Annotated in this window: 38 protein-coding genes (1 of these 38 only partly in view); 24 read left to right on the forward strand and 14 right to left on the reverse strand. The window is 61.6% G+C overall.

Going from position 1 to position 57,671, the window contains the following annotated elements; genetic code table 11:
* Positions 1–23: 23 nt before the first annotated feature.
* Positions 24–380 carry an FKBP-type peptidyl-prolyl cis-trans isomerase gene (locus tag OX460_RS21220; protein WP_034782471.1) on the reverse strand — a complete coding sequence of 119 codons (357 nt, stop codon included), beginning with the start codon at positions 378–380 and terminating at the stop codon, positions 24–26.
* A 197-nt stretch (positions 381–577) separates the two neighbouring features.
* On the opposite strand from OX460_RS21220, the gene OX460_RS21225 reads away from it, so the two are divergent.
* The 7 genes from OX460_RS21225 to OX460_RS21255 all read left to right on the forward strand — a co-directional run bounded on the left by OX460_RS21225 (position 578) and on the right by OX460_RS21255 (position 9,032).
* Positions 578–1,549, forward strand: coding sequence for a beta-propeller fold lactonase family protein (locus tag OX460_RS21225; protein ID WP_034760259.1), 972 nt, complete (start codon positions 578–580; stop codon positions 1,547–1,549).
* Between the two features lie 10 nt (positions 1,550–1,559).
* Positions 1,560–2,426, forward strand: a complete 867-nt coding sequence (locus tag OX460_RS21230; RefSeq protein WP_289899842.1) for a polysaccharide deacetylase family protein — start codon at positions 1,560–1,562, stop codon at positions 2,424–2,426.
* Positions 2,423–3,463 carry a sterol desaturase family protein gene (locus OX460_RS21235; RefSeq protein ID WP_289899843.1) on the forward strand — a complete coding sequence of 347 codons (1,041 nt, stop codon included), beginning with the start codon at positions 2,423–2,425 and terminating at the stop codon, positions 3,461–3,463. The genes OX460_RS21230 and OX460_RS21235 overlap by 4 nt, the downstream gene beginning before the upstream one ends.
* Complete coding sequence (locus OX460_RS21240) at positions 3,463–4,290, forward strand: EI24 domain-containing protein (RefSeq protein WP_289899844.1); 828 nt, start codon at positions 3,463–3,465, stop codon at positions 4,288–4,290. Before OX460_RS21235 ends, OX460_RS21240 begins: the two co-directional genes overlap by 1 nt.
* A gap of 31 nt (positions 4,291–4,321) precedes the next feature.
* Positions 4,322–5,107, forward strand: coding sequence for a molybdopterin-binding protein (locus OX460_RS21245; protein ID WP_289899845.1), 786 nt, complete (start codon positions 4,322–4,324; stop codon positions 5,105–5,107).
* Between the two features lie 364 nt (positions 5,108–5,471).
* Positions 5,472–8,588 (forward strand): transglycosylase domain-containing protein, encoded by a 3,117-nt coding sequence (locus OX460_RS21250; protein ID WP_289899846.1) that lies wholly within the window; start codon positions 5,472–5,474, stop codon positions 8,586–8,588.
* A 63-nt stretch (positions 8,589–8,651) separates the two neighbouring features.
* Complete coding sequence (locus OX460_RS21255; protein WP_289899847.1) at positions 8,652–9,032, forward strand: hypothetical protein; 381 nt, start codon at positions 8,652–8,654, stop codon at positions 9,030–9,032.
* Here OX460_RS21255 and OX460_RS21260 read toward each other — a convergent pair.
* Positions 9,029–9,634 (reverse strand): glutathione S-transferase, encoded by a 606-nt coding sequence (locus tag OX460_RS21260; protein ID WP_289899848.1) that lies wholly within the window; start codon positions 9,632–9,634, stop codon positions 9,029–9,031. The genes OX460_RS21255 and OX460_RS21260 overlap by 4 nt on opposite strands.
* Before the next feature lie 131 nt (positions 9,635–9,765).
* Between OX460_RS21260 and OX460_RS21265 the strand changes: the two genes are divergently transcribed.
* Positions 9,766–11,118 (forward strand): TAXI family TRAP transporter solute-binding subunit, encoded by a 1,353-nt coding sequence (locus tag OX460_RS21265; RefSeq protein WP_289899849.1) that lies wholly within the window; start codon positions 9,766–9,768, stop codon positions 11,116–11,118.
* Between the two features lie 13 nt (positions 11,119–11,131).
* Here OX460_RS21265 and OX460_RS21270 read toward each other — a convergent pair whose 3' ends face one another.
* The 3 genes from OX460_RS21270 to OX460_RS21280 form a co-directional block, all read right to left on the reverse strand.
* Positions 11,132–11,416 carry a helix-turn-helix domain-containing protein gene (locus OX460_RS21270; protein ID WP_251349794.1) on the reverse strand — a complete coding sequence of 95 codons (285 nt, stop codon included), beginning with the start codon at positions 11,414–11,416 and terminating at the stop codon, positions 11,132–11,134.
* Positions 11,413–11,763: a type II toxin-antitoxin system RelE/ParE family toxin gene (locus tag OX460_RS21275; RefSeq protein WP_289899850.1), complete on the reverse strand. Its 351-nt coding sequence runs from the start codon at positions 11,761–11,763 to the stop codon at positions 11,413–11,415. Before OX460_RS21275 ends, OX460_RS21270 begins: the two co-directional genes overlap by 4 nt.
* 157 nt (positions 11,764–11,920) lie before the next feature.
* Positions 11,921–12,382: a rhodanese-like domain-containing protein gene (locus OX460_RS21280; protein ID WP_077400239.1), complete on the reverse strand. Its 462-nt coding sequence runs from the start codon at positions 12,380–12,382 to the stop codon at positions 11,921–11,923.
* 386 nt (positions 12,383–12,768) lie between these two features.
* Here OX460_RS21280 and glnA point away from each other — a divergent pair, with 386 nt between their 5' ends.
* The 7 genes from glnA (at position 12,769) to OX460_RS21315 (ending at position 23,224) form a co-directional block, all read left to right on the forward strand.
* Positions 12,769–14,184, forward strand: coding sequence for a type I glutamate--ammonia ligase (gene glnA / locus OX460_RS21285; protein WP_070219258.1), 1,416 nt, complete (start codon positions 12,769–12,771; stop codon positions 14,182–14,184).
* A 156-nt stretch (positions 14,185–14,340) separates the two neighbouring features.
* Entirely contained in the window at positions 14,341–14,850 is a 510-nt protein-coding gene (locus OX460_RS21290; RefSeq protein WP_354669836.1) for a DUF4124 domain-containing protein, read from the forward strand.
* 5 nt (positions 14,851–14,855) lie between these two features.
* Entirely contained in the window at positions 14,856–15,944 is a 1,089-nt protein-coding gene (glnL, locus tag OX460_RS21295) for a nitrogen regulation protein NR(II) (RefSeq protein WP_099665311.1), read from the forward strand.
* Between the two features lie 48 nt (positions 15,945–15,992).
* Positions 15,993–17,483: a nitrogen regulation protein NR(I) gene (gene ntrC / locus OX460_RS21300; RefSeq protein ID WP_289899851.1), complete on the forward strand. Its 1,491-nt coding sequence runs from the start codon at positions 15,993–15,995 to the stop codon at positions 17,481–17,483.
* Positions 17,484–17,622: 139 nt separating this feature from the next.
* On the forward strand, positions 17,623–18,588 hold the full coding sequence (gene corA, locus OX460_RS21305) for a magnesium/cobalt transporter CorA (RefSeq protein ID WP_034760218.1): 966 nt from the start codon (positions 17,623–17,625) through the stop codon (positions 18,586–18,588).
* Positions 18,589–18,722: 134 nt separating this feature from the next.
* Complete coding sequence (locus tag OX460_RS21310; RefSeq protein ID WP_099665309.1) at positions 18,723–20,096, forward strand: GAF domain-containing sensor histidine kinase; 1,374 nt, start codon at positions 18,723–18,725, stop codon at positions 20,094–20,096.
* Between the two features lie 374 nt (positions 20,097–20,470).
* On the forward strand, positions 20,471–23,224 hold the full coding sequence (locus OX460_RS21315) for a TonB-dependent receptor (RefSeq protein WP_251349798.1): 2,754 nt from the start codon (positions 20,471–20,473) through the stop codon (positions 23,222–23,224).
* Between the two features lie 79 nt (positions 23,225–23,303).
* Here OX460_RS21315 and OX460_RS21320 read toward each other — a convergent pair whose 3' ends face one another.
* The gene (locus OX460_RS21320) at positions 23,304–24,935 is read right to left on the reverse strand and encodes an NAD(P)/FAD-dependent oxidoreductase (protein WP_289899852.1); all 1,632 of its coding nucleotides are present in this window, start codon (positions 24,933–24,935) and stop codon (positions 23,304–23,306) included.
* Positions 24,936–25,114: 179 nt separating this feature from the next.
* Here OX460_RS21320 and OX460_RS21325 point away from each other — a divergent pair, with 179 nt between their 5' ends.
* Both OX460_RS21325 and OX460_RS21330 read left to right on the forward strand, forming a co-directional pair.
* Positions 25,115–25,381: a hypothetical protein gene (locus tag OX460_RS21325; protein ID WP_289899853.1), complete on the forward strand. Its 267-nt coding sequence runs from the start codon at positions 25,115–25,117 to the stop codon at positions 25,379–25,381.
* A 1,044-nt stretch (positions 25,382–26,425) separates the two neighbouring features.
* On the forward strand, positions 26,426–29,488 hold the full coding sequence (locus OX460_RS21330; protein ID WP_289899854.1) for a TonB-dependent receptor plug domain-containing protein: 3,063 nt from the start codon (positions 26,426–26,428) through the stop codon (positions 29,486–29,488).
* 157 nt (positions 29,489–29,645) lie between these two features.
* Here OX460_RS21330 and OX460_RS21335 read toward each other — a convergent pair whose 3' ends face one another.
* Positions 29,646–30,371 (reverse strand): 16S rRNA (uracil(1498)-N(3))-methyltransferase, encoded by a 726-nt coding sequence (locus OX460_RS21335; RefSeq protein ID WP_289899855.1) that lies wholly within the window; start codon positions 30,369–30,371, stop codon positions 29,646–29,648.
* A gap of 188 nt (positions 30,372–30,559) precedes the next feature.
* Here OX460_RS21335 and tkt point away from each other — a divergent pair, with 188 nt between their 5' ends.
* The gene (tkt, locus tag OX460_RS21340; RefSeq protein ID WP_289899856.1) at positions 30,560–32,557 is read left to right on the forward strand and encodes a transketolase; all 1,998 of its coding nucleotides are present in this window, start codon (positions 30,560–30,562) and stop codon (positions 32,555–32,557) included.
* A 79-nt stretch (positions 32,558–32,636) separates the two neighbouring features.
* Positions 32,637–33,647: a type I glyceraldehyde-3-phosphate dehydrogenase gene (gap, locus tag OX460_RS21345; RefSeq protein WP_010395244.1), complete on the forward strand. Its 1,011-nt coding sequence runs from the start codon at positions 32,637–32,639 to the stop codon at positions 33,645–33,647.
* Positions 33,648–33,713: 66 nt separating this feature from the next.
* Here the strand turns inward: gap and OX460_RS21350 are convergent, their stop codons facing one another.
* From OX460_RS21350 to glnE, 3 genes are all read right to left on the reverse strand, one after another.
* A complete protein-coding gene (locus OX460_RS21350; protein WP_077400267.1) occupies positions 33,714–33,908 on the reverse strand; it encodes a hypothetical protein in 195 nt (64 codons plus the stop codon).
* A 138-nt stretch (positions 33,909–34,046) separates the two neighbouring features.
* Positions 34,047–34,823, reverse strand: coding sequence for a YoaK family protein (locus tag OX460_RS21355; protein ID WP_289899857.1), 777 nt, complete (start codon positions 34,821–34,823; stop codon positions 34,047–34,049).
* Positions 34,824–34,836: 13 nt separating this feature from the next.
* Positions 34,837–37,770, reverse strand: coding sequence for a bifunctional [glutamate--ammonia ligase]-adenylyl-L-tyrosine phosphorylase/[glutamate--ammonia-ligase] adenylyltransferase (gene glnE / locus OX460_RS21360; RefSeq protein ID WP_354669837.1), 2,934 nt, complete (start codon positions 37,768–37,770; stop codon positions 34,837–34,839).
* Positions 37,771–37,849: 79 nt separating this feature from the next.
* Here glnE and OX460_RS21365 point away from each other — a divergent pair, with 79 nt between their 5' ends.
* From OX460_RS21365 to tldD, 3 genes are all read left to right on the forward strand, one after another.
* A complete protein-coding gene (locus OX460_RS21365; protein ID WP_354669838.1) occupies positions 37,850–42,010 on the forward strand; it encodes a YhdP family protein in 4,161 nt (1,386 codons plus the stop codon).
* A gap of 30 nt (positions 42,011–42,040) precedes the next feature.
* A complete protein-coding gene (locus tag OX460_RS21370; RefSeq protein WP_285817117.1) occupies positions 42,041–42,841 on the forward strand; it encodes a carbon-nitrogen hydrolase family protein in 801 nt (266 codons plus the stop codon).
* A gap of 157 nt (positions 42,842–42,998) precedes the next feature.
* Entirely contained in the window at positions 42,999–44,459 is a 1,461-nt protein-coding gene (gene tldD / locus OX460_RS21375; protein ID WP_289899860.1) for a metalloprotease TldD, read from the forward strand.
* A 147-nt stretch (positions 44,460–44,606) separates the two neighbouring features.
* On the opposite strand, the gene OX460_RS21380 is transcribed toward tldD, so the two are convergent.
* Positions 44,607–47,453 (reverse strand): TonB-dependent receptor, encoded by a 2,847-nt coding sequence (locus tag OX460_RS21380; protein ID WP_289899861.1) that lies wholly within the window; start codon positions 47,451–47,453, stop codon positions 44,607–44,609.
* Between the two features lie 508 nt (positions 47,454–47,961).
* Between OX460_RS21380 and aroG the strand changes: the two genes are divergently transcribed.
* Positions 47,962–49,026: a 3-deoxy-7-phosphoheptulonate synthase AroG gene (gene aroG, locus OX460_RS21385; RefSeq protein WP_285817118.1), complete on the forward strand. Its 1,065-nt coding sequence runs from the start codon at positions 47,962–47,964 to the stop codon at positions 49,024–49,026.
* 77 nt (positions 49,027–49,103) lie between these two features.
* Here aroG and OX460_RS21390 read toward each other — a convergent pair whose 3' ends face one another.
* The 3 genes from OX460_RS21390 to OX460_RS21400 form a co-directional block, all read right to left on the reverse strand.
* Positions 49,104–51,896, reverse strand: a complete 2,793-nt coding sequence (locus tag OX460_RS21390) for a TonB-dependent receptor (RefSeq protein ID WP_289899862.1) — start codon at positions 51,894–51,896, stop codon at positions 49,104–49,106.
* Between the two features lie 411 nt (positions 51,897–52,307).
* A complete protein-coding gene (locus tag OX460_RS21395; RefSeq protein ID WP_099665298.1) occupies positions 52,308–54,977 on the reverse strand; it encodes a TonB-dependent receptor in 2,670 nt (889 codons plus the stop codon).
* A 172-nt stretch (positions 54,978–55,149) separates the two neighbouring features.
* The gene (locus OX460_RS21400) at positions 55,150–55,617 is read right to left on the reverse strand and encodes a hypothetical protein (RefSeq protein ID WP_289899863.1); all 468 of its coding nucleotides are present in this window, start codon (positions 55,615–55,617) and stop codon (positions 55,150–55,152) included.
* Between the two features lie 380 nt (positions 55,618–55,997).
* On the opposite strand from OX460_RS21400, the gene OX460_RS21405 reads away from it, so the two are divergent.
* Positions 55,998–57,671, forward strand: partial view of an ABC transporter substrate-binding protein gene (locus OX460_RS21405; protein ID WP_081345921.1) — the 5' portion only. It continues 165 nt past the right edge of the window; the window shows 1,674 of its 1,839 coding nt (coding positions 1–1,674); it begins with the start codon at positions 55,998–56,000; its stop codon lies off the right edge, out of view.

A 57,671-nucleotide genomic window follows, 5' to 3' on the forward strand; every position in this document is an offset into this window, starting at 1 on the left:
CTTGAGCGCTGCGGAGTCGGTGCTTATACGCCCAGCAGTTCGACGTCGAAAATCAGGGTGGCGTTCGGAGGAATCACGCCGCCGGCGCCGCGTGCGCCATAGCCCAGTGCTGCCGGGATGATCAGCTGGCGCTTGCCGCCCACTTTCATGCCTTGCACGCCTTCGTCCCAGCCTTGAATGACGCGGCCGGCGCCCAGCGGGAATTCGAATGGATCGTTGCGGTCCTTGCTCGAGTCAAATTTCGCGCCGGCGCTGCCGTCGTCGTTTTGCAGCCAGCCCGTGTAATGCACGACAACATTGTTGCCGGCTTGCGCTTCAGCGCCTTCGCCAACGGTGGTGTCGATGTATTGCAGGCCGGAAGCGGTAGTGGTGGTGGTCATGATTATCCTTGTGTAGGCGATGAAAGCTTCAGATTGTAGAGCAATGAGTTGCAAAGCGCCATTCCAGGCCTGGCACGGGGAAAAAACGGAAATTACGGCGATGTGTGGCTGCCGGCAGCATTTAAGGGGGGATTTCACACAATAAATACAGTGTTCCACGTAAAATGCATGTTTTGTATTTAACAGTGATTTTTGCCATGTTCCGCAGTCTACGCCGCCTTGTTTTTTCCTCGCTGTGCCTGGTTTCCGCAATATCGACGGCGCAAGCCGAAGTGGTGGTGGTGCTCAATTCCCGTGATGCTACGGTGCAACTGCTGGACCAGAAAACCTATGCTCCCCTGTCCACCTTTGCCGTCGGCAAGGAACCGCACCATCTGATGGAAACGCCGGACGGCAAGTCGCTGATCGTCGCCAGTTCCGTTGGCAACGAGCTGATTTTCCTCGACCCCGTGTCGGGCCAGATCCAGCGCCGCATCAGCAACATCCTCGACCCGTACCAGATCGGCTTTTCGCCGGACCAGAAATGGTTCATCTCGAACTCCTTGCGCCTGGACCGTATCGACCTGTACCGCTATGACGGCAAGAACCTGACCCTGGCCAAGCGCATCCCGCTGCCAAAGTTGCCCAGCCATATGGCGTTCACGGCCGACAGCACCATGGCTTTCATTACGCAGCAGGGCAGCAACCAGGTCAGCGCCATCGACCTGGCCACGCAAACGGTGAAATGGACCATGCCCGTCGGCCCGGCGCCAGCCGGCATCACGATGACGCCCGATGGCAAGCATTTGCTGGTGGGCATTATGGGCAGCGATTACGTGGAAGTGATCGACTGGCGCACGCAAAAGACCGTCAAGCGCATCAAGGCGGGCGCCGGCACGCACAATTTCCGCGCGCTGGGCGACAACCGCATGACGTTCGTCTCGAACCGCGTGTCGAACACCATCAACATCATCGACCAGCAAACCCTGGAAAACGTGGGCACCATCAATGTGCCGGGCGGCCCCGATTGCATGGAAATCACGCCGGACGGCAAGACCATGTGGGTAACGTTGCGCTGGATCAAGAAAGTGGCCGTGATCGACTTGACCACGCGCAAGGTGATCAAGACCATACCGGTGGGCCGCTCGCCCCATGGCGTGTACTTCGCCACCCACTCGCCGCGCATGTGATGAGCAGGTGATGATGAAACGCTTCATTTTCGCGGGCCACGCGCCCGCCATGCTGCTGTGCGCCAGCGCCATGCTGTCGCCCGCGCATGCCGCCGCACCTGCTGCCGTACCTGCCGCCGTATCTGCTGCCCCAGCCGCATCTGCAGCTGCATCTTTAGCGCCAGCCGCCTGCAGGGGTACCATCTACATGACCTTCGACACGGGCAGCCAGTCGCAAGCGCAGCTGATCGCCGACGTGCTCAACAAACGTCATGTGAAGGCAACCTTCTTCCTGGCCAATGAAAAGACGACGCGCGGCGACTATTCGCTCGATGCCTCGTGGGCGCCGTACTGGAAAGCCCGCGTGGCCGAAGGCCATGCGTTCGGCACGCATACGTTTGACCACGTGTACTGGAAGAAGGATCTGGCCAACGGCTTGATCCAGGTCAAGCCCCAGTTCGGCAAGGATGGCGGCAAGCTGGCCTCCATCACGGATCAGCAGTTCTGCGAGGAATTGCGCCGCGTCGATACGCGCTTCCAGGAGCTGACCGGTCGCAAGCTCGACCCGTTCTGGCGCGCACCGGGCGGCTACACGTCGCCGCGCACCCTGGCGGCCGGCAGCGCCTGCGGCTACCAGCACGCGGGTTGGGCGCCGGCCGGCTATTCGGGCGATGAGCTGCCCAGCGATAAGTATCCGAACGCCACGCTGCTGAAAAAAGCCCTGGCGAACTTGCGCAGCGGCGACATTTTCATTGCGCACATGGGCATCTGGTCGCGCAAGGAGCCGTGGGCGCCGGCCAACCTGGATGCCTTGATTTCCGGCCTGCAAGACAAGGGTTTCTGCTTTGCCACCCTGCGCGAGCATCCTGCCTATGCGCAGAAGAAGGGCCAGCCATGATCGCCGCCGACATCGTCAGCTTCGTCACGCCCGTCATCGATGCCGTGGTCGACGCCTTTGGCGCGGCGCAAGGCTGGCTGTTCCAGACCATCGTGAACCCGCTCGTGTATCACCTGGGCTTTGGCGAATTCACGGAAGAAGCGTTCGAGGGCACGGAGTGGCTGCTGATCGGCCTGTGCGAACTGGTGCTGCTGTTTCTCGTGCTGCGTCCGCTCGAAGCCTTGATTCCCGCGCAAAAGATGACGGACCCGCGCGCCCGCTGGAACGATTTTCTCTATACGGTGCTGCACCGCGTCGGCCTGTTTTCCGTCGTGGTCTTCTTCACGCTCGATCCGCTGATGGATGCATTGGCGGGCGCCTTGCGCTTCGACAATATCCATCCATTGAATCTGGAATCGCTGTTGCCCGGCATCAGCCCCTTGCTCAGTTTTATCATTTATTTTGTGATACTGGACTTCGTCGATTATTGCTACCACCGGGCCTCGCACCATTTCGGCTGGTGGTGGGGCTTGCACAGCCTGCATCACAGCCAGCAAAACATGAATTTGTGGAGCGATGACCGCAACCACTTGCTCGATGACTTCCTGCGCGACGTGGTGATGGCGCTGGTGGCGCTCGGCATTGGCGTGCCGCCGGGCCAGTACGTGCTGCTGGTGTCGATTTCGCGCATCCTGCAAAGCTTGCAGCACGCAAATGTGAGGATACACTTCGGCCGCATCGGCGAGCGGCTCTTGATCTCGCCCCGTTTCCACCGCACGCATCACGCGATCGGCGTGGGGCACGAGTCGAAAGGCAAGGGCAGCATGGGTGGTTGCAACTTCGGCGTGGTCTTGCCGATTTGGGATATGCTGCTGGGCACCGCGAATTTCTCGGCGGGCTATGCGCGCACGGGCGTGCGCGACCAGCTGGCCCGCATCGACAGCAACGGTGTCGGCCGGCCGGGGCGCAACTATGGCCGCGGTTTCTGGCAGCAGCAATGGCTGGGCCTGCGTCGCATGGTGGAATTTGCAAGAATTAAACGAAAAGGACGCCGTTGATGCGTAATGTGCTGAATTCGTATGGCCGTGCTTTCCTGTCGCAATTGCATGGCAGGATACTGCTGCTGAGCGTAGCGCCGTTCATCCTGTCGCTGGTGCTGTGGGGCGGCTTGCTGTACGTGGGCTTGCAGCCGCTGATCGACAGCCTGCATGCGCTGTTCACGCAGTACGATTTCTTCCGCACCAGCGGCCAGGTGCTGACCACCTTCGGCCTGGGCGTGCTGAAAGCCGTGATCGTGCCGCTGATCGCCATGTTCATGCTGCTGCCGCTGATGATCCTGACGGCGCTGATCTTCATGGGCCTGTTCGCCATGCCGGCCATCGGCCGCCATATCGGCGGGCGGCACTTTCCGCAACTGGAAAAGAAGCATGGCGGCAGCCTGCTGGGCAGCGTCGGCACTTCGCTGGCCACATTCCTGCTGTTCATCGTCGTCTGGGTGCTCATGTTGCCCCTGTACGCGTTTCCGCCGGCCGCCCTGGCGGGGCAAGCCGTGCTGTGGGGCTGGCTGACCTACCGCGTGATGGCGTACGACGCCATGGCCGACTACGCCAGCGTGGACGAGCGCCACGCCATCATGCGCACGCAGCGCTGGCCCCTGCTGGCCATCGGCATGGTGTCCGGCGCGGCCGGCGCCGTGCCGGGCTTGCTGTGGATGGGTGGCGCGATGTCGGTGGTGTTCTTCCCCTTCCTGGCGGCGTTCGCCATCTGGCTGTACGTGCTGATCTTCATCTTTACGGGGCTGTGGTTCCAGTATTACTGCCTGGAAGCACTGTCGCGTTTGCGGGGCGTACGCGGCATGACCGACGTGGCGCCAGCGGACGCTTGAGTATTTTTATCGAATTCTACGAGGAAGCTTCATGGCTATCGGATTGATCATCATCGGCGACGAAATCCTGTCGGGCAAGCGCACGGACCAGCATTTCCCGAAAGTGGTGCAAATGCTCAAGGCGCGGGGATTGCAGCTGAGCTGGGCGGAATATGTGGGCGACGAGCCTGCCCGCCTGGTCGCCTTGCTCAAGCGCAGCTTTGCCAGCGGCGACATCGTCTTCAGCTTCGGCGGCATCGGCGCCACGCCGGACGACCATACGCGCCAGGCGGCCGCCGATGCGCTGGGTTTGCCGCTGGTGCTGCATCCGCAGGGCAAGATCAATATCCAGCAGCGCATCACGGAAATGGGCATAGAGGCGGGCGTGCCGGCCGATTTGCACTCGCCGGAAAACCTGCACCGCTTGAAAATGGCGGAATTTGTCGAAGGCGCCGAGCTGATTCCGAATCCGTACAACAAGATTGCCGGCTTTGCCGTGCGCGAGCATTACTTCGTGCCGGGCTTTCCCATCATGTCCTGGCCCATGATCGAATGGGTGCTGGACACGCATTATGCGCACCTGTTCAACCAGGTGCCGCATGCGGAACACGCCTTGCTCGTGTACGAAACGGCCGAATCCCTGCTGACGCCGCTGATGGTGCGGCTGGAAGCAGAGTTTCCGTTGATCAAGGTTTTCAGCTTGCCCAGCGTGGGCGATGCGCAGACGCGCCGGCATATCGAACTGGGCGTCAAGGGCGAGCCGGCGCAAGCGGCGGCCGCCTTCGCGCAGATGTGCGCCGCACTCGATACTTTGCAGGCGGAATACACCACCATCTGACATGCAGCCAGCTCGGCGCCGGCGGCTTTTTTGCCGGCGTCCAGCCCGCCGTGCATCTATGTACGCAAGCGTACATTCCAAGACGTTGTTTTTTTGCGAAAATCTTCAATGAAGCAAGATTTTTGTGTGCGCTCGTCAGTCGTTTTCATGCCGATGTGGTGGAATGGTGAACAGGGGCCTTGCGTGTCAAACGCGGGGTCGCCTGCCTGTGCAGTAGCGTGTTTTTTCGATTTACCGGTATGGACATCATGTTAAGCAAGCTTTGTTGTGACCGGCCCTGGCTGGCCCTCGTCTTACCCTGCGCGGAGCGGTATCGCTGCCGCATTTCCCGCGCCGTCCAAACCCAACCTTACCCCAGCATCCCATGAAAGACACAGGCGTCAATCTGGCCGCGCAAGAGCGGCCCCCCTCTGATCCAGCTGCCGAGGCGCCGCCGCCGGCGAGCCCGCCGAAGAAGCGCCGTTCGCGCATCTGGCCCATCTTTGCCATCATCCTGCTGGCGCTGATTGCCAGCGTGGCCTGGTTCGTCATGCGCGAAGTGCGCACGTCGGCCCTGCAGGCGGAATTTTTCACGCGCCTGGACCGCCAGCTGTCGTTCAAGGTCGAGCCCGGCCCCGCACCGGCGGGCGCCATCCGCTATCCGCAGCACGGCCCCTATGACGAGCGCCTCGGCTATGCCAGCTTGCCGGATTTTATTAGCAAGCTCAATGCGCGCGACTATGAAGTGACGGCGCAGGCGCGCATGTCGCCGAAAATGGTGCAACTGGTCGACCGGGGCATCTTTGCCACGTATCACGAGAAAAACCGCGCGGGATTGAGCATCCTCGATTGCCGCGCCGCACCCCTGTTCGCGGCCAGCTATCCCGAGCGCATGTTCGACGGCTTCGCCGAAGCGCCGCCCGCGCTCGTGCAAAGCCTGCTGTTCATCGAAAACCGCGAATTGCTCGATCCGGGCACGCCCGAGCGCAATCCGGCCGTGGAATGGGACCGCCTGAGCAAGGCGATTCTGGACAAGGCGCTGAACCTGTTCGGCGGCCACCGCGGCGGCGGCGGCAGCACGCTGGCCACGCAAATTGAAAAATACCGCCATTCGGAAGACGGCCGCACCAGTTCCATGCAGGACAAGCTGCTGCAGATGCTGTCGGCCAGCCTGCGCTCGTACCAGGATGGCGAAAACACCATGGAAGCGCGGCGCAAGATCGTCGTCAATTACCTCAATACCGTGCCGCTGTCGGCAAAGAGCGGCTTTGGCGAGGTCAACGGGATCGGCGACGGCATGTGGGTCTGGTATGGCCGTCCGTTTGCCGAAGTGAAAACTTTGCTTAAAGGCAATATAGACCAGCCGGGCAGTGCGCTCGCCTACAAGCAGGCGCTGAGCTTGCTGATCGCGCAGCGCCGTCCCTCGCATTACCTGGTGGCAGGCGGCGCCGACCTGGAAGAATTGACCAACAGCCATTTGCGCCTGCTGGCGCAAGCGGGCGTGATCTCGCCGCAGCTGCGCAATGCGGCCATCGCCGAGAAGCTGCGCCCATCGACGGCCTCTGGCGTGCAATCGGAAGCGTCCACCTCGTTCGTCACGCGCAAGGCGTCGAATGCCGTGCGCAACCACCTGGCCAGCATGCTGGGCGACCCGCGTTTGTACAACCTCGACCGTCTCGACCTGAAAGTGGTCAGCACGCTCGACGCGCAGGCGCAAAACGCCGTCACCAAGGTATTGCGCGAGCTGCGCGACCCGGAAGTGGCGAAAGCGGCCGGCTTGACGGGCAAGGGCATGCTGGGCAATGGCGACCCCGCCAATGTGGTCTACAGTTTTACTTTGCTGCAAAAGGGCGAACAAGCCAACTTGCTGCGCGTGCAGACGGATAACTACGACCAGCCGCTGGACATCAACGAAGGCGCCAAGCTGGACCTCGGTTCCACGGCCAAGCTGCGCACCCTGGTGACGTATATGGACATCATCGACCAGTTGCACCAGCGCTACAGCGGCATGGGCTCCGCCGAACTGGGCAAGCTTGCCGTCGATCCGAAGGACATGCTGTCGCAGTGGGCAATTGCTTATCTGAAACCTTTGCCGCTCGGCGAGGCGCGCAATCTGCCCGCCATGCTGGCGGCCGCCATGGAACGCAAATATTCGGGCAACCCGGGCGAAGGCTTCTTCACGGGCGGCGGCTTGCATCATTTCGGCAACTTCTCCAAGCTCGACGACAGCCGCATCATGACGGTGCAGCAGGCGCTGCGCCAGTCGACCAACCTGGTGTTCGTGCGCCTGATGCGCGACGTGGCCCGCTACTACATGTTTTCGCGTCCCGATTCCTCGGCCTCGCTGCTGGCGGACGCGGACGATCCGCGCCGGGCCCAGTACCTGAGCCGTTTTGCCGACAAGGAAGGGCGCGAATTCCTGCACCGCTTCTACCAGAAGTACCGCGGCAAGAGCGTCGACGAGCAGGAAAAGATCCTGTTGGCCAGTATCCGCCCGACCCCCGTGCGCCTGGCGAATATCTTCCGCACCATTAATCCGAAGGGCACCGTCGCGGAATTCGGCGATTTCCTCAACGCCAATTTACCGTCGCAAAACGAAGTACCGCCCGAGCGCGTGGCCAAGATGTACCAGCAGTATGCGATGGAAAACTGGTCGCTGGCCGACCGGGGATACCTTGCCAATGTGCATCCGCTGGAACTGTGGATGGTGGCGTATCTGCGCCAGCACGAAGGTTCCACCCTGTCGCAGATGGTGGCGGCCAGCGAAAAGGAACGCCAGGAAGTGTATAAATGGCTGTTCAATACGCACCGCAAGCATGCGCAGGACCGCCGCATCGCCAACTTGCTGGAAGTGGAAGGGTTCCTGGAAATCCACCGCCAGTGGAAGAAGATGGGTTACCCGTTCGATTCGCTCGTGCCGTCGTATGCGACCACCCTGGGCGCGTCGGCCGACCGTCCCGCCGCGCTGGCCGAGCTGATGGGCATCATCATCAACGATGGCGTGCGCAAACCCAGCGTGCGCATCGATTCCATGCATTTCGCCGCCAATACGCCGTACGACACCATGGTCAAGCGGGGCACGAAGGTGGAAGCGGAGCAAGTGCTGTCGCCGGACGTGGCCAAGGCAGTCGCCAAGGCCATCCGCGAAGTGGTGTCGGACGGCACGGCGAAACGGGCGAAGACGGCATTTGTCGGCGCCGACGGCGTGCCGATCCCGATGGGCGGCAAGACGGGCACGGGCGACCAGCGCTTCGACGTGTATGGCGCCGGTGGCCGCCTGATCGAGTCGCGCTATGTGAACCGTTCGGCCACGTTCGTCTTCAATATCGGCGAGCGCTTCTATGGCAGCATGACGGCGTATGTGCGCGGGCCGGAATCGAAGAACTACGATTTCACCAGCGCCTTGCCCGTGCAACTGCTGGTGTCGCTGGCGCCGAGCCTGATGCCGCTGATCGAGCCGCCTGCGCCAGCCGAGGGCGTGGCCAAGCAGTGCACGAATTAAATCGTTGCTGCATTAAAAAGCCGGCCTGAATGGGCCGGTTTTTTTATGGAGGAGAAAGAATCCATGGAAAGAACACAGCAGATCTTTGCGCAATATCACCGCTTTGACGATGGCGCGCTCGTATCATTCGAGCAAGCATATGGACCCCGGGGCGTGCAGCGCGTGCGCATCGTGTTGTACGCGAGGAATCATGAACTGGAGGGCAACATCTGGCGCAAAGTCGCCATCACGGTGGGAGAGGTGCGGGAATTGATGATGAAGACGCCGGGCAACTTCATCAACCGCATCTGCTGTGGCGTGAAGCTGCTGCGCTTTGGCGACGTGTGGTGCGTGGATGTCGACGGCACGTATGCGCACGACGACCCGGCGACCCTGGAGGAGGTGCGCCGCGATGGCGATTGCTACGTCATCGGCGGCACGGTCGAGGCAATCGAACTGGATTAACCGGCAAACACGGCCGTTTTACCTTCCAGGCGCGCGTGATACGCGGCGATGGCCGGATACTCGGGGCGCTGCATGGGCGCCATCAGCCAGCGCTTGACGGACAGGCCCAGCACGATATCCGCCAAGGTAAATTGCTCGCCGCAGACGAAGGCGCCTGTGCGCTGCAACTGCTGTTCCAGCACGCCCATCATCTTGTTCCATCCGGCAATACCTGCCGCCAGCTGGGCCGCATCCTGGTGTGCCGGGCTGTGGCGCACCAGCGACATGAAGGCGTAGCGCCAGCTATTGTTGAGGTCGCCCATTTGCCAGTCCATCCATTTTTCCACTTCCGCGCGGGCACGCGGATTACTCGGCAGCAAGTCGTCGCGGCCCGCCTGCGCGCACAGGTAGCGGCATATCGTATTCGATTCCCACAGCACCAGGTCGCCATCGAGCAGCACGGGCACCATGGCGTTCGGGTTCAGGGCCAGGAAGGCCGGGTCGTCCGTGGCGCGAAAGCCGCTGCCCCAGTCTTCGCGTTCGTACGGCAGGTCGAGTTCCTCGCACGTCCACAAGACTTTGCGGACATTGATCGAGGCGGCTTTTCCAAGAATTTTCAGCATGCAGGGCTCCGAAGGGCGAATGAGTGATCTGCCACTGTAGCGGAAATGACCACGCCGCGCATGTGAAAGTGCCTTGCATAGTTGCGCTTTTCTTGGCATCGTAGCCACCCATGAAACCTATGCGCCACCACATGTCCAAAATCCTCGCGTTCAGCCGCTTTTCCGTGCGCGATTTCCTCGCCACCGCCGGTCCCACCTTGCTGCTGGTCGGCGCGTTTTGCGCGCTCGCTTACTGGCTGGTCGACCCGGCGCCGCCGCGCAAGGTAACCCTGTCGACAGGGCAGGACAATAGCGCCTACGAAGAGTTCGGCAAGAAGTACGCGGCCACCCTGGCCAGGCACGGCATCAAGGTGACCTTGCAGCCGTCGCTGGGTTCGCAGGAAAACCTGCAGCGCTTGAACGCGGGCAAGACCGATATCGCCTTCGTGCAAAGTGGCTCGACGGAACACGAAGATGCCGAGCGCCACGGCCTCATTTCCCTGGGCAGCTTGTTTACGGAACCCGTCTGGCTGTTCATGCGCGAAGACAAGGCCGTGACGGAGCTGACGCAATTGAAGGGCATGAAGATCAACCTGGGGCCGGAAGGCACGGGCGTGCCCGGCCTGTTCCGGCAGTTGCTGTCCGTGAATGGCGTGGAAGCCAAGGAGTTGACGGTGAGCGACTTGCAGAACACGCCCGCCACGGTGGAACTGCTGGAAGGGCGCATCGACGGTCTCGTGTTCAGCTCGGCGCCGGAAGCGCCGCTGATCCAGATGCTGCTGCAAACGCCGGGCATCAAGCTGTTTGATTTTTCGCAAGCGGAAGCGTACACGCGGCGCCTGCCGTTCCTGACCCACGTCGTCTTGCCGCGTGGCATCGTCGACCTGGGGCAAAACATTCCCGCGCAGGATTATCACCTGATCGCGCCGACGGCCACCCTGGTCGCGCGCGAAGACTTGCATCCGGCCCTGATCGACCTGTTCGTGCAGGCGGCGGCCGGCATCCATGGCGGCACGGGCTGGTTCCAGCAGCAGGGGCAGTTCCCGTCCGCGCGCTACACGGAAATTCCCGTGGCGCCGGAAGCGTTGAAATTCTACAAGGATGGCGCGCCCGTGTTGCAGCGTTACATGAGTTTCTGGCTGGCCAATTTCTTCGACCGCATGTGGGTGCTGGTGGTGGCGCTGGGCGCCCTGATCCTGCCTCTGTCGCGCGTGGTGCCGCCCCTGTACGTGTGGCGTATCCGTTCGCGCGTGTACCGCTGGTATGGCCAGCTGCGCACGGTGGAGCAGGCGCTGGAAGACGTGCCGGAAGGGCAGCGCGCGCACGTGTATGCGGAACAACTGAAACGGCTCGACCAGATCGAGGAAATGGTCAACCAGATCTCGATACCCCTGTCGTTTGCCGATGGCCTGTATGGCTTGCGCAGCCACATCAATTTCGTGCGCAAGCGCATATTGACACTGATGGGCGAGCACCCGGCCGCGGAGGCGGGCGAGCCGGCCTGAGCGCTTAACCCGCTTAAACGAGGGTGATCGACAGCTTGCGCCCGAGCAGCGCGGCGGCCCGCTCCAGGGTGGAGAGCGTCACGTCGCTGCTGGGGTCGAGCAGGCGGTCGAGTTGCGAACGGCTCGTCTGCAGCAGCGCCGCCATGCGCGTCTTCGACAGCGATTGTTCCTGCATCGCCTGCGTCAGTTGCCAGGCGATCACTTCCTTGATGGCGCGGGTTTGCGTTTGCTCAAAGATGCCTTCTTCCTTGAGGAAGTCGTCGAGACTGCTGCCGAGGTGGGGAGCGGTGGCGTTCATGTCAATTCCTTGTGGCGTTTGCGGGCCAGCGCCAGGTCGTCGTCCGGCGTGGCGCGGGTTTTCTTGATAAAGCCGTGCAGCGCCACCAGGCAATCGCCGTGATGGCAGATCAGCACGCGCGCGATGCGGTTGCCGGGCAAGCTGCTGCGCACCTCCGACAAGCCCTGCCCCAGGTGGCGGCACAAGGGCATGCCCACGGGCCAGCGCCATTGCGCATGCATCAAGTCTTGCCCGATCACATGACGTTCTTCGACGGGCAAGGATTTGAGCCAGTCGCGCACGGGTTCGCCGCCATTGCCGTTCGCATAGAACAGCAGGGTAATCTGCCGCAAGCCGGAAGCATCCATGACGCACCTCTACGTTGTACTATATAAGGTACATGTTCGCAAGGAGAATCGGCGCCGCTCTTGAGAAAAGCGGGCGCGCATGGATGGTTGTAGCCGATGGCGGACCGCATGGTGGCCCGCCAGATCAAACACTGTTCAGATAATTCGGCGGCCAGCGTCAGGCGCCCAGCCATGGCAAGCCCGCCTTGCACCAGCCGCCGATCTGCTTGCGGTGGCCGTCGGCGTCCTTGTCGCCCTCGAAGCCTTCGAGGATGTCGAAGCAGTTGCTATAGCCGTGTTCGGTCGCCAGCTTGGCTGCGTGGCGCGAACGCACGCCGGAGCGGCACAGGAACAGCAGCACCTCGTCCTTGCCGGCCTGGGCCGCCAGTTGCGCGAGGAAGTCGGGATTCGGCACGCCGCCCGGGTAGGTGGCCCACTGCACCGCACCATGCTGGGTATCGGCGATGTCGACCCGGCCCACCCAGTCGCGCTCGGCAGTCGTGCGCACATCGATGAGCTTGACGGCGGCATCGCCTTGCAGCAAGTCATACGCTTCCTGCGGCGTGACGGCGCCGGCATACGGTGTACCTTCATTGGCCCGGCTGCGGGCGGTGGTCAGGATGTCGGCGGCGGTGGTCATGGCGTCCTCGATGAAAGTGGGCAGGTGTGTGTACGATTATAGTGCGCCGTCCGCGCCCCGCAAACGGGAATCCATGGTGCACGGCGCATGCACCACAAGGAGGCATTTTTCGGTAATCCGCACAAAATGCACGATAATGGTGCGTTGTTCGTTTTTTGCACTTGCTTAGTGCATTCTTGATTCGACGCAAACGCGTGTCAAAATCGCGGGCAGGAAAACTTTCACTGGGATGGCAGTCATTTTGTTGCCGGCACCAGGGGGCTCCGGGAGCTGGCATGGAATCTGCTATGATCCTTATGAGTTTTGGTGGCACGCAATGTTTGCTTCGCTTCATCAGCCCAGACGCACTAAGGTCGGCTCACCCCACATTCATTTAGGAGATACGCATGGCAATGACAGCCGCAGAAGTCTTGAAGATGGTAGAAGAAAACGAAGTCAAATTCGTTGATTTCCGCTTTGCCGATACCCGTGGTAAAGAGCAGCACGTGACGGTTCCCGTGTCGCACTTCGACATGGACAAATTCGAGTCGGGCCACGCCTTTGACGGTTCTTCGATCGCTGGCTGGAAAGGCATTGAAGCGTCCGACATGATCTTGCTGCCGGATCCAAACACGGCCAATATCGACCCGTTCATGGAAGAAACGACCCTGTTCATGCAGTGCGACGTGATCGAACCGTCGGACGGCAAGGGCTACGACCGCGACCCGCGCTCGATCGCGAAACGCGCCGAAGCCTACCTGAAATCGTCGGGCATGGGCGACACCGCCTACTTCGGCCCTGAGCCGGAATTCTTCATCTTCGACAGCGTGCGCTGGAAGATCGACATGTCGGGCTGCTTCGTCAAGATCGGTTCGGACGAAGGTTCGTGGTCGACCGGCAAGGACATCGAAGGCGGCAACAGCGGCCACCGTCCTACCGTCAAGGGCGGCTATTTCCCAGTGCCACCAGTGGACAGCTTCCAGGACATGCGTTCGGAAATGTGCCTGATCCTGGAATCGCTGGGCATCCCGGTTGAGGTACATCATCACGAAGTGGCCGGCGCCGGTCAAAATGAAATCGGCACCAAGTTCTCGACCCTGGTCGAGCGCGCCGACTGGACGCAAAACCTGAAATACGTGGTGTGGAACGTGGCGCACAGCTATGGCAAGACCGCCACCTTCATGCCGAAACCTATCGTTGGCGACAACGGTTCGGGCATGCACGTGCATCAATCCGTATGGAAAGATGGCAAAAACCTGTTCGCTGGCGACGGCTATGCCGGCCTGTCCGATTTCGCCCTGTACTACATCGGCGGCATCATCAAGCACGCCAAGGCACTGAACGCGATCACGAATCCGGGCACCAACTCGTACAAGCGTCTGGTACCAGGCTACGAAGCTCCAGTGAAACTGGCGTACTCGGCGAAAAACCGTTCCGCCTCGATCCGTATCCCGCACGTGGCCAATCCAAAAGGCCGCCGCGTCGAAGCGCGTTTCCCGGATCCACTGGCGAACCCGTACCTGTGCTTCGCCGCACTGCTGATGGCCGGCCTGGACGGCGTTGCCAACAAGATCCATCCGGGCGAAGCCGCCTCGAAAGATCTGTACCATCTGCCGCCGGAAGAAGATGCACTGATCCCGACCGTGTGCGCTTCGCTGGAAGAAGCACTGGAAGCCCTGGACAAGGACCGCGAGTTCCTGACCCGCGGCGGCGTGTTCAGCGATTCCATGATCGACGCTTACCTGGAACTGAAAATGCAGGACGTACAGCGCATGCGCATGACCACGCATCCTGCCGAGTTCGACATGTACTACTCGCTGTAATGGCGCCACGCCGGCAATGTGCCGGTAGTGAATAAAAAACGCGGGTGAGGCGATGGTCTTGCCCGCGTTTTTTTATGCAAGGCGCCAAGGCGGTGACAGTGCGGTGTTGTATAGTCGGCCCAGGAACGATGCGGCACGAGCCGACAGGAGTGAAGATTGACCAAGCATTACAGAATGGCGCTGATGGCAGGATTGCTGGGCGCGGCGGCACAGGCGCACGGGCAGCTGTATGTGTGCGCCGATGCGCAAGGACACAAGACGTACACGGACAGGAGTGCTGGCAAACATTGCCAGCTGCTCGATTTGCCGGGCGCCATGACGGAGCCGCCACGCAGGACGGCCCCGCTGGCCGGTGCGCCGGTACGGCCCGCCCTGCAGGCGGCGGCCACGGCGGCGCCTGCCGCCGGCGCGTTTCCCAAGGTCGATGGCGCCGAGCAGCGCGCGCGCGACCTGGACCGGCGCCAGATCCTGCAGGACGAATTGCGCAGCGAAGAGCAGAAACTGGCGGCGCAGCGCCTGGAATTTAACGGCGGCCAGCCCGAACGCCAGGGCAATGAGCGCTACTACGCGAAATACCAGGAACGAGTGGCGCAGTTGAAGGACAACATTAGCCGGACACAGCAAAACGTCGAGGCCCTGAAACGCGAGATCGCGAATATCCGGTAAAGCACATGACACTAGACAACCATTCCAGCCGTCCCGCCCACTTGGCCGGCCTTGATTTGCTGGCCTCGGCCGTGATCCTGCTCGATGGCGACGGCCGCATCAGCTATGCCAACGCGGCGGCGGAAAACCTGCTGGAAAGCTCCTTGAAGGCCCTGTCGCGGCAAAAGCTGACGGCGCTGTTCCTCAACCCCGAGGAGCTGGCCGGCATTTGCGCGCAGGCGCTCGAACACAAGTTTTCCGACTTGCGCCAGGACCTGAGCCTGGAGCGCCTGGGGCGCGAGCCGCTGCGCGTGCACAGCATCGTCAGCGCGCTCGACGCGCCGAGCGACGGCGTGCTGATCGAGCTGCGCGAGAACGTGCAGCAGTTAAAGCTCGACCGCGAGGAGCGCATCCTCGACCAGAGCCAGGTCAACAAGGAGCTGATCCGCAACCTGGCGCATGAAATCAAGAACCCGCTGGGCGGCATCCGCGGCGCGGCCCAGTTGCTGGAACTGGAATTGCCGGCCCTGCACCTGAGCGAACTGCGCGAATACACGCAAGTCATCATCAAGGAAGCGGACCGTCTGCAAACCCTGGTCGACCGCCTGCTGGCGCCGCACCGCCGTCCGCACATCGTGGGCGACGTGAATATCCACGAAGTGTGCGAAAGGGTCCGCAGCCTGATCCTGGCCGAATTCCCCAGCGGCCTGACCATTGCGCGCGATTACGACGCCTCGATCCCCGAGTTTCGCGGCGACAAGGAGCAATTGATACAGACCGTGCTCAATATCGCGCACAACGCGGCGCAAGCGCTGGCCGAGCGCATCGAGGCGGGCGATGCGGAGCTGATTTTCAAGACGCGCGTGGCGCGCCAGGTGACCCTGGCCAAGGTCCGTTACGGCCTGGCATTAGACTTGCATATCATTGACAATGGACCGGGCATCGCACCCCAGATCCGCGACCGGATTTTCTACCCGCTGGTGTCGGGCAGGGAAGGCGGCAGCGGGCTGGGACTGACCTTGGCGCAAACCTTCGTGCAACAGCACCTGGGCGTGATCGAGTGCGAAAGCCGGCCTGGATACACCGATTTCAGGATCGTTCTACCCTTGCCATAAGCGAGGAGGTATCCCACCCATGAAATCCATTGCGGGACGCACACACTAATGAAGCCAATCTGGATAGTTGACGACGACGAATCAATCCGCTGGGTGCTGGAAAAAGCCCTGGCGCGGGAAAATCTCGCCACCAAGAGTTTTGCCAATGCGCGCGACGCCATCGCCGCACTGGAATTTGACACGCCGCAAGTGCTCGTGTCCGATATCCGCATGCCGGGCGCCTCCGGCCTGGAATTGTTGCAGACGGTCAAGTCGCGCTTTCCTGGCTTGCCTGTCATCATCATCACGGCCTTTTCCGACCTCGATTCGGCCGTCGCAGCCTTCCAGGGCGGCGCCTTCGAATACCTGGCCAAGCCTTTCGATATCGACAAGGCTGTCGAGCTGATCCGTCGCGCGCTGGAAGAAAGCCTGCGCGAGACCAGCGTCGAGTCGGGGCCGTCGGAAACGCCGGAAATCCTCGGCCAGGCGCCGGCCATGCAGGAAGTCTTCCGCGCCATCGGCCGCCTGTCGCAATCGAACGTGACGGTGCTCATCACGGGCGAATCCGGTTCCGGCAAGGAACTCGTGGCGCGCGCGCTGCACAAGCACAGCCCGCGCGCAGCGCAGCCTTTCATCGCCCTCAACACGGCGGCGATCCCGAAGGATTTGCTGGAATCGGAACTGTTCGGCCATGAACGGGGGGCGTTTACGGGCGCCCAGACGACGCGCCGGGGCCGCTTCGAGCAAGCGGAGAACGGCACCCTGTTCCTCGACGAGATAGGCGACATGCCGTTCGACCTGCAGACGCGCCTCTTGCGCGTGTTGTCCGACGGGCATTTCTACCGCGTCGGCGGTCACCAGCCCATGAAGGCGAACGTGCGCGTGATTACGGCCACGCACCAGAACCTGGAACAGCGCGTGCGCGACGGCCTGTTCCGCGAAGACTTGTATCACCGGCTGAACGTGATCCGTTTGCGCCTGCCCAGTTTGCGGGAGCGGCGCGAAGATATCCCCATCCTGGTGCGCCACTTCCTGGTGCAAAGCGCACGCCAGCTGGGCGTGGAAGCCAAACGCATGAGCGAGCCGACGATGCAGTTCCTCAGCAGCCTCGATTTGCCCGGCAATGTGCGCCAGCTGGAAAACCTGTGCAACTGGATCACCGTGATGGCGCCGGGCCAGACGGTGGAAATCAAGGACTTGCCGCTGGAATTGACGCAGGGGCAGGGCGATGGCGCGGCCACCACGGCGGCGGGCGAGCCTGCGCCGGCGGCCGTTGCCCATGCGCATGGCGGCCAGGTCTTCGAGGCGGCCGCGCCCGCCAACGGCGCGCCGCCGGGCTGGATTGGTTTGCTGGAATTGCAGGCGGCCGGCATGCTGGGCGCGGGGCAGCAGGAAGTCATGGCCGTGCTGGGACGCCAGTTCGAGTCGGCCCTGATCAAGACGGCGCTCAAGCATACGCACGGGCGCAAGAACGACGCCGCCGTGCGCCTGGGCATCGGCCGCAACACCATCACCCGCAAGATCTCGGAACTGGGCATCGACGGCGCCAAGGACGATTGACGCAGGTCAGGACGGGGGCTCCCCCGTCCGCTTTTCCACGCGGCGTCCTTCGCACGCCACAACACGCACTGCAGGCGATAAGGTAAGCTGGCGCCTGCCGGACTGTTTCGTCCGGTGTTAACTTGAACTGTGGAATAGCATGCTCATAAACTGCGTGGCCTACCAGGATGGCAAAAAACTGGCCGACTTGCCGATCGACGATATCAGCGATTACGTCGAGCGCCCCGATTGTTTCGTCTGGGTCGCCCTGCTCGACGCCACGCCGGACGAGCTGAAACAGATGCAGCACGAGTTTTGCCTGCACGAACTGGCGGTGGAAGACGCGCAGCGGGGCCACCAGCGCCCGAAGATCGAGGAATATGGCGACTCCCTGTTTGCCGTGGTGAAAACCGTGGAAATGGTCGAGAACGAACTGGTGCTGGGCGAAGTCGACATTTTCGTGGGCGCCAATTACGTGCTTTCGTCGCGCAGCAACAGTTCGCAAGGTTTCCTGGGCGTGCGCGCGCGCGCCGAGCGCGAACCGCATCTGCTGCGCCAGGGCTCGGCCTTCGTGCTGTACGCGCTGATGGACGCCGTCGTCGATCGCTACTTTCCCGTGCTCGACGCGCTGGAATCGGAGCTGGAACTGATCGAAGACCGCATCTTCGACCGTGGCACCGAGCGCGACAATATCGAACGGCTGTATCAATTGAAACGCAAGGTCATGGTCTTGCGCCACGTGGTGGCGCCCCTGATGGAAGCGGTGGGCAAGCTGCACGGCGGGCGCGTGCCGCCCCTGTGCCACGATACCCAGGAGTATTTCCGCGACGTGCACGACCACCTGGCGCGCATCAATGGCACGCTCGACACCATCCGCGACACCATCAGCACGGCGATCCAGGTGAATCTGTCGATGGTGGCCATCGACGAGAGCGAAGTGAACAAGCAGTTGGCGGCCTGGGCGGCCATCTTCGCCGTGTTTACGGCGTTTGCCGGCATCTGGGGCATGAACTTCAAGTTCATGCCGGAGCTGGACTGGCATTATGGCTATCCGGCCGCCGTGGCAGTGATGAGCTGTGTCTGCGGTTATATGTATTACTTGTTCAAGCGTTCCGGCTGGCTGTAAAAAATTCCTGTGTATCTGTATTATTAAGCAATAGCCAGGGGTACAATCGCGGCAGGTCCGCTGGGGCGGGCCATGGCTGAGAGTCGCCCCGCCGGCAGGTGTGTCTGCGCTTCCGGTGCCGTGCAGGAGCATTCATGAGTATTCCGTTGTTTGATGTGAATTCGCAAGAACCCCTGTTCGATGCCGAGCAGCGGCGCACCCTGGCGGAAGCGGCCCTGCGCTCGATTACCGCCTCGACGGCGCACGCCCGGGGCGACGACTTCCTGCGCATCCTCGTCAAGGACCTGGCCGAAGCGCTCGACGTGCACTATGTGATCGCCGGACGCCTGGTGCGCCTGGAAGATGGCAGCGAAGGCATCCGCACCCTCGCCCTGTGGGGCGGCGACGGTTACCAGCCGAATATCGAATACAGCCTGCAGCACACGCCATGCCAGGACGTGACGTGCCAGAGCATGTGTTTTCATGGCAGCGATATCCAGCGTCGCTTTCCATTCGATACCCTCCTCGTCGACATGCAGGCGGAAAGCTATGTCGGCATGCCGCTGATCGATACCGATGGCAAGACCCTGGGCATCCTGTCGGCCATCGACACGCGGCCCATCGATGAAAACAAGCGTTTGCTGGCCTTGCTGCTGCTGTCGATCTTCTCGGCCCGCGGCGCGGCCGAGCTGCAGCACCAGGAGCGCACCCAGCAGCTGGAAGAAATCGTGCGCGTGCGCACCGAATCGCTGCTGGCGGCGCAGGCCAACCTGATCGAGCAAGAGCAGATGGCGGCCCTCGGCTCGCTGGTGGCCGGTGTCTCGCATGAAGTCAACACGCCCATCGGCGTGGCGCTGACGGCCGCGTCGAGCATGGGCAGCTATGCCGACCAGCTGGTGCAGCTGCTGGGTGGCGCCAAGGTCAGCCGTGCCGAACTGATCGACATTGCCGAGTCGCTCAAGGGAGCGGCCGCCTTGATCGAGCGCAACCTGGCGCGCGCCGCCGACCTGATCGGCAATTTCAAGCAACTGGCCGTGGACCAGGTCAGCGAATACGTGGCCGACCTGGCGCTGCACGACTATGTGCACGGCCTGGTGTCGGCCCACAGTCCGGAATTGCGCAAGGCGGCGCTGGGCGTGGAACTCGATATCGCCCCCGATTGCCAGGTGCGCCTGGCGGCCGGCAAGCTGTCGCAAATCCTCTCGAACCTGCTGATGAACAGCGCCCGCCATGGCTATCCGCAGGGCGGGCCGGGGCGCATCACGATACGCGCGCGCATCGAGGAGGACGACACCGACGCGGCTGCGCGCTGGCTGCTGCTCGATTTTTCCGACGACGGCATCGGCCTGGCGCCGGCCGTGCGCGAGCATATGTTCGAACCGTTCTTCACCACCAAGCGGGGCCAGGGCGGCTCCGGTCTGGGCATGCACATCGTCTACACCATCGTGCAGCAACTGGGCGGCCAGGTGTGCGCCATCGACAGCACGCCCGGCTGTCATATACAGATCAGGCTGCCGCTGGCCAGCTGACCACGGCTGCTCTGTACGCTATCTTTGGGTGGCATGCCTGCCTGACTTCTATTTTTTTTACAATGTTGTTTGTATGCCATACGCGACGTGAGTTCTGTTGACACCAAGAATATCCCCGTGATTCTATGTAGTTGTCTAGCTAACTTTCAGTTGGCTGGCCTCGGCTGTTGTACCGACATCGTGGTTCGCCTTCCCTCATGCGGGAGCGGGGCTGGCACACTGTCGAACGTGCGGTGCAGGAAGAGTGCCTTTAGGAGAGTGGATGCAGTCCGGATAGCAGCTTTGTTGCTTACATAATGCAAAAATGAAAAGGGTTCGTCATGCTTAAAGAAACCGTCATCTCCCGTGCCGTTCGCATTGTCTGTGCCGGTGGCATGGCAGCGGCTTTGTCCGTTGCCTCGCAATCTGCGGTGGCGCAAGATACGCAGATACAGCGCGTGGAAGTCACCGGCTCGTCGATCAAGCGCATCGCCGCCGAAGGTGCCTTGCCCGTCACCGTGTTGACCGCCGAAGCCATCCGTACCTCGGGCGCCACTTCGGTCACCGACCTGGTCAAGAAACTCTCTTCCGCCCAGGGGGCGACGACGGAAAGTTCTTCGGTCGGGGGCAGCACCTTCGGTTTCTCCGGCATTTCCGTGCATAACGTGGGTGAGACGCGTACGCTCGTCTTGCTGAATGGCAAGCGCCTGGCCCAGTTCGGCGGCCAGACCCTGACTGGCTTCGCCGCCGGTTTCGACTTGAATTCGATCCCGATTTCCGCCATTCAGCGGGTTGAACTGCTGACCGACGGCGCGTCCGCGCTGTATGGCGCCGACGCCATTGCCGGCGTGGTCAACTTCATTACCAAGCACGACACGACGGAAGGCGACGTCTCCATCGGCTATTCGGCGCCAAAGAACGGTGCGCGTGAGAAACGTATCAGCGCCACCAAGGGCTTCGGCAACCTGGAAGACGATGGCTACAACGTGGTGCTGACCTTCGGCCACGATGAACGCGACAAGTTGACCTCGGTCGACCGCTCGTTCGCCAACACGGGCAAGGTGCAATTCTCGGCCAACGGCAAACGCTATCAGAAGCAGCAGTTTTCGGTCAGCCCGATTCCCGCCAACGCCGTTGATGACAATGGCCAGCTGATCAGTCCCTATCAAAAGCTCAACGGCTCCTGCCCCGCCAAGACTTTCCGCGTGCTTGAACCGTATGCAGACCCGGATGGCACCCCGCGCTTGAATGACTACTGCGGTTATGATTTTGTTAAGGATCTGGAGATCTATCCGGAACGCAAACGCGACAATTTCATGGCGTCCGGTACCTTCAAAGTCGCCGGTCACGAAGTGTATGCCGACGTACTCTTGTCGCGCACCAAGCAGACCTCGCGTATCGCCCCCGTGCCGGGCGAGATTTCCATCGATAAGGGAACGCCGCTGCATGACAAGTATTTGTTGCCAATCGGTATTACCGGTGACAGCGTGGCGGCCTATCGCCTGTTCGACATGGGACAGCGCACCTCGAAGGATACGGCGGACTTCGCCAGTGTGGTGGTGGGCACGCGTGGCGTGGCCGCCGGCTGGGATTACAATGCCTCCTACAACTTCTCGGAAAGCCGCGTAAAAGGCAGTATTTCCGGTTATCCTGGCGCGATTGCCGTCGGCAACCTGACATCGAGCGGTTTACTCGATCCCTTCGTCGGTCCGGGCAAGCAATCGGCTGCGGCGCAGGAAGCCATCAAGGCGGCCGCCTTCACCGGCTACTGGGATGGCGGCACGTCGCGCCTGCAAACCATCAATTTGAATGGTTCGACGGAAATACGACGCTTGCCGGGCGGCGCCATGATGCTGGGCGTGGGCGCCAACATCAATCGCGAGGAATTCTCTTCCAAACCGAGCCCGTTTGCACAGGGCATCCTGGCCGACCCAGTGAAGGGCACCTTGTGCGGCGGCGCGGCGGGACTGGAGTGCGACCAGCGTTTCGGCGATGCCGCCAGCAGCAAGCCGTATAGCGCCAGTCGCACGTCGAAGGGCGTGTTCAGCGAAATTATCGCGCCGGTGCTGAAGGAACTGGAACTGGGCGCGGCCCTGCGTTTCGATGAATTCTCGGACTTCGGCGGCGCCACCACGGCCAAGGCCAGCTTCAAGTGGACGCCGGCGCCCACCTTGCTGATCCGCGGCTCCGTTGGCAATGGTTTCCATGCGCCGACAGTGCCACAAGTCAACGCCTTGCAGCGCGGCTATGGCGTTACCAGCGACAAGTACACGTGTACGCCGGCCCTGCAAGCGATTGCCACGCGCCTCAATGCCCAATGCCAGCCAGGCAACCACCAGTACGATCAGTTGGCCGGCGGCAACCGCAACTTGCAGCCAGAGAAGTCGAAACAGGCCACCCTGGGCTTCCGCTACGAGCCGATCAGCGCCATTACCCTGGGCGCCGACCTGTGGCATGTACAGATCCGCGATTCCTTCGGCCAGTTGACCGAGCAGCTGGTGTTCGCCAATCCCGCGGCATATCCGAAATCGTGGGGCGTGAATACGGACGTCGGTACGGGCAAGACCTACCTGGCCTTCCTGGCCGATAACCAGAACTTGGGCAAATCGTTCGCCACCGGCGTCGATATCGATATCAGCGCCCGTTACCGCTCGGGTATCGGCCTGTTTACCTCGCAGTTGAACGCGACGCAGATGTTGCGCGAAGATATACAGCTGGAACGCGGTGGTCAGTATTATTCTGCGCTGGGTAACTATGCCGAACTGGGCACCGTGACTTTCCGCACGCGCGGCCAGTGGACGAACACCCTGAAAACGGGCAACTGGGCCAATTCGCTGACGGTCAACTTCCTGTCCGGCTACAAGGATCAGAAAACGACGGTCGACGTGATCGACGCTTCCGGCGCCGTGACGGGCCAGGAAGATATCCGGATGCGGGTCGGGTTCTATTCGACGCTTGACTGGCAGACGGTCTGGACTCCCAGCAAGAGCTGGGTTTTCACCGCAGGCGTGCTGAACCTGACCGACAAGAGCCCCCCGTTCGTGCCATCGACGTCCGGCGCGAACCGCGGCCAGCAATTCGGCTATGACGACCGCTACTATGATCCGCGCGGCCGTACCGGCTACCTGAATGCCTCGTACAAGTTTTAAAAAGCGGGCGCAGGCATAAAAAAACCGGCACATGGTGCCGGTTTTTTTTCGTCCCGCCGCAGGGCGGAGGCAGCGTGGCCTAGCCGCGCGCCGCCATCGACAGGGCCACCGCTTCGGCCACCTTGATGCCGTCGACGGCGGCGGACAGGATGCCGCCCGCATAGCCGGCGCCTTCGCCGGCGGGGAACAGGCCCCGCGTGTTCAGGCTTTGCAGGTCGTCGTCGCGGCGCTTGATGCGGATCGGCGACGAGGTGCGTGTTTCCACGCCCGTCAGCACGGCGTCGGCCTTGTAATAGCCCTTGATTTGCTTGTTGAACGCCGGAAACGCTTCACGCAGCGCCGTGATCGCGTATTCGGGCAGCGAGGGCGCCAGGTCCGTCAGGTGCACGGCCGGCTTGTACGACGGCACCACGCTGCCAAATTCCGTCGAGGCGCGGCCAGCGACGAAGTCGCCGACCAATTGCCCTGGGGCATCGTAGTTGCCGCCACCCAGGGCAAATGCGCGCTCTTCCAGTTCGCGCTGCAGGGCGATGCCGGCCAGCGGGTCGCCCGGATAGTCGGCCGGCGTGATGCCGACCACGATGGCGCTGTTGGCGTTGCGCTCGTTGCGCGAATACTGGCTCATGCCGTTCGTCACCAGGCGGCCCGGTTCCGAGGCGGCCGCCACCACCGTGCCGCCCGGGCACATGCAGAAGCTGTAGACGGAACGGCCATTGCTGGCGTGGTGCACGAGCTTGTAGTCGGCCGCGCCCAGGATCGGGTGGCCGGCGCTGGGGCCGAAGCGGCAGCTGTCGATCAGGGATTGCGGGTGTTCCACGCGGAAGCCGATCGAGAACGGTTTCGCTTCGATGTACACGCCGCGCTTGTGCAGCATTTCAAAGGTGTCGCGCGCGCTGTGGCCGATGGCCAGCACGACGTGGTTGCTGGCGATGGTTTCGCCATTGTCCAGCACTACGCCGCGCACCTGGCCGCCGTCGGCACCTGGCACGATGTCGAGATCGACCACCTTGCTGCTGAAACGGTATTCGCCGCCCAGCCGCTCGATATTGGCGCGCATTTCTTCCACCATCTTGACCAGGCGGAAGGTGCCGATGTGCGGCTTGCTCACATACATGATTTCCTCGGGCGCCCCCGCCTTGACGAATTCCGTCAAGACCTTGCGGCCGTAGTGCTTGGGGTCCTTGATCTGGCTGTACAGCTTGCCGTCCGAGAAGGTGCCGGCGCCGCCTTCGCCGAACTGCACGTTCGATTCGGGATTGAGCTCGCGCTTGCGCCAGAAGCCGAAGGTGTCGACCGTGCGTTCGCGCACCTGCTTGCCCCGTTCCAGGATGAGGGGGCGCAAGCCCATTTGCGCCAGGATCAGCGCCACGAACAGGCCGCAGGGGCCCGTGCCGATGACGATGGGACGCGGTTCAGTGCTGTGTCCGGCCAGCTGTTCGCCGCCGGCAACAAATTTATAGTCGGTGTCGGGCGCGGGCATCAGGTGCACGTCGTGCTGCAGGCGCGCCAGCACGGCCGCTTCATTCTTGACGTCCACATGCAGCGAGTAAATCAACACCACGGCGCTGCGCTTGCGCGCGTCATAGCTGCGTTTGAAGACGGTAAAGCCGAGCAAATCGGCCGCAGCGATGCCCAGGCGCGCCAGGATGGCGGCGGGCAGGGCCGCTTCGTCGTGTTCGAGGGGGAGTTTTACTTCGTTGAGTCGCAGCATGGTGTCTATCCGAAAAGTGCAGGGCTCCGTATCTAGCGGAGAGTGGGCAGCCGCGTGGCGCGGCGCAAGGCGGCATTTTACTCCTTCTTGCAGGCAATGCATGGCGGCCTGGGCGGATGTCGGGCCATTTTCCTGTCGCATGGTCGTTATCGGCGGCCGGGTGCCGCAGGGGAAGCGGCGTGTCTCCTGACGCCGCGTTCGCGCCGATGCCTGACGCGATGGCGCGGCACGACAGCGCGCTTCCGCAGCGCACCATTCTGGTGCGCCAGCCTGTCGTTTCGCCGCCACGGCAGGCATGGGCAATGCGACAGGCTGACTTTGTCCGAAGGCTTGATGGCCGGGGCCGTTGCCTGTTTTTAGATATTGCCCATTTTGTGCACGGTGCGCTGTTGTTGCGATATCAAATTACATGCTTGTTGATCGGACGATTTTTGAAGCTGCGATAAGAAGTTGAATATCAATATGTATAGGCAAATTATGAATTTTCTTGCCAAGTTGAATGGACAAGAGGTGCTGCAGCGATGCGGGGAGAGGGGATGTTCCGCAGCCGCGGGAAGGCTGCCATCGTGGCATGGCGGGTCAGCGTGCTGCTGGCGTTGCCACATTTAACCATGCGCGCATGGGAGGGAAGCTGCGAGCCGGCACCGGCCATCAAAATCTGTTTTTAATTCCAGATTATTGTATGCAATAACTGCAGATGTTATTCCATGCGATTCTCATCGAGAAATAAGAGCATTGCGTTATTGCGTTATATGTTCTGATTTCCCAGATATGGATTTTTTGATGGCGCTGATTTTTTATTTCTCGGAGGGGAGAATGCAGGGTGTGTTTCTATTTGTTTTTTTATTCTGATAATGAATATGGAAATTCTATTGCCGGATACTGATAATCGTTGGTGCGTCTAATAACTTATATTCAAACGCAAATAACTCCGTGAGAAGTATTCATACAATGTAATTGAAAACTTCAGGTTTGAATAGTTCAATTCCATCGGGTGTTGTCAATCTGCAACAGGTCTGCTGCCATCCCGCATGCTTCGCATGCTCGGAAGGCGGCGTTTCAAGGGCTGCAGGAGCGCCATGGCAGGTATTCCACGTTGTGGCCATGGGCGCGAGGCGAGCGCAACGTCGTGTGTTTTCAAACAATAATTTTTCGCATATTAATATGCGTTTTTTTGCAGTGCATCAAATTGGTGCATTGCCGCACAATCTTGGACGCATTTGCCATTGTCCGGCGCCATTCATTTTTGTTGTATCTTTGCATCATATTTTCCTACTATGTTGACAGTGAACAATCGCATATGGTTTTATGTATCGCTTAGGCAAGTAGGTTTTTCCTGTTTTGTCTGAAGCCTGCCATATCAGTGGTGGGAGAGTGTCAAATCATCAAAAACTAAAACCGGAAATAAAAACGTATTAAACATGATTTAGTGCTTAAAATTTACCAAGCAACTCTACCAGAGACGCTTAATCTAATAATTAGGAAACCACATGTTGAGAAAAACAGTTTTAGTTCGTGCGCTGGCGCTGGCCTTCAGCGCCGGCGCCATGTCCGCCATGGTCGTTGCTCCCGTCATGGCGCAGTCGAACGCAGCAGGTAGTATTTTTGGTAAGGTCGGCAGCGGCGCTGGCGATACCGTCGTGTTGCAAAACAATGGTACCAACCAGACGCGTTCCACGGCAGTTGATGCAAACGGTGCATTCCGTGCCACGAGTCTGCCTATCGGCACCTATACCGTGACGCTGAAGAAGGGCGAATCGGTTGTTGGCACCACGTCGCTGGAAGTGCTGGCCGGTCAAGGCGTCGAGGCGATTTTCCCTGTTGCTGGCGGCGTTCAGGCCGTGCAAGTGACGGGTCGTCGCAACCGCATCGATATCTCGAGCTCGACCAATGGCGCGACCTTCACCGCGCGCGAGCTGGACAAGTTGCCGATCGCACGTAACGTCGAGGCAATCGTTCAACTCTCCCCGAATACCACCCGTGGCGATCCGACCTATCCCGCCGGAGCCAGCTTCGGTGGTGGCGGCGCTTCGGAAAATGCCTACTACATCAACGGTTTCCCGGTAACCAACCCGCTGTCGCAGTTGGGCGCGATGGAACTGCCATTTGGCGCGATCGCTCAGGCTCAAGTTTTGACGGGCGGTTACGGCGTTGAATTTGGCCGTTCGGTTGGCGGCGTGGTCAACGTCACGACCAAATCCGGTACCAACACCTGGGAAGCCGGTGCCCTGGTCTCGATCGCACCGAAGTCGTTGCGCGCCAAGTCGCGTGACATGTACTACGCCAATACCGGCGTGTTCCCGCAAACAGACGGGACCCTGCGTATTCGCCGCGAAGACAATGAATTCGAGCAAAAACAGTACTCCGCCTATGTTGGTGGTCCGCTGATCAAGGATACCTTGTTCGGTTTCGTTGCACTGGAACAAACTCGCGCCGAAAGCAATGGCGTCTTCGGCGGCCGTACCGCGCTGACTAACGATAGTAACGGCTGGCGCGACTACAAGACCACCACGCAGCGCTACTTCGGTAAGTTGGACTGGAATATTTCCGATAATCATCGCATCGAGTTCACCACGATCGGTGACTTGCCAGAGACCGATACGCAATTCCGTTCGTACAAATACGATACCCGCGCCGTCGGCAGCAAGGTCAATTCGTCTACCCACGAAGAATACGGCCCATTCAACCCGAACGGCGGCGAAGCCAACATTGCGCGCTACGTTGGTAACATTTCCGATAACCTGACCGTCACGGCCCTGTATGGCCAGTCGCGCGCCAAGCATATCTATCAGCCTACGGGCTACGATCCAACGCTGGCACAAGTGAGTGCGGCAAAGGCGGATCAGGCGCAAGGCTTGAACTACACGGGCGGCCAGCCGTTCTCGACCAATCAACCAGTCAATGGTGCCATCGACCGCGTAACGTCCAAGCGTCTGGATTTGGAATACAAGATTGGCAACCACACCCTGCGTGCTGGTCTGGACAATAACAAGATGTCCTCGACAGACGCTGGCGACGCCCTGGCCGGTGGCGTACTGTGGTTGTACGGCAAGACACCGGATGCCACTCAGCCATTTAACGTTCCTGGCGGCCAAGTTGGCGTGCTGGCAGGCAAGGGCCCGCTCGCATCGCAAGGTTTTTATGTGTCGCGTGTCCTGTCCTCGACCGTATCGAATGCTTTCGCTGGTCAGGATGCTCAGTACATTGAAGATCGCTGGCAAGTGACGAAGGACGTGTTGCTGACCGCAGGTCTGCGTCGCGAAGGCTTCTACAATGCCAACCAGGACGGCACCAAGTATATTGAGATGAAGAACCAATACGCTCCACGCGTAGCAGCAGTGTGGGACGTGAACGGCGATGCATCGTTCAAAGTATTCGGTAGCGCTGGCCGTTACACCCTGCAAATGCCAACCGTGATCGCTCTGCGCGGTGCAAACGGTTCGCTGAACACCAACCAGTACTACGCTTACACGGGTACGGATGCGCATGGTGCGCCAACGGGCTTGACCCAGTTGACGGATGTCTTGTCTGCAAACAATGAATTCGGTCAAGCAAAAGATCCGAAAACCGTTGCTGCACTGGACATGAAACCATCGTTCCAGGATGAGTTGACCCTGGGCTTTGAAAAGGCCTACAACCCTAGCCTGAATTTCGGTGCCAAGGTTACTTACCGTACCCTGAAATCGACGATCGATGACTTCTGCGATGGCCGCGTGCTCATTAAATACGCCAAGCGTAATGGTATCGATACTTCGAACTACGGCGGCTTTAACTGCGCATCGTTCAACCCGGGCGAAGCAAATGATTTCCTGGTTGACTTCGCAGGTACGCAGTCCAACTACACCCGCGTCCACCTGACGAAGGAAGACCTGGGCTTCGACAAGGCCAAGCGTACTTACGCTGCACTTGATGTGTTTGCTGAGCATCCATACCGTAACGGCTGGTATGGTAAGGTCAACTACACCCTGTCGCGCAGCAGCGGCAATACCGAAGGTCAGACGCTGTCCGATACCACGACTGGCCAGGCAGACGTTGCCGCTACCCAGACCTGGGATTACGCAGCACTGATGCGCTATGCGGATGGCCGCCTGCCAAATGATCGTAAGCATCAGATCAAGGCTTACGGCTTCTACGACCTGACCCCAGAGTGGACCGTGGGTGCAGCCGCCTTGCTCGCTTCGGGCCGCCCACGTTCGTGCGTTGGTACCAACCCGAACACGCAGTCGGTCGAAGATAAGGACTTTAACTATCAGTCCGCTTCGCACTATTGCTTCGGTGCAACTGGCAATCAGAACGTTCCTTCGCCACGTGGCGCCGTGGGCAATCTGCCATGGGACAAAAACCTGGACTTGAACGTGGCGTACAAACCAGCGTATGTGCCAGGCCTGTCTGTGAAACTGGACATCTTCAATGTGTTCGACACGCAAACCACGCAAAAAGTGGTCGAGCGTTACAACACCAACCAGGGACGCTATGCTCTGTATGAATCGGTACTGAGCTACACCGCACCTCGTTCGATGAAGTTCACCGCTGAGTTCAACAAGAAGTTCTAATTGTGTGATGGCCGCCGGCTTGCCGGCGGCTTGCAAAAGACACGATTTCAGTAAAAATGCCGCACCCTGTCAGACAGGGCGCGGCATTTTTTTTGGCTATGGCCACGGCAGGCGTGGGAACGCCCCCGGCGTTGCCTTCAATATGGTTTCTGGCCTCTTACATCCCGCCCCACAATGCCGCCAGCGTGGTCAGCGCCGTCAGGCCCGCCGTTTCCGTGCGCAGGATGCGCGGGCCCATGGCCAGGCCGATGGCGCCGGCGGCCAGCGCAGCCTTTTCTTCGGCTTCCGAAAAGCCGCCTTCCGGGCCCACCATCACGGTGATCGCCTGCGGCGGCTGGTGGCGGGCCCAGTCGGCCAGCGACTGCTCCGCGCGCGGCGTCAAAATGATGCGTTTATGCAAATCTTGCTGGCGGCTCCAGTGATTGAAATCCTGCAATGGCGCCAGCTGGGCCAGGCGGTTGCGCCCGCATTGTTCCGAAGCGGAAACGATAATGCCTTGCCAATGCGCGAGTTTTTTCTCGGCCCGCTCGGCGGACAGGCGCACGACGCAGCGCTGCGCCGACAGCGGCACGATGCCCGCCGCGCCCAGCTCGATGGCTTTTTCGATGATCCAGTCCATTTTGGACGCTTCCGGCAAGGCCTGCGCCAGGGTCACGGCATACGGCAGCTCCGCTTCGCGCGCCACGTGCGTCTGGATTTCAGCCGTCACGCTGCGCTTGGCGACCGTTGCCAGGCTAGCCTGCACTTCGCCCCCTTCGCCATTGAACAGGGTGATCACGTCGCCCGGCGCCAGGCGCACGACCTGGATATGGTGGGCGACAGCCTCCGGCAGGGCGATGGTGGTGCCGGCAACGAGCGGCTGGGGACAGAAAAAACGCGGCATGCAAATCCTCAACGGGGGGGTAAGTGGGGTGGAAAGACGTCAAAGTATAGCCATTTGGCGGGCCAGTACGCCGCAATTCTAATTTGCGGCCCCCCAGTCTGGTAAAATACTTGACCACAGAAAGCAGCCGGCTTCCCTGTCCGTGCTGTTGCAAACGAATTCCAAACTCGCGACTGACCCATACCATCATGACAACTACGCTCCCGACTACCAAAATGGCCAATGCGATCCGCGCACTGGCAATGGACGCTGTACAAAAGGCCAACTCCGGCCATCCAGGCATGCCGATGGGCATGGCCGAGATTGCAGTTGCCCTGTGGAGCGGTCACTATCGCCACAATCCCGCGAATCCAAAATGGCAGAACCGCGACCGTTTCCTGTTGTCGAACGGCCACGGCTCGATGCTGCACTACGCGCTGCTGCACCTGACCGGTTACGACCTGTCGATGGATGACATCAAGGCTTTCCGCCAGATGCATTCGAAAACCCCGGGCCACCCGGAAGTCGATGTCACGCCAGGCGTGGAAACGACCACCGGCCCGCTGGGCCAGGGCATCGCCAACGCCGTCGGCATGGCCCTGTCGGAGCAATTGCTGGCCGCTGAATTCAACAAGCCTGGCCACGATATCGTCAACCACTACACCTACGCGTTCGTCGGCGATGGTTGCCTGATGGAAGGTATTTCGCACGAAGTGTGTGCGCTGGCCGGCACCCTGGGCTTGAACAAACTGATCGCCCTGTACGATGACAACGGCATTTCCATCGACGGCAAAGTCGAAGGCTGGTTTACGGACGACACCCCGGCCCGCTTCGAAGCGTACGGCTGGAACGTCATCCGCGCCGTCGACGGCCACGATGTTGCCGCCGTGGCTGCCGCCATCGCCGCCGCCAAGAAGGCCAGCAAGCCAACCTTGATCTGCTGCAAGACCATCATCGGCAAGGGTTCGCCGAACCTGCAAGGCGGCGACAAGGTCCACGGCGCCGCGCTGGGCGACAAGGAAATCGCCGCCGTGCGCGAATACATCGGCTGGGATGCCGCCCCGTTCGAGATGCCGGCCGACGTGTACGCAGCCTGGGATGCCAAGAAGCAAGGCGCCCTGCTGGAAGCGGACTGGAACGAGCGTTTCGTCGCCTATGGCCGCGAATTCCCGCAGCAAGCCGCTGAACTGAGCCGCCGCATGCAGGGCGACTTGCCCGCCGCGTTTGAAACGGCGCTGTCGGCCGCCATCGCTTCCTGCGTCGAGAAGAAAGAAAACATCGCCACCCGCAAGGCCAGCCAGAACGCCATCCAGGCACTGGCATCCTCCCTGCCGGAATTCCTGGGCGGCTCGGCCGACCTGACCGGTTCGAACCTGACCAACTGGAAAGAGTGCGTAGCCGTGCGTTCGGGCCAGCCTGGCAACCACATCAACTATGGCGTGCGCGAATTCGGCATGAGCGCCATCATGAACGGCATCACCTTGCACGGCGGCTACATCCCGTTCGGCGCCACGTTTCTGACGTTCTCCGACTACAGCCGCAATGCGCTGCGCATGGCCGCGCTGATGAAACTGCGTTCGATCTTCGTGTTCACCCACGATTCGATCGGCCTGGGCGAAGACGGCCCGACGCACCAATCGGTCGAGCACGTTTCGTCGATGCGTTTGATCCCGAACCTGGACAACTGGCGTCCGTGCGACACCGTCGAGTCGGCTGCTGCCTGGGGCGCCGCCGTGCGCCGCAAGGATGGTCCGTCGACCCTGATCTTCTCGCGCCAGAACCTGCCATACCAGGAGCGTAGCGCCGAACAGATCGAGAACATCTACCGCGGCGGCTATGTGCTGAACGACGTGGCCGATGCCAAGGCGATCCTGATCGCCACCGGTTCCGAAGTGGAACTGGCCGTCGCCGCCGCCAGCGCGCTGGCTGCCGAAGGCATCGCCGTGCGCGTGGTGTCGATGCCGTCGACCGACGTGTACGACCGCCAGGACGCCGCCTACAAGGCCAGCGTGCTGACGAAAGGCGTGCCGCGCGTGGCCATCGAAGCGGGCGTGACCAGCTTCTGGTACAAATACGTGGGCCTGGAAGGCGCCGTGGTCGGTATCGACACGTTTGGCGAATCGGCTCCGGCCGGCGTGCTGTTCAAGCACTTCGGCTTCACGGTCGAGAATGTCGTAGCCAAGGTTAAAGCCGTTATCGCTGGCTAATATTGATTTTGAGCAGACCCTGGCCATGTGCTGGCCGGGGTGCTGTGCTGATACCTTTTTTTTTAATCAGGAGCAGAGTATGACGATCAAAGTTGCAATCAACGGCTACGGCCGCATCGGCCGTAATGTATTGCGCGCTTTCTACGAAGGCGGCAAGAAACAGGATATCCAGATCGTTGCCATCAACGACCTGGGCGATGCCAAATCGAACGCCCACCTGACCCGCTACGACACCGCGCACGGCAAGTTCCCGGGCACGGTTACCGTCGAAGGCGACAACATGATCGTCAATGGCGATCCGATCCGCGTATTCGCACAGCGCAACCCGGCTGAAATCCCTTGGGGCGAGCTGGGCGTGGACGTCGTGCTGGAATGCACGGGCTTCTTCACCACCAAAGAGAAAGCTTCGGCTCACTTGAAGGGCGGCGCGAAAAAAGTCATCATTTCGGCACCAGGCGGCAAGGACGTCGATGCTACCGTCGTGTTCGGCGTGAACCACTCCGTGCTGAAATCGACGGACACCGTCATTTCGAACGCTTCGTGCACCACCAACTGCCTGGCACCGCTGGTCAAGCCGCTCAACGACGCCATCGGCATCGAAACGGGCCTGATGACCACCGTGCACGCCTACACCAACGACCAGGTGCTGTCCGACGTGATGCATGAAGACCTGCGCCGCGCCCGTTCGGCCACCATGAGCATGATCCCGACCAAGACGGGCGCCGCCGCCGCCGTGGGCCTGGTGCTGCCTGAGCTGAATGGCAAGCTGGACGGTTTCGCCATCCGCGTGCCGACCATCAACGTGTCGCTGGTCGACCTGTCCTTCATCGCCAAGCGCGACACCACCGTGGAAGAAGTCAACGCGCTGATGAAGGCCGCATCGGAAGGCGCCCTGGAAGGCATCCTGACGTACCAGACCGAACCGCTGGTGTCGATCGACTTCAACCACAACCCGGCGTCGTCGAACTTCGACTCGACCCTGACCAAAGTGTCGGGCCGCCTGGTGAAAGTATCGTCGTGGTACGACAACGAGTGGGGTTTCTCGAACCGCATGCTCGACACCACCGTTGCATTGATGTCGGCCAAGTAATCTTTTGACCGCATAAGCAAAAACGCCCTTCGGGGCGTTTTTTTTTCGTTTGTTGCTTTAGTCCGCTTACTCAGGGTCGACGTTGGCGCACTGTGCGTACCAGAGTTCGCAGTCATTGTTATTGCCCTGATAGCAGCTGTTCAAGAGATAGGTGCACGTATCCGGCGGTCTGCGTGCATGTTCGGTCGCGTTACTGGCAAACGAGGCGGCAACTCCGACAGCGGCGGCAAAGACAAACAGGGCTTTTTTGATGGAAATCATTTTTCTCGCTTTCACAATTGGACAACGATAGGGTGTCAAATCAAAACGCCGTCCTGCCAAGCCTGATTGGCTCGCTGGACGCAGAAAAATATTAGCATTAAAACCAGTATATTATTATCATAAAGAAAAATATTCCTGCTAACGCCAGGCGTGCAGGCGGCGCCGGTAAAAGCGCCACAGCAGGCGCAAATCGCGCAGCACGGGCACGCCCGACAGCAGGGTCAGCACGCCGGCGAGCAGGATGGTGGCGGCAGGAAAGCCGATGTGCTTGAAGGCCAGGGCGCCGCTGACGCCGCCGATGAAGAAGCAGGCGATCAGCAGGCTGTGGGTTCTCAGCTTGCCGCGGTTGACCTTGACCATCCGGTCCGGCAGGTGGCGCCGGTTGTAATACGCCATCTTGCCCAGTTCGATGCCGATGTCGGTGGACAGTCCCGTCACGTGCGTGGTGCGGATGACGGCGCCCGAAATCTTGGTGATGATGGCGTTTTGCAAACCCATGACAAAGCACAGCAGCAAGATGGTGACGGGGCCCAGCACGTCGGGCATGGTGGCCAGGTAATTGCCCGTCAAGCCGAACAGCAATAACAGGGCCGCTTCCAGCAGCAGGCTGGCGGCAAACTGGCTGTGCAGGCGCCGCCGCTTGCCCCAGTTCACCATGATGGCCGTCACGGCCGCGCCGCTGACAAAGGCCAGCCACGCGCCCAGCGCCGCCAGGGCCAGCGTGATATTGCCCAGCGCCAAGTCATCCGCCATGCCCGAGACGATGCCCGTCATGTGCGAGGTATAGCCGCCGATGGCGAGAAAGCCGCCCGCATTCACGGCGCCGGCCACCAGCGCCAGCACGCAGCCCAGCTGCAGATTGGCTTGCGTATCGCGCGCCGATCCGCTCAGGCGGGACAGGTAATGAAGCGGCATGCCCGGGCCGGCCTCAGGCGGTGGCGCCGAAGATGGCTTGCCACAGGCGCATGACGTTGTCCGCATGCACGCGCACTCTTTCCGGTTCCACGCGGGCCAGGTCCTGTCCTTGCAGGCGCAGCTGGTGCTGCAGCTTGCGCAGCGCGCGGTAGGCGTCGGCCACCAGGGCGGCCAGCTGGGCATCGATCAACCCCAGTTCGCCGCACAGGCGCAGCAGGGCGATATTGCCCGAGTTGGCCGTCAGCTGCGGGTACTGCGCCGCATGCTGGAGCACCAGGTATTGCACCATGAACTCGATGTCGATCATGCCGCCCGGATCTTGTTTCAGATCAAAGTTACCGGGGCGGGGCGGGTGGGCGTCCAGCATCTTCTTGCGCATGGCCACCACTTCGCCCTTGAGGGGGCCGTTTTCCGGCCTTTCCTTGCGCAGGATCGTGTCGCGGATGCGCTCGAAATGCTTGCCGATGCCGACATCGCCGGCGCAGAAGCGCGCGCGCGTGAGCGCCTGGTGTTCCCACACCCAGGCCGCGCTGCCCTGGTAGCGCTCGAAGGCTTGCACGCTGGAAACCAGCATGCCCGAGGCGCCGTCGGGACGCAGGGCGATGTCGATATCGAACAAAATGCCGGCCGAGGTGTGCGAGGTCATCCAGGTAATGAAGCGCTGCGCCAGCTTGGCGTACAGGCCGGGCGCTTCCTGGTCGTCGTCGTCGAAGAGGAAGATGACGTCGAGGTCCGAGACATAGCCCAGCTCCTTGCCGCCCAGCTTGCCGTACGCGATGACGGCGAATTTCGGCACCTCGCGGTGGCGCGTGGGCAAGGTTTGCCAGACGGCTTGCACGGTGGCGGCGACGATGATGTCGGCCAGCTGGGACAGGTAATCGGCCAGCTTCTCCACGCTCAGGTCGCCCGCCAGGTCTTGCGCCAGGCACTGGAACAGCTGCGCGTGGTGTGTTTCGCGCAGGATATCCATCTGCCGCTCCGTGTCGCCGGGCGCGTCGTCGAGCTGGCGTTGCAAGTCCAGCGCCAGCGCGGCCGGGTCAGGCACCGTATTGCGGATGCGCTCGTCCAGCAGCTCGTCGAGCAGTATCGGGTGCTGCGTGAGGAAGGTGGCGGCCCAGCCGCTGGCGCACACCATGCGCACGACGCGCTCGAGCGTATGCGGGTATTCCGTCAGCAGCGACAGATAAGCCGAGCGGCGCGCGATCGCCTCCAGGAAATCGAGCAGGCGGCCCAGGGTGGCCAGCTGGCTGGCGTTGCCGTTGGACACGGAGCAATCGGTGATCAGGGGCAGGGCTGAATTGACGAGGGCCACCAAACGCGTGCGGCTCGCCTCGGGCAAGGATTGCAGCCGCGGCGCTTGCCAGGTGGCCAGCAGGCGGCGCGCGCAGGCGGCCGGTTCATGGAAACCCAGGGCGGCGAAGCGCGCCTCGATGGCTTCCTGCTGATCCGAGGCGGCGCAGTCGTTCGACGTTTGCGGGTCGATGCCCGTGTCGGCCGGCGGCGTGCCGCTGCTCTTGTCGCTGAACATTTCGTCAAATTGACCGGCAACAAACACGCGGTGCGCTTCCAGCTGGGCCAGCAGGGTAGGCGTGTCGGGTAAACCCATCATCTGCGCCACGGTGAGGCGGTCGGCCTCGTTCGCGGGCAAGGTATGGGTTTGCGCATCGTCAAGATACTGCAGCCGGTGTTCCAAGTTGCGCAGGAAAGTGTAGGAACCCAGCAATTGTTCCACGATGGCCGGCTCCAATAGCCCCTTGTCCGCCACCGTGCGCAGGGTGGCGCGCGTGGAACGTTCGCGCAGCTCGGCGTCGCGCCCGCCCCGTATCAATTGAAACACTTGCGCGAGGAACTCGATTTCGCGGATGCCGCCACGGCCCAGCTTGACGTTATTGCTGCGGTCCGGGTGCAGCCGCTCCTGGCGGTTGACCTCGGCGCGGATCTGGCCGTGCATGGTGCGGATGGCATCGATGACGCCGAAATCGAGGTAGCGGCGGAAGACGAAGGGGCGCACGATGGCGTCGAGCGCGGCGATGTCTTCCGGCTTGCCCGTCACGGCGCGCGCCTTGACCCAGGCGTAGCGCTCCCATTCGCGCCCTTGCACGATCAGGTACTGTTCCACCATGCCCAGGCTGGCGGCCAGCGGGCCGGAATTGCCGTTCGGACGCAGGGCCATATCTACACGGAAAGTAAAACCGTCTTGCGTGATCTCGGCCAGGGCGGCGATCAGTTTCTTGCCCATGCGAATGAAAAACTCGTGGTTGGACAGGCTGCGCTGGCCCGGCAAGGTGACTTGCGTATCGCCATCTTCTGGATAGGCAAAGATCAGGTCGATGTCCGACGAGACGTTCAGCTCGCCGCCGCCCTGCTTGCCCATCGCCAGCACCATCAAGGCTTGTTCCTCGCCCGATTCCTCGCCGACGGGCATGCCGTGCAGGGCCACCATCTCGGCCATGATGGCGTCCACATGCGTGCGGATGGCGAAATCGGCAAAGCCCGTCATGGCGGTCACGACTTCGTTCAAGTCGGCCTGGCCGCCAAGATCGCGCGCGATCAGGCCGCAGACGAGCAGGTTGCGCAGGCGGCGCATGGCCCGTTCGGGCGGCAGCGGCGGCGTGGCGGCGTTCGCCTGGGCGGCCAGCTCGGCGGCAAAGTCGAGCCCGTCCAGCGGCGCGCGCACCAGTTGCGCCACCTGCGCGGCGCGCTCGGGGGCGGCGTCCAGCCAGCGCTGGTAGAAACGGGAGGCGGAAATCAAAGGCTGTGTGCTCATGGTATCGGTAAGGGTCTCGTGGATGCTGCGTGCATGTTCTTGTTTAACTTGGCTGCGAACGGCGGGGGATGCGGTAAAATTGTGCCGCTGGCCGTATACCGCCGGTAGTGCGTGCTCTTCCGGACGATGGTAAGGGAGGCTTTGCTCAGACGCAAGCGCAAGGATGCAGGCGCGCACCACGAATGCAGACGATTTTTGCCATTATTTGACGCCGGGCCAGTTTATTAGCTTATTGATGCAAAAACCGCCAGAAGCAAGCGTGACAGAACATGTGCCATTGGCCCTGCGCTGGCAGAGGCTGCGTGCCGCCTATCGCATGGCCAACCTGGCCACCCACCATGTATTGGGTTTTACCATCAAACTGGTGCTGCTGGCGTATTTCGCCTTCGCCGTGCTGTTTTTATTCCTGCGCTACGCTATCTTGCCGAATATCGACTATTACAAAGGCGATATCGAGCGGGCGGCCAGCCGCGCGCTGGGCAACCCTGTCAGCATCGCGCGCATTTATGCTTCCTGGCATGGCGTGCGGCCGAATCTCTTCCTCGGCGACGTGACCCTGCGCGACCAGGCGGGGCGCCAGGCGCTGAGCCTGCCGAGCATTTCGGCGACCGTGTCATGGTGGAGCGTGCTCGGTTCCGTGCGCTTCACTACCCTGGAAATCACGCGGCCCGACCTGGACGTGCGGCGCAGCATGGATGGCAAGCTGTATGTGGCCGGCGTGCTCGTCGACAGCAGCCAGGGCAGCGACGGCAAGGGCGCCGACTGGCTGCTGTCGCAGCATGACATCATCATTCGCGACGGCAAGGTGCGCTGGACGGACGAAGCGCGCGGCACGCCGGAGCTGGCTTTAACCCAGGTCAACTTGCTGCTGCGCAACCGCTGGCGCACCCACCGGCTGGGCTTGCAGGCCACGCCGCCCGCCAGCCTGGCCGCACCCATCGATGTGCGCGCTCACTTCACGCATCCGCCTTTCAGCACGCGCATCTCGGATGTGTCGATGTGGAAGGGCGAGCTGTATGCGGACCTGAAAAACGCCGACTTGGCCGCCTGGCGCCGCTACCTCGATTACCCGTTCGAGCTGAGCCAGGGCAAGGGTGCCTTGCGCGCCTGGTTGAGCCTGGATCACGCGCGCCTGGCCGGCTTCACGGCCGACGTGGGCTTGACGGATGTGCAGGCGCAGCTGGGCGAGCATATCGCCCCGCTCGACTTGCTGTCGGTCAGCGGGCGCATTTCGGCAAAAGAAGAGCTGTCGGCGCAGGTGCCGGACGGCAAGCCCACCTTTGGCGCGAATGGCCATCAGGTGGAGTTGACGAATTTCGCGGTAGAAACACGCGACGGTCTCAGCCTGCCGCCCACGACCCTGTCCGAACGTTTCATTGCCGCCACCAAGCGCAAGCCGGCGCGCACGGAAATCACGGCCAAGTCGCTCGATTTGCAAACCCTGGCCGCGCTGGCCGACAAGCTGCCGCTGGGCGAGCAGCAGCGCCAGCGCCTCGATGCCCTGGCGCCGCGCGGGCGTTTGCAGGATTTCTCGGCGCAATGGGAAGGCGAGATGGCGACACCGGCCAGCTACCGGCTGCGCGGCAAGCTCATCGACCTGGGTCTGAATGCGCAGCCGGCGCGCCTGGCCGTGGCGAAGACGGCCAGCAGCCCCGCGCAGGCAGCCGCACCGGCCATTCCCGGCTTCGACAAACTCAGCGGCACCATCGACGCCAGCGACAAGGGCGGCAGCATCGCTATTGATGCGCAAGACCTGGTGCTGCAGTTTCCATCGTACCTGAGCGAACCGGCCATGCCGTTCGAACAATTCGCCATGCAGGCGCGCTGGACGTTTGAAGCGGAGAATATGCTGCAAGTCGAGCTGGACAAGCTCGACTTCAATCAGCAAGGCTTGCGCGTCGCCTTGCAAGGCACGCACCGCATGCCGCTCGACGGCAAGAACCTGGGCCAGGTCGACTTGACGGGCACGATAGACAATTTCCAGATCAACACCATCGGCCGCTACCTGCCGCTGCAAACGCCCGAACACCTGCGCCACTGGCTGACGGGGGCGCTGGAAGGCGGCGTGGCGCGCGATGTCAGCCTGCGCCTGCGCGGCGAACTTGAGCATTTCCCCTTCAAGGCCGACACCCCGGTCCAGCGCAATCGGGGCGATTTCCGCGTGGCGGGCAAGCTCGAGAATGGCACCCTGAACTACGCGCCCGGCGAATTTGCGGAAAGCGGCCCGCTGGCAGGCAAGGCGCCCCTGTGGCCGCAGGCGGACAAGATCAAGGGCAGTTTCGTGTTTGAACGGGCGCGCATGGAAATCCGCGGCGACACGGCCATCACGGGCGGCGTGGCCTTGACGAATGTCAAAGCCGTGATCCCCGACCTGACCGTGTTCGACACCTTGCTCGACATTGAAGGCAACGCGGCCGGCCCCATGCAGGAATTCCTCAAGTACGTGACGGCCAGCCCCGTGCTGGGCTGGATCGAGCATTTCACGGATGAAACGACGGCGACGGGCAGCGCCAGGCTGGCCCTCAAATTGCACTTGCCGATCGAGCGCATGCTCGAATCGACCGTGCAGGGCAGCTTGCAGCTGGCGGGCAACGACGTGGTGCTGTTCCACGACATGCCGCCCGTATTGGGCACGCAGGGCAAGATCGAATTCAATGAAAAGGGCGTCAACCTGAACGGCTTGAACGGCAGCCTGCTTGGCGGGCCGCTGGCCATCTCGGGCGGCACGCAGGCGGACAGTTCCATCCAGGTCAAGATTGCCGGCAACATGACCATCGACGGCTTGCGCAAGACGTATCCGGCGCCCGTGCTGCAGCGCCTGGCGAAACATTTGAATGGCGGCGCGCGCTACAGCGGCTTGATCACGGCGCGCGACCACCAGGTGGTGGTCAATGTCGAATCGCCGTTGACGGGCCTGGGCCTGGATTTCCCCGCCCCCCTGAAAAAGCCGGCCGGCGACAGCCTGCCCGTGAAATTCACCTTGACGGGCAATGCGGCCAACGGCGCGGGCCTGCGCACGGACGATATCCGCATCGCGCTGGGATCCGGCATTGCCGCGCGTTACCAGCGCCAGAAGCAGGGCAAGGACGCCTGGCGCCTGGTGCGCGGCGGCATCGGCGTGAACGTGCCGGCGCCGGAACCGGACAGCGGCATGATGTTCAACGTCAACATGAAAACCCTGGACGTGGACAGCTGGATCGCCGCCGGCAGCGAGATCGCCGGCAGCGGCTCGGCATCCGCCGACAGCGGCGCCGCCGACGATGCCCCCGATATCGCGCAATACGTGGTGCCGGACATGATGGCCGCCCGTGCCAGCGAACTGATGCTGGGCGAGCGCAAGCTGGAAAACGTGGTCGTGGGCGCCACGCACCAGAAGGATGTGTGGCAAGCTAATATTGATGCAAAACAAGTGTCAGGCTATGTGACCTGGCTGGAAACGCCGTCCGGCCTGGGCAAGATGACGGCGCGCCTGTCGTCGCTGATCATTCCGGAGTCGGCCGCCAACGATGTGAAGAATTTGCTGGAGGGAAAGAACGGCGCCCAGTCGATTCCCTCGCTCGATATCGTCGCCGAGCAATTTGAACTGTTCAACAAGAAGATCGGCCGGCTGGAGTTGCAGGCCTATAACACCATGGCGGCGGGCGGGCGCGAGTGGCGCGTGGGCAAGCTGCAACTGTCGAATCCCGATGGCGCCCTGAGCGGCAATGGCAAATGGGTGATCAAGGATGGGCAAAGCACGACCAGCCTGCGTTTCGGCCTCGATATCGTCGATGCGGGCAAGCTGCTCGACCGCTTCGGCTTTGCCGACACGGTGCGTCGCGGCAAGGGCCGCCTGAGCGGCGACATCGCCTGGAACGGCTTGCCGTATTCGCTCGACATCCCCACCTTGTCGGGGCAGATCGAGATGAACGTGGAATCGGGCCAGTTCCTCAAGCAGGATCCGGGCGCGGCCAAGCTGTTGGGCGTGCTCAGCCTGCAAGCCTTGCCCCGCTTGCTGAAACTCGATTTCCACGACGTGTTTTCCGAAGGCCTGGCCTTCGACGGCATCACGGCCAACGCCAGCATCAAGCGCGGCGTGGTGAGCACCGATAACCTCAAGATGCATGGCGTGGCGGCAACCGTGCTGATGGATGGCACGGCCGATATCGCCAATGAAACGACGAATTTGCACGTGGTGGTGATTCCGGAATTCAACCTGGGTACGGGGCCGCTCGTGTACGCGCTGGCCGTCAACCCCGTCATCGGCCTGGGTAGTTTCCTGGCGCAATTGTTCCTGCGCGCGCCCGTGATGAAGGCGCTCACTTACCATATGCAGATCGCCGGGCCGTGGAAAGCGCCCGTCGTGACCAAGCTCGATGGTGGTAAATTGGACCCTGTCGCCGTGCCTGCCGCCGCAGCGGCGGAGGCCGTGGCGAAATAGGCGCGGCGTTCGAATGGAGAAGAGGTGGCAATGATGCATACAGTCGCAGCAGTACAAATGATTTCCTCACCTTCCGTGGAAGACAACCTGGCCACGGCGCGCCGCCTGGTGGCGCAGGCCGCCGCCGGTGGCGCGCAGCTGGTGGTGTTGCCCGAGTACTGGGCCATCATGGGCAAGCAGGAAACGGACAAGCTGGCCCATGCGGAACAGCCCGGCAGCGGCCCCATCCAGGATGGCATGGCGCAGATGGCGCGCCAGCACGGCATCTGGCTGATCGGCGGCACCTTGCCCCTGATTTCCGGCGAGGAGGGCAAGGTCCTCAACACCACGCTGGTGTATGACCCGCAAGGCGAACCGGCCGGCCGCTACGACAAGATCCACCTGTTCGGTTTTACGCGCGGCGCCGAGTCGTACAATGAATCGCGCACCATCGTGCCGGGCGCGCAGGTGCGTTCGATCGAGACCCCGTTCGGCCGGGTCGGCCTGTCCATCTGCTATGACTTGCGCTTTCCCGAACTGTACCGCGCCATGGGCGATTGCGCGCTGATCGTCGTGCCGGCCGCGTTTACCCATACGACGGGCAGCGCCCACTGGGAAGTGCTGCTGCGCGCGCGCGCCATCGAAAACCAGTGCTATGTGCTGGCCTCGGCGCAGGGCGGCTTGCATCCGAACGGCCGCCGCACGTGGGGCCACAGCATGCTGATCGACCCGTGGGGCGAAGTGAAAGCCGTGTTGCCCGAAGGCGAGGGCGTGGTGAGCGGCGAGATCGACCTGGTGTTTTTGGCCGGCGTGCGCGAATCCTTGCCAGCCCTGGCGCACCGCACTATGTGAGGGTACCTGACATAAGCTACTGCGCGTCGCGCTTTGCGGCCTGCGATGCTCACCGTGCTCAAGCACGGCTGCGCTTCTCGGCCACAAATCACTGCCGCTCGCTACGCTTCTGTCAGGTACTGAGAATGAGTTGAATATAATTAGCGAGTGCAAAGTTATGAAGCCATTTGAACCCAATCTGTCCAGCCTGGCCGTGGCGCGCGAGATCCTGCTCACGCCGTTCGGCCTGGACGAAGACAAGCTGTTGAAAGCCCTGGGCACGATGTTTACGCACAAGGTCGACTATGCCGACCTGTATTTCCAGTCGACCAAGAGCGAAGGCTGGAGCTTGGAAGAGGGCATCGTCAAGACGGGGAGTTTTTCCATCGACCAGGGCGTGGGCGTGCGCGCCGTGTCCGGCGACAAGACGGCGTTTGCGTATTCCGACGACATTTCCGAGCGTGCCCTGCTGGAAGCGGCTGCGGCCACGCGCACGATTGCGCGCGCCGGCGCCGGCAGGATCAAGATCGCGGGCCAGATGCAGCCGCAGGGCGGACGGTCCTTGTACCTGCCCAACGATCCGCTCGCCTCGCTGGATGCCACGGCCAAGGTGCAATTGCTCGAACGCGTGGAAAAGATGGCGCGGGCGAAAGATCCCAGGGTCGTGCAAGTGATGGCGGGCCTGGCCGGCGAATATGACGTGGTGCTGGTGTTGCGCAGCGACGGCGTGCTGGCAGCCGACATCCGCCCGTTGGTGCGCGTCTCGCTGACGGTGATCGCGGAACAGAATGGCCGCCGCGAAACGGGCTCGGCAGGTGGCGGCGGGCGTTACAGCTATGACTATTTCAGTGATGCCGTGCTGGAACAATACGCGGCGGACGCCGTCAATTCGGCCCTGGTGAACCTGGAAGCGCGCCCGGCGCCCGCCGGCCCCATGACCATCGTGCTGGGCCCGGGCTGGCCCGGCATCCTGTTGCACGAAGCCATCGGCCATGGCCTGGAAGGCGATTTCAACCGCAAGGGTTCGTCCGCGTTTTCCGGGTGCATCGGCGAGCGCGTGGCCGCCAAGGGCGTCACCGTGGTCGACGACGGCACCCTGGCTGGCCGGCGCGGCTCGTTGAATATCGATGACGAGGGCAACCCCACGCAGTGCACGACCCTGATCGAGGATGGCATCCTGAAGGGTTACATCCAGGACACCATGAATGCGCGCCTGATGAAGATGCCCGTCACGGGCAATGCGCGCCGCGAATCGTTCGCCCACCTGCCCATGCCGCGCATGACGAATACGTACATGCTGGGCGGCGACAAGGACCCGGGCGAGATCCTCGCCTCCGTCAAAAACGGCTTATATGCCGTCAACTTCGGCGGCGGCCAGGTCGACATCACGAATGGCAAGTTCGTCTTTTCGGCCAGCGAAGCGTACATGATTGAAAATGGCAAACTCAGCTACCCGGTGAAGGGGGCGACCCTGATCGGCAATGGCCCGGACGTGCTCAACCGCGTCTCCATGATCGGCAACGACATGCGCCTGGACTCGGGCGTGGGCGTGTGCGGCAAGGAAGGGCAGAGCGTGCCCGTGGGCGTGGGGCAGCCGACCTTGCGCCTGGACGGCATTACCGTCGGCGGCACGGCTTAGATCGCCATTTCAGGAACCTACTGCGCAGCCCACTCTTGAGTTTGCGTTGCTCGCTGTACCTGAAGTACAGCTGCGCTACTCAACCCAATATTGGGCTTGCTCGCTACGGTTCCTGAAACGCCTGATACGTTGAAAATATGACGAAATTCAGAACTTGTACTTCACCCCCGCACTGATGAAGCGTCCCGCCGCGCCCGCGTAGTCGAGCGGGTTGTAGCCCGTGGCGCCATACGTGAGCGGATCGAGCGGGGCGATCTTGTCGAACAGGTTTTGTATTGTGGCAAACACTTCCAGCTTGGGCGTGGCCAGCCAGCGGGCCGTCAGGTCCACCGTGGTGAACGAGGCGATGCGGCAGCCGCGCGGCGCGTCCGTGCCGTCGGCGAAGTGCGTGGCGCAGCCGTCCGGGTCATTCTTGAACAGCAGGTTATCGAGCGGCGCGCGGTAGTTGACGTTGGCCGTGACGCGCCAGTTCTGGCGTTCCCAGGTGGCGCCCAGGTTGATGCGGTCGTCCGGCGTGCCCATGCAATTTGATACGTCGCAATTGCCATGCGTGCCGGCAAAATCGCGCTGCGTGCCGTCCTGTTCCGTGCGCAGCCATTTGTACAGATGCGTCCACTTCAAGTCGAAGGTCAGGTTGCCATAGTCGCTGCCCAGGTTGAAGCGCTGGCGCGCGTCGATATCGATGCCGCGCACCGTCGTTTGCGCCGAATTCACATAATTGGCCAGCACGGCCGTGATGGCGCCCGGATCGCCGGCGATGCCGGTGGCCGTCGACGGGTCGCGCGCCACATGGCCTTCGGCGATGGCCGTATCCGTTTGCTCCTGGTTGATTTCATTCTTGCGGCGGATTTGCCACAGGTCGACGGAAATACTGGTGCGCGGCAACGGGTCCCACACGGCGCCCACGGAATAGCTGCGCGAACGTTCGGGCGACAGCTTGGGATTGGGGGAGGTGATGACGGCGATGGAAGCCGGATCGCAGGCCGCTTCCACGCCCAGTGCGCAGCGCAGCGGATCGCTGGCGGTGGAGAACGCGGCCAGGCCGCCGACGCCGTTTTCCGCCGCGCTGGGGGCGCGGAAGCCCTTGGCGAAGGTGCCGCGCAGGGCCAGTTCGCGCACGGGCGTCCATTTCACGCCCACTTTCGGCGTATAGGAGTTGCCCACGTCGGTGAAATGGTCGGCGCGCAGGGCGCCCGACAGTTCCACGCTCTTCAGCACGGGCGCCAGCATCTCGGCATAGATGGCAGACGCGTTGCGGCTGCCCTTGTAGGCGGAATAGCCGAGGCCAATGATATTGCCCCGTTCCGTGCCCGTGGTGGGCTTGAGTTCCGTCGATTCGTGGCGGAATTCCGCGCCCACGGCCACGCCCAGGGCGCCGCCGTCGAGCTTGGCCACCTCGCGGCTGGCCTTGAAGTCGATCTGCGCGATATGCGTCTTGGCGTCGTTCGAGATGCGCGGCGACAGGGCCGCGTACAGCTCGCGCGAATTGAGGCCCGCGTTTTCCGCGATGCGCCACAGGCTGCCGGCCGGCAAGGCCGCATACGCGGGGTTCAGGCTGGCCCGCTCCACATTGGTGGCGCTCGGGTTGAGCAGGGCGAAGGCGACGTCGCGCTGCAGGTAGCCGTCCAGGTCGTTCGACACCTTGTTCTGCGAGTACAGCAGGGCGCTGTCGATATCCCAGCCCGCCACGCTGCCCTTGATGCCGGCGACAAAGCGCATGAAGGTGGATGTGACTTCCGACAGGCGCGGCCCCACGTCGGCCGCCAGGTAGCGCAGTCGCGCCGCCGTGCCGAAATACGGATTGTCCGGGTGGGCGGCGCCCAGCGACACGCCCGCATTGCTGACGGGGCCGCCCGGATAGCCGACCGAGCCGCTGACCGTCGAGGGCGTGGTGGCCGAGTGCGATTCGCTGTGATACAGATTCAGCTCGGCATACGTTTGCAGCTCCGGCGTCAGTTGCCAGGCGCCGCGGCCGAAGAAATTGATGTTCTTTTGCTTGGGCTGGATCTGGCCATATTGCTGCGCGGCATCGGTCAGGCAGCCGCCGCCCGGATCGCCTTGTGGATGCGTGGTGAAATTGCCACAGGCGGCGCCGGGGAAGGTGCGCGTAAAGCCCGCGCCAGCGAGGTTGCCGCGGTTGTAGTAGTCGAGCGTGTCGGGATTGCGCACATTGCCGTTGACGGCGCTGCCGGCCGCATTGTTGGTGGTGATGGCGCCCGCGCCGCTGAGGGTTTCCTGCGCGCTGAAGCCCAGGTCGCGCAAGTCGCTGCGGCCGACGGCGCCCCGGCCGGCCCGGTCGCGGTTCCAGATGGCGGCCTTTTCGCTGTACTCGAGGTTCAGCAGCACGTTGTAGCGGTCCGTGTCGATGTCGCCGAAGCCGTGCGTGATGGCGGCGCGCGCGTCGCGCCCGTCCCACTCCTTCGTCTTGCCGTAATTGCCCTTGATGGCCGTGCCCTGGTAGTCGCGCCGCAGGATCACGTTGACGACGCCGGCGATGGCGTCCGATCCATAGATGGCCGAGGCGCCATCCTTGAGGATTTCCACCCGTTCCACGGCTTCCAGGGGAATGATGTTCAGGTCGGCAAACACTTTCTGCCCGTCGTCGGCCAGGCCATATGGCGCGACGCGGCGGCCATTCAGCAGCACCAGGGTCGAGGCCGTGCCCAGGCCCCGCAGCGACACGCCGGAGGCGCCGGCGGCAAAGCCGTTGCCGAAAGTGGTGGGGACGGAGCCCTGGTTGTCGACGGCCAGGGTCTGCAGCAATTCGGCCACGCTGGACTTGCCCGATTTTTCAATGTCGGCCGCGCTCAGGGTTTGCACGGCCGACGCCGTTTCCGCCTGCGCGCGGCGGATGTTCGAGCCGGTGATTTCCACGCGCGCAATCGGCGCGGCGTCCTGCGCCAGGACGGGTAGGCTCAGCAGTGCACTGGCCAGTGCCAGGCCCAGTCTGGGTGGTGAAAAGGCAGCGGAATGCAAGGATGGTGTAGGGATCATGCGGTTCTCCGGAAAGGTCAGGCAGTCAAAGGTCGTCGATACGTCCTTGAGTTTTGTCCGTGCGGCGACGCCGGGACTAGACCTGGATCAAGGAGTGCCCTGCTTGTCGTCGATAGAATGGCTGGCGTGGCGTGGTTGCCACGACGGGCACAACGGTGGCGCCGGGGATGCAGAGTCGCGGCGAGATTCACAGCGCGCAACTTTTTATGCTTTTTTGCGGGTTATGCAGTGTAAAACGGCAGCGGCATGCGGCTTTGCCGACAAATATGCTTGCCAACCCTTGCAATTTAGGTTTATAGTCGTTCATCACTTACGGATGACTCGCATGTTCGCTCGCCACTTTTTTACCGCTTATTTTTACTTTAGCAATTCCAACCCAAAGGCGGTGGAGTAGCGGTCGGTTCACGTAGCAGCAAAACGAGATCCCAGCAAATTCTAAAAAACCGCCACCGATGGCGGTTTTTTTTTACCCAGATGTTTTACCCTTCCTTAAATTTTGGAGAAAATGATGCCCCGCACCGATGATTTGCGCATTCGCGAAATGAAGGAACTGACCCCGCCGTCCCACCTGATCCGCGAATTTGCCTGCTCGGAGCAAGCCGAACAGACTGCCGCCAGCGCCCGCATTGCCCTGCACCGTATCCTGCATGGCCAGGACGACCGCCTGATGGTGGTGATCGGGCCTTGCTCCATCCACGACACCAAGGCGGCGATGGAATATGCGCGCCTGCTGGTCAAGGAACGCACGCGTTTCGCGGGCGAACTGGAAATCGTCATGCGCGTCTACTTCGAGAAACCGCGCACCACGGTGGGCTGGAAGGGCCTGATCAACGACCCGTACATGGACAACAGCTTCCGCATCAACGACGGCTTGCGCATGGCGCGCGAACTGTTGCGCGATATCAATGAGCTGGGCTTGCCGGCCGGCACGGAGTTCCTTGACGTGATCAGCCCGCAATACATCGCCGACCTGATCAGCTGGGGCGCCATCGGCGCGCGCACGACGGAGTCGCAGGTGCACCGCGAGCTGGCGTCGGGACTGTCCTGTCCGGTCGGCTTCAAGAATGGCACGGACGGCAACGTGAAAATCGCCGTGGAAGCCATCAAGGCCGCCTCGCAGCCGCACCATTTCCTGTCCGTCACGAAAGGCGGCCACTCGGCCATCGTCTCGACCAACGGCAACGAGGATTGCCACATCATCTTGCGCGGCGGAAAAACCCCGAACTATGACGCGGCCAGCGTGGACGAGGCGTGCAAGGCGATCGCCGCGCAAGGCCTGGCGGCGCGCCTGATGATCGACGCCTCGCATGCGAACAGCTCGAAAAAACCGGAAAACCAGATTCCCGTGTGTGCCGATATCGCCAGCCAGGTGGCCGGTGGCGATGGCCGCATCGTCGGCGTGATGGTGGAATCGCACCTGGTGGCGGGCCGCCAGGATTTGATTCCGGGCAAGGAACTGATCTATGGCCAGTCCGTCACGGATGGCTGCATCGACTGGAGCGCCAGCGTGGCCGTGCTGGAAAACCTGGCGGCGGCCGTCAGGCAGCGCCGCCTGCAGGGCGACGCGGAATAAGGTGGCGCGCAGCATGAAAAAAAGCCCGGAAAGCTAAGCTTTCCGGGCTTTTTCAGTTTTCAGCCGATGCAATCAGCTTAGAACTTGTAGGAACCGCTCAGGTAGAACTGGCGGCCCAGGGCGCTCGAGTACGATGGGTTGTAGCCAATTTGATGCGAACCCGTGTTGCGCAGGGTGAACGGCGGATTGCGGTCGAACAGGTTCAGGATGCCGCCTGTGATTTCCACGTTCTTCATAGGACGGTAAGCCGTCTGGAAGTCGAAGGTGGTGTAGCTCGGCACTTCCAGCTGGATGCCATAGCATTCGCCAGGGCTGCCGGCGACGATCACGGCGCAATCGTCGACCGTCTGTTCCTTGTCCGTGTAGCCATTGCGGTAGCTGGCGCTCAGCGTATGCGTGAACTTGGCCGTCTCATACGAGGTGGTGGCGCGGATGATGTTGCGGAAGCTGACCTTGTCGTTCGAACCGTAGCGATTCAGGCTGGTTTCCCATTGATCATCGGTGCCCGGCGTCGTGTAGCGCGAACGCAGCAGGTAGGTACCCATCAGGCGGCTCGTCAGACGGCCGTCCAGCAACTTCATCTTGTGGGTGAAGTCGTAGTCGATACCGCGGTTTTCCACTTTGCCGATGTTAATCGGCAGCAGCTTGATGGCCAGCACGTCGAGGCCTGTCGAGGTGATGTGCTTGGTGGTGAACAGGTTGGCATACTTGGCTGGATTGTTGAAGATCAAGCCTTCGGAGACGGCCGTGACCTGGTCGCGGATTTCCACGTTCCACAGGTCGAACGACATCGACAGGCTGTCGATCGGCTCGAACACGGTACCGATGCTCCATTGCTTCGACGTTTCCGGCTTCAGCTCAGGATTGCCGCCCTGGAAGGCTTCGAATTGCTGACGTCCAACGCCACTGCAGTAGCTGGCCAGCGGGTGACCGCCCATGCCGTTTGCCGCCGTCAATGGGCATTGGTAGGTACCGCCCGTGACGCCCCAGTCTTCCAGCGGTCCGGCGATTTCCTGCATGCTGGCGGCGCGGAAGCCGGTGCCGGCAGCGGCGCGGAACATCAGGCTCTTGGTCGCGGAATACTTGCCGCTGATTTTCCAGGTGGTGGCGTTTTCTTTCTTGCCTACCGTCTTGCCCGTCAGCTTGTCGTCGATGGCGCCGATCTGGTCATAACGCACCGAACCGGTTACTTCCAGTTTTTTCGAAATCGGCAGCATCAGCTCGGCATAGGCGCCAGCGTTGTCGCGTGCGTATTCGCTGTCGACTTGCGCATTGTCAAACAGGATTTGCGCCTGCTTGGCGACATCCGCCTGTTGCATCTTGAACGAGGTGTTGCGGTAGTCGGCGCCCACGCCCAGCATGGCGGTGCCGCCCGGCAGCGAGAACACAGGGCGCGAAGCGCGGCCGTCGACGCCCTTCATTTCCACGGTTTGCGTGTTGTAGGTGCCGCTGAAGCCAGTACCGAGCAGGGCCTGGCGCATGGTGTCCGGCATGGCGCCCACGGGGTAGGCGAACGGGTCGATAGTGCCGGCGTCGAGCAGGGCGTTGAACTTGTCGGACAGCGGGAAGCCGCTGACGTAGTCCTGCGTCTGCTTGTTTTTCGAGTACGTCACGGCCGTGTTGATATCCCAGCCGAATGCACTGCCTTCCACGCCACCGACGAGGTGGGTCGCCTTGTTGCCGTAGTCGTACACGCGGTTACCCATTTCGGACAGGCGGTACTTGGCGACGCCGCTCACGGCATTGGCCAGCTGCGACGGGCTCAACTGCGAGGCAATGTATTTGCTGAACAGGGGCGAATTCGGGGAAATGGAGAAATCGGCCGGGTACGGCGCGATGCTGGCCTTGATGCTCGCTTCGGTGTAGGCGAAGTCGTAGAAACCTTGCCAGCCGGTCTTGCCCAGCTTGACGGTACCCGAACTGAACAGCGAGTCGCGCTTCGATTCGGGATTGATTTCAATGGTCGACGGCGAGTCGAAATAGCAGTTGCCATCGCCGTAGAAGTCCATATTGCCAGGCGCGCACTTGCCGCCATGGGCCAGTGCATACGGATTGGCCAGGTTGACGGTATCGACGAATGGTTTTTTGGTTTCCGGGTTGATCACCACATTGCCGTTTGCATCGGTACGGTTGTAGGTGGCTGCGGCATTGGCTGCCGACGAACGCGAGGAACCGTTGATGAATTGCAGCGCCTTGCCGGTCTTCGGATCGTTGAAATTGATGATGCCGCTTTTCGCGAAGCTGCGCTGCGATGCTTTCAGCGATTTTTGTTCGTCGTGGCTGGCCGACACGAAGATGCTGTAGCCGTCTTCGTCGATATCGCCGAAACCCTTGCTGATCGAAATCGAATTGCTGGCGCCGCCTTTTTCTTCAGGGCGCGAGTACTTGGCATTGATTTCCAGCGGCGATGTGCCTTTTTTCAGGATGAAGTTGACCACGCCGGCGATGGCGTCGGCGCCATACAGGGCCGAGGCGCCGTCCGTCAGCACTTCCACGCGCTCGATGGCCGACAGGGGGATCGAATTCAGGTCGATGGTGGTGCCGGAATTGGATGGCGCCAAGCGGCGGCCGTTCAGCAGCACCAGCGTGTAGGCTGCGCCGATATCGTGGATCGAGGCCGTGGTGACGCCACCGCCGCCGCCGCCCACCGAATCGGCGGCCACGGAGAAGCCCTGCATTGCAGGAATTTGCTGGATGAAATCGGTAACCGTGGTAACGCCGGTTTTCTTGATGTCTTTCTGGTTGAACGACTGCACCGGCAGCGACGCTTCGGAAGCGATGCGCTTGATGCTCGAACCCGTGACTTCCACGCGTTGCATGGTGCCATCTGTTGTTTCTTGCGCATACGCGGCGTGCATGCTCAGAGCCATGCCGCCTGCAAACATCAGGCGCAGCGACCGCGATATTACATTTTCTATCATCATCTGAAATTCCTTGTTATTGTGATAAAGATGGCATTTATTTTGAAATAACATGTTGCTTGCTGACAATTTATTTGCTTATTTCAAAATTGACCAACGAAAATTCTGTAAATTTTCTTGGGCCTCATCAAAACATTCACGATTCAGATTGTCAATTTCGTGCGGACTTTTTGGACGAAATGCAACATTTTCCTGTTTTTTTTATAATCCTTCAGCAATAAAATATCGTGAACCCTTGTCAGACTTGCTCAGATGCGTAAAATAAAACGGCGCACATCATCGCTGATGGCGCCGTCTTTGCTTCCGCTGGCAAATGCCTGCCAGCGCTGCCCGTCTGATCGCGTTTCCCGCAATTTCCCCTTAAAACGTATAGCTGCCGCGCAAGTACCAGGCGCGCCCGATCGGGTCCGTGTAGCGCGGGTCATAGCCTTTCTGGAACAAGGTGCCCTGGTTCGAGAACGGCGGTTCCTTGTCGAACAGGTTTTTCACGCCGGCCGTCAGCAGCAAGCCCTTCCACGCATAGCTGCCGGAGACGTTCAGCAGGCTGTAGGACGGCACATCGTGGCGGTACTGCGGATCCACCTGGTTCTGATCCGTGTAGCCGGACTTGAACGATTGCGACACGGTGGCGCCCCAGTTGCCCATGCGCCAGTTCAGCGCCGCCGTATGCTTCCAGCGGAAGACGGGATTGTTATCCGCGTAGCGGCCCACGTTGGCGATGAATTCGCCGCCGCGCTCGTTCTGGTAGTCATACTTGTGGGTCCAGGTGCCGTCGACCGACACGCTGAAATCGCCATACGCGCCGCGTCCCAGGCGCGCATTCAGGCTGACGTCGATGCCGTCGGTCTTCACTTCACCGAGGTTGTCGTTCAGGTCGAGGATGGCGTAGGGCGAACCGTCGGGATTGCGCAGGAACAAGGCCTTGTATTTTTCATAGTTGCCGTAGATCGATTGTTCGGGCAGGGACGAAATCTTGTCCTTCAAATGGATGTTCCAGTAATCGACGGCAACGGTGACTTCCTTGATGGGTTCGAGCACCAGGCCAAAGGCGAAGGTGGTGGATTTTTCCGGTTTCAGCTTTTCATTGCCGCCTTGCAGCTTGAATTGCTGCAAGTCGCAATCGCGCAAGGGATTGGCGCCCGGTTGCGGCACGCCTCCGGGGCATAGGATCGGGTCGTCGTAGCTATCGTTGGTATCGTTCTTCGACGGCGGCGCATTCTTTTCAAACAACGTGGGAGCGCGGAAACCCGTGCTGGCCGAGCCGCGCAGCACCAGCGCGCTGCTGGCCTGGTAGCGCAGGGCCAGCTTCGGATTGGTGGTGCTGCCCACGTCGCTGTAATGGTCGAAGCGGGCGGCCAGCTGCACTTCCAGGTCCTTGATCAGCGGCAAGTTAACTTCGCCGAAGACGGCCTGGATCGTGCGTGAACCGCTCTTCGACAGCGAGCCGGACAGGCCTGAACTGGTGGCCTGGCCGGCGATGTCGCGGTTCACGTTGAAGTCGGCCTTTTCGCGCCGTACTTCGCCGCCGAGCGCAATCGCCAGCGGGCCGCCGGCCAGTTGCATCAGGTCGCGGCTGCCTTTGAGGTCGAAGCCCGTGGTGGTGACCTTGGCGTTCTGCACTTCGCCGCGCAGGGCGGTGCTGTCCAGATAAGTCTTGCCGGCCGCATCCTGCACGCCAAACGGGTTCAGGATGCCATTGAGCACGCCGGCGGCGAACGAGGCATCCTGCACATAGCCACCCGTAAATTTCTCCGACGATTTGCTGATCGCGTGGCTCAGCCCCGTCTTGTAATCCCAGCCCGCCAGTTCGCCTTCGAGAGCCAGCACCAGGCGGTCCGCCTTGCCGTCCGAATCGATCTGCCGCTGGCCCGCTTCCACGGGGCGCCAGTTGACGCTCAGGGGCTGGCCGGACAAGCCCGGCTGCGCCGGCACGCCGCCCGCCTTGCCCGGATAATATTTGCTGCTAATGGGCAAGATCAAGCCCGTTTGCGGCGGCGGCGCCGTGCGTGCCTTCACCTTGTTTTCCGAATGCAGATATTCCACCGTGGCCAGGTGGCCGCCACCGAGCTTGAAGGCGCCCTTGCCAAAGAAGGCCACTTGCTCCTGCGCGGGCAGATCGTCGATCTGGCGCGTGTAATCCTGGCGGCAAGTGCCGTTGGCGGCCGCCACCGACAGCGGCGGCAGACAGCCGCTGGCCGCGTACGGATTGCCGGCCAGGCCCTTGCCGCCGTTGGCCGCCGCATCGAAGTAGTTGCCGGGAAAGGTGGTGCCGCTGGTGAGCGACAGGCCCCGCTCGGGAATGATGCCGGTCTTGGAAAAATCGCGGTCCTGCGACGTGAGCACATTTTGCTTGTGGTAGTCGACCACGCCGAAAATATTGTAGCCGTCCGTGTCGAGCTTGCCGAAACCCGTCGACAGGTTGATGCGGTGCTCGCCGCCGCCCTTGTGCTCGGGCGCGACGACTTCGGCGGTGATATTCGTGACGTTGACGGAGCGCTTCGTGATGAAGTTGATGACGCCGCCGATGGCGTCCGTGCCGTAGATGGCCGAGGCGCCGTCGCGCAGCACTTCGACCCGTTCCAGGGCGGCGATGGGGATGATGTTCAGGTCGACGCTGGCGCCGTCATACGGATGGTTGGCGATGCGCCGGCCGTTGAGCAGGACCAGGGTCTTGTCGCCGCCCAGGCCGCGCAAGTCGGCGCTGGCCTGGCCGCCCGTGGGCAAGCCGCTGGTATTGCCGCCGACGGCATTGCCGCTGCCCATGCTGGACGCATTCGAGGGGATCTTGCTGAGCACTTCCTGGGCCGTCGTCAAGCCCTGCTTGGCAAAATCCTCGGCCTTGAAGATGGACAAGGGCGTCGCCGTTTCCGAAACGAGGCGCTTGATGGAGGAACCGGTGACTTCGACGCGTTGCATGCTGCTGGTATCGCTGACTTCTTGCGCCAGCACCTGCTGGCTGAGCAGGCCTGCGGCAAGGCCGCTGGCGCAGATCAAACGGATGGAACGGGACAAGCGTGTTTCTCTGATCATGTTCAAGACTCCTGGAAAAGCGGTTGGCTAGAAGGGCAAGAACGGCCGCGCTGGTTGGCGCACCGAGAACATTGAAAAGTATTTATATCTTTTCAAGAGATTCACTGTAATGAGCTGCAAAAGTCCTTGTCAACGTGGCAAACAGGTTTGTGTGTCTAAACAACGCAGTGCATCAGAGGTACTGATTTAGAACAAAGAAGGTGCATTTTGTGCCGCATTTTTGACGAGGCTGCGATCCCCCCTCGTGCGCAAAATAAAAAAACGCTCGCTGCAGTGCAGCGGGCGTTGGTGTGGATGGCATGGCGATAGTGACTTGTGCCTGCCGGATGTTCAGGCTGTGCGTGGCAGCCTGAGCGGTCGCTGGGAATAACTTGTCGCTGGCGCCCAGTTTCGGCGTGGTCGACGAGAAACGGTCGTATTTGTAGTCACGTAAGGCGCCGGACAATTCCACCATCTTGATCACGGGCGCCAGCACTTCCAGGAACACGGCCGACACCTTGCTGTCGCCCCTGGCGGCTACATAGCTGGAATGGATGGAGCCGTCTTCCGTGCCCGACAACGATGGATTGTCGAGCTTGTCGCGGCGGTGTTCCGCGCCCACGGCCAGGCCCAGGGCGCCGACTTGTTTTAATATTTGCAATTATTTCAATGTTGCACCGCGCCGTATATTTTCCGTACTGCCATAAAAACTGTCGTCATTCGGGGCCGTAACGGTTACTGCCAAGTCGTTTTTTCATGGTGGCGACCGGTCTTTGTTGCGCTGCGGAAGATTTCCCCTGCACGGCAGGCAGCCGTGGCTGCCCGTCACGCCCGTACTGCGGCTTTTTGCCCGGGGAACAAAATATGCGTTATCGTTACGCCTTTTTCCAGCGCGCCTGCATGCGGACGCGGCTGGCGATGAACAAGGCATAGATCTTGCGAGGATGGACTGGTTTTGGCGGTGGAATCCTGTATCCCAGGGGGAAGCCAGTACAAGCGCACCAATACGGTGCGACAGATAATCGAGATGAAGGGTATTACATGAAGTCACCATGGATGCGGCGCGTGGCGCTGCTCGCCTGCCTGGCCACCCTGCCGCTGGCGGCCGTTGCCGCCGATGCCCCCAGCGCCGCGGCCGCGCCGGTCAAAACCTTGCGCTATATCTTGCCGGCCGCCGAGACGGGCTTCGATCCGGCCACCGCGCGCGACCTGTATTCGAACCACATCACGCAGGCTGTCTTCGACACCCTGTACACCTATGATTACCTGGCGCGCCCTGTCAAGGTGGTGCCCGGCGCGGCCGCCGCCATGCCGGAAGTGTCCGCCGACGGCAAGACCTACACCATCCGCCTGAAAAAAGGCATCCTGTTCACGCCCGATGCGGCGTTCGGCGGCAAGCGCCGCGAACTGACGATGGCCGATTACGTGTATTCGTGGAAACGATTGTTCGACCCGCGCCTCGCTTCGCCGCACAGCTGGCTGTTCGAAGGCAAGGTGGTGGGGCTGGACGACCTGGCCAAGGAAGCGGCCAAGGCGAACAAGCTGGACTTCAACAAGAAGGTGGCCGGCCTGGAAATTCTCGACCCGTACACCTTGCGCATCACGCTGACCAAGACGGATTTCAACTTCCCCATGATCCTCGCCTACGTGCCGACGGCCGCCGTGGCGCGCGAAGTGGTGGACAAATACGGCGACGTGAAGGGCGAAGTGGGCTCGAATCCCGTCGGCACCGGCTACTACACGCTCGGTGAATGGACGCGCGGCAACCGCATCGTCCTCAACCGCAACCCGCAGCACTTGCCGGAAACGTGGAATTTCATGGCCGGCGACGACCCGGACGACCAGCGCATCGTGCGCCAGATGCAGGGCAAGCGCATTCCTGCCATCGACCGCATCGAAATTTCCGTGATGATTGAAGACCAGTCGCGCTGGCTGTCCTTCCAGAGCGGCGGCACGGACGTGTTCTGGCTCGACGGCCCGCTGGCGCCGAAAGCATTGCTGAACGGCAAGCTGCGTCCCGAACTGGCGGAGAAGGGCGTGCAACTGTCGCGCTTGCTGGACCCGGAGATCAGCTATTACTACTGGAACATGGAAGACCCCACCCTCGGCGGCTTCAGCAAGGAAAAGATCGCGCTGCGCCGTGCCATTGCCATGGCGCACAATATCGATGAAGAAATCCGCATCATCTGGAATGGCCAGGCCAAGCGCCTCGACTATCCGATACCGCCCGGCGTCGTCGGCTACGATCCCCACTACAAGAGCCTGCTGCAATACGATCCCGTGCTGGCCAATAAATTGCTGGATAAATTCGGCTACAAGAAGGGCGCCGATGGCTGGCGCACCTTACCGGACGGCAAGCCGCTCCTGATCCGCTACGCTTCGCGCAACGAAGCCAATGGCGTGCTGCAGGCGGAAATGTGGCGCAAGACCTACAACTCGCTGGGCATCCGCATGGAAAACGACCGCATGATCTTCTCCGACATCCTCAAGACGGAAAAGCAGTGCAAGATGCAGACGCGCACGGCGCCGTGGCTGGCCGATTATCCGGACGGCGACAACTTCATGCAGCTGTTCTACGGCCCGAACACGCACCAGAACAACAATGGCTGCTACCAGGACCCCGAGTACGATAAATGGTACGCGGCCAGCCAGGCCATGCCGGCCAGCCCCGAGCGCGACGAGCTGTTCCACAAGATGGCGCGCCGCCTGGAAGTC

This window comes from Janthinobacterium sp. SUN033, assembly GCF_030397595.1.
In the GTDB taxonomy this organism is placed as follows: domain Bacteria; phylum Pseudomonadota; class Gammaproteobacteria; order Burkholderiales; family Burkholderiaceae_D; genus Janthinobacterium; species Janthinobacterium kumbetense.

Excerpts from the sequence above, each read along its gene's own strand:
- OX460_RS21220 (WP_034782471.1), bottom strand. The coding sequence starts at position 380 with ATGACCACCACCACTACCGCTTCCGGCCTGCAATACATCGACACCACC.
- OX460_RS21225 (WP_034760259.1), top strand. The coding sequence starts at position 578 with ATGTTCCGCAGTCTACGCCGCCTTGTTTTTTCCTCGCTGTGCCTGGTT.
- OX460_RS21230 (WP_289899842.1), top strand. The coding sequence starts at position 1,560 with ATGATGAAACGCTTCATTTTCGCGGGCCACGCGCCCGCCATGCTGCTG.
- OX460_RS21235 (WP_289899843.1), top strand. The coding sequence starts at position 2,423 with ATGATCGCCGCCGACATCGTCAGCTTCGTCACGCCCGTCATCGATGCC.
- OX460_RS21240 (WP_289899844.1), top strand. The coding sequence starts at position 3,463 with ATGCGTAATGTGCTGAATTCGTATGGCCGTGCTTTCCTGTCGCAATTG.
- OX460_RS21245 (WP_289899845.1), top strand. The coding sequence starts at position 4,322 with ATGGCTATCGGATTGATCATCATCGGCGACGAAATCCTGTCGGGCAAG.
- OX460_RS21250 (WP_289899846.1), top strand. The coding sequence starts at position 5,472 with ATGAAAGACACAGGCGTCAATCTGGCCGCGCAAGAGCGGCCCCCCTCT.
- OX460_RS21255 (WP_289899847.1), top strand. The coding sequence starts at position 8,652 with ATGGAAAGAACACAGCAGATCTTTGCGCAATATCACCGCTTTGACGAT.
- OX460_RS21260 (WP_289899848.1), bottom strand. The coding sequence starts at position 9,634 with ATGCTGAAAATTCTTGGAAAAGCCGCCTCGATCAATGTCCGCAAAGTC.
- OX460_RS21265 (WP_289899849.1), top strand. The coding sequence starts at position 9,766 with ATGTCCAAAATCCTCGCGTTCAGCCGCTTTTCCGTGCGCGATTTCCTC.
- OX460_RS21270 (WP_251349794.1), bottom strand. The coding sequence starts at position 11,416 with ATGAACGCCACCGCTCCCCACCTCGGCAGCAGTCTCGACGACTTCCTC.
- OX460_RS21275 (WP_289899850.1), bottom strand. The coding sequence starts at position 11,763 with ATGGATGCTTCCGGCTTGCGGCAGATTACCCTGCTGTTCTATGCGAAC.
- OX460_RS21280 (WP_077400239.1), bottom strand. The coding sequence starts at position 12,382 with ATGACCACCGCCGCCGACATCCTGACCACCGCCCGCAGCCGGGCCAAT.
- glnA (WP_070219258.1), top strand. The coding sequence starts at position 12,769 with ATGGCAATGACAGCCGCAGAAGTCTTGAAGATGGTAGAAGAAAACGAA.
- glnL (WP_099665311.1), top strand. The coding sequence starts at position 14,856 with ATGACACTAGACAACCATTCCAGCCGTCCCGCCCACTTGGCCGGCCTT.
- ntrC (WP_289899851.1), top strand. The coding sequence starts at position 15,993 with ATGAAGCCAATCTGGATAGTTGACGACGACGAATCAATCCGCTGGGTG.
- corA (WP_034760218.1), top strand. The coding sequence starts at position 17,623 with ATGCTCATAAACTGCGTGGCCTACCAGGATGGCAAAAAACTGGCCGAC.
- OX460_RS21310 (WP_099665309.1), top strand. The coding sequence starts at position 18,723 with ATGAGTATTCCGTTGTTTGATGTGAATTCGCAAGAACCCCTGTTCGAT.
- OX460_RS21315 (WP_251349798.1), top strand. The coding sequence starts at position 20,471 with ATGGCAGCGGCTTTGTCCGTTGCCTCGCAATCTGCGGTGGCGCAAGAT.
- OX460_RS21320 (WP_289899852.1), bottom strand. The coding sequence starts at position 24,935 with ATGCTGCGACTCAACGAAGTAAAACTCCCCCTCGAACACGACGAAGCG.
- OX460_RS21330 (WP_289899854.1), top strand. The coding sequence starts at position 26,426 with ATGTTGAGAAAAACAGTTTTAGTTCGTGCGCTGGCGCTGGCCTTCAGC.
- OX460_RS21335 (WP_289899855.1), bottom strand. The coding sequence starts at position 30,371 with ATGCCGCGTTTTTTCTGTCCCCAGCCGCTCGTTGCCGGCACCACCATC.
- tkt (WP_289899856.1), top strand. The coding sequence starts at position 30,560 with ATGACAACTACGCTCCCGACTACCAAAATGGCCAATGCGATCCGCGCA.
- gap (WP_010395244.1), top strand. The coding sequence starts at position 32,637 with ATGACGATCAAAGTTGCAATCAACGGCTACGGCCGCATCGGCCGTAAT.
- OX460_RS21350 (WP_077400267.1), bottom strand. The coding sequence starts at position 33,908 with ATGATTTCCATCAAAAAAGCCCTGTTTGTCTTTGCCGCCGCTGTCGGA.
- OX460_RS21355 (WP_289899857.1), bottom strand. The coding sequence starts at position 34,823 with ATGCCGCTTCATTACCTGTCCCGCCTGAGCGGATCGGCGCGCGATACG.
- OX460_RS21370 (WP_285817117.1), top strand. The coding sequence starts at position 42,041 with ATGATGCATACAGTCGCAGCAGTACAAATGATTTCCTCACCTTCCGTG.
- tldD (WP_289899860.1), top strand. The coding sequence starts at position 42,999 with ATGAAGCCATTTGAACCCAATCTGTCCAGCCTGGCCGTGGCGCGCGAG.
- OX460_RS21380 (WP_289899861.1), bottom strand. The coding sequence starts at position 47,453 with ATGATCCCTACACCATCCTTGCATTCCGCTGCCTTTTCACCACCCAGA.
- aroG (WP_285817118.1), top strand. The coding sequence starts at position 47,962 with ATGCCCCGCACCGATGATTTGCGCATTCGCGAAATGAAGGAACTGACC.
- OX460_RS21390 (WP_289899862.1), bottom strand. The coding sequence starts at position 51,896 with ATGGCTCTGAGCATGCACGCCGCGTATGCGCAAGAAACAACAGATGGC.
- OX460_RS21395 (WP_099665298.1), bottom strand. The coding sequence starts at position 54,977 with ATGATCAGAGAAACACGCTTGTCCCGTTCCATCCGTTTGATCTGCGCC.